56 protein-coding genes (2 of these 56 cut by a window edge) are annotated in these 57,671 nt (G+C 36.4%); 35 read left to right on the top strand and 21 right to left on the bottom strand.

Translation table 11 applies throughout. The features are described 5' to 3' along the window. Positions 1 to 594: the 3' portion of a GntR family transcriptional regulator gene (locus RCJ95_RS03505; RefSeq protein ID WP_048391171.1), read on the top strand. It extends 45 nt beyond the left edge of the window; 594 of the gene's 639 nt are visible here — the last part of the coding sequence; its start codon lies beyond the left edge, outside the window; it ends in the stop codon at positions 592 to 594. A 19-nt stretch (positions 595 to 613) separates the two neighbouring features. After that, positions 614 to 1,663: a 2,3-butanediol dehydrogenase gene (locus RCJ95_RS03500; RefSeq protein ID WP_221680537.1), complete on the top strand. Its 1,050-nt coding sequence runs from the start codon at positions 614 to 616 to the stop codon at positions 1,661 to 1,663. A 121-nt stretch (positions 1,664 to 1,784) separates the two neighbouring features. On the opposite strand, the gene yiaA is transcribed toward RCJ95_RS03500, so the two are convergent. Further along, a complete protein-coding gene (gene yiaA / locus RCJ95_RS03495; protein ID WP_313149944.1) occupies positions 1,785 to 2,255 on the bottom strand; it encodes an inner membrane protein YiaA in 471 nt (156 codons plus the stop codon). A 439-nt stretch (positions 2,256 to 2,694) separates the two neighbouring features. After that, a complete protein-coding gene (locus tag RCJ95_RS03490) occupies positions 2,695 to 4,113 on the bottom strand; it encodes an aminotransferase-like domain-containing protein (RefSeq protein WP_313149945.1) in 1,419 nt (472 codons plus the stop codon). A 113-nt stretch (positions 4,114 to 4,226) separates the two neighbouring features. On the opposite strand from RCJ95_RS03490, the gene RCJ95_RS03485 reads away from it, so the two are divergent. From RCJ95_RS03485 to RCJ95_RS03465, 5 genes are all read left to right on the top strand, one after another. Next, positions 4,227 to 5,150 carry a DMT family transporter gene (locus tag RCJ95_RS03485; RefSeq protein WP_221680540.1) on the top strand — a complete coding sequence of 308 codons (924 nt, stop codon included), beginning with the start codon at positions 4,227 to 4,229 and terminating at the stop codon, positions 5,148 to 5,150. 29 nt (positions 5,151 to 5,179) lie between these two features. Beyond that, on the top strand, positions 5,180 to 5,833 hold the full coding sequence (locus tag RCJ95_RS03480; protein ID WP_446721900.1) for an MBL fold metallo-hydrolase: 654 nt from the start codon (positions 5,180 to 5,182) through the stop codon (positions 5,831 to 5,833). Positions 5,834 to 6,070: 237 nt separating this feature from the next. Continuing rightward, entirely contained in the window at positions 6,071 to 6,280 is a 210-nt protein-coding gene (locus RCJ95_RS03475; protein ID WP_221680542.1) for a hypothetical protein, read from the top strand. 386 nt (positions 6,281 to 6,666) lie between these two features. Continuing rightward, a complete protein-coding gene (locus tag RCJ95_RS03470; protein ID WP_337976104.1) occupies positions 6,667 to 7,599 on the top strand; it encodes an EamA family transporter in 933 nt (310 codons plus the stop codon). A gap of 272 nt (positions 7,600 to 7,871) precedes the next feature. After that, a complete protein-coding gene (locus tag RCJ95_RS03465) occupies positions 7,872 to 8,813 on the top strand; it encodes an alpha/beta fold hydrolase (RefSeq protein WP_446721899.1) in 942 nt (313 codons plus the stop codon). 174 nt (positions 8,814 to 8,987) lie between these two features. Here the strand turns inward: RCJ95_RS03465 and RCJ95_RS03460 are convergent, their stop codons facing one another. Continuing rightward, positions 8,988 to 9,608: a flavin reductase family protein gene (locus RCJ95_RS03460; RefSeq protein ID WP_337976102.1), complete on the bottom strand. Its 621-nt coding sequence runs from the start codon at positions 9,606 to 9,608 to the stop codon at positions 8,988 to 8,990. A 596-nt stretch (positions 9,609 to 10,204) separates the two neighbouring features. Here RCJ95_RS03460 and RCJ95_RS03455 point away from each other — a divergent pair. The 3 genes from RCJ95_RS03455 (at position 10,205) to RCJ95_RS03445 (ending at position 12,454) form a co-directional block, all read left to right on the top strand. Further along, positions 10,205 to 11,032, top strand: coding sequence for a helix-turn-helix transcriptional regulator (locus RCJ95_RS03455; RefSeq protein WP_221680545.1), 828 nt, complete (start codon positions 10,205 to 10,207; stop codon positions 11,030 to 11,032). An 82-nt stretch (positions 11,033 to 11,114) separates the two neighbouring features. Further along, positions 11,115 to 12,101 (top strand): ABC transporter substrate-binding protein, encoded by a 987-nt coding sequence (locus RCJ95_RS03450; RefSeq protein WP_446721898.1) that lies wholly within the window; start codon positions 11,115 to 11,117, stop codon positions 12,099 to 12,101. 41 nt (positions 12,102 to 12,142) lie between these two features. Then, complete coding sequence (locus tag RCJ95_RS03445) at positions 12,143 to 12,454, top strand: cupin domain-containing protein (RefSeq protein ID WP_446721897.1); 312 nt, start codon at positions 12,143 to 12,145, stop codon at positions 12,452 to 12,454. Between the two features lie 95 nt (positions 12,455 to 12,549). Here the strand turns inward: RCJ95_RS03445 and RCJ95_RS03440 are convergent, their stop codons facing one another. Further along, positions 12,550 to 13,290: an SDR family oxidoreductase gene (locus tag RCJ95_RS03440; RefSeq protein ID WP_257521416.1), complete on the bottom strand. Its 741-nt coding sequence runs from the start codon at positions 13,288 to 13,290 to the stop codon at positions 12,550 to 12,552. 133 nt (positions 13,291 to 13,423) lie between these two features. Here RCJ95_RS03440 and RCJ95_RS03435 point away from each other — a divergent pair, with 133 nt between their 5' ends. Both RCJ95_RS03435 and RCJ95_RS03430 read left to right on the top strand, forming a co-directional pair. Next, complete coding sequence (locus RCJ95_RS03435) at positions 13,424 to 13,960, top strand: TetR/AcrR family transcriptional regulator (RefSeq protein WP_257521417.1); 537 nt, start codon at positions 13,424 to 13,426, stop codon at positions 13,958 to 13,960. A 666-nt stretch (positions 13,961 to 14,626) separates the two neighbouring features. Continuing rightward, on the top strand, positions 14,627 to 17,098 hold the full coding sequence (locus RCJ95_RS03430; RefSeq protein ID WP_446721896.1) for an S-layer homology domain-containing protein: 2,472 nt from the start codon (positions 14,627 to 14,629) through the stop codon (positions 17,096 to 17,098). A gap of 749 nt (positions 17,099 to 17,847) precedes the next feature. Here RCJ95_RS03430 and RCJ95_RS03425 read toward each other — a convergent pair. After that, positions 17,848 to 18,975, bottom strand: a complete 1,128-nt coding sequence (locus RCJ95_RS03425) for an acyltransferase (RefSeq protein WP_446721895.1) — start codon at positions 18,973 to 18,975, stop codon at positions 17,848 to 17,850. Positions 18,976 to 19,260: 285 nt separating this feature from the next. Beyond that, positions 19,261 to 20,250 carry an NADPH:quinone oxidoreductase family protein gene (locus RCJ95_RS03420; RefSeq protein ID WP_221680876.1) on the bottom strand — a complete coding sequence of 330 codons (990 nt, stop codon included), beginning with the start codon at positions 20,248 to 20,250 and terminating at the stop codon, positions 19,261 to 19,263. A gap of 129 nt (positions 20,251 to 20,379) precedes the next feature. On the opposite strand from RCJ95_RS03420, the gene RCJ95_RS03415 reads away from it, so the two are divergent. The 10 genes from RCJ95_RS03415 to RCJ95_RS03370 all read left to right on the top strand — a co-directional run bounded on the left by RCJ95_RS03415 (position 20,380) and on the right by RCJ95_RS03370 (position 30,935). Beyond that, complete coding sequence (locus RCJ95_RS03415; protein WP_257521420.1) at positions 20,380 to 20,967, top strand: TetR/AcrR family transcriptional regulator; 588 nt, start codon at positions 20,380 to 20,382, stop codon at positions 20,965 to 20,967. A gap of 375 nt (positions 20,968 to 21,342) precedes the next feature. Further along, positions 21,343 to 22,248 carry an arginase gene (gene rocF / locus RCJ95_RS03410; RefSeq protein WP_221680551.1) on the top strand — a complete coding sequence of 302 codons (906 nt, stop codon included), beginning with the start codon at positions 21,343 to 21,345 and terminating at the stop codon, positions 22,246 to 22,248. A 268-nt stretch (positions 22,249 to 22,516) separates the two neighbouring features. Beyond that, on the top strand, positions 22,517 to 23,944 hold the full coding sequence (locus RCJ95_RS03405) for an amino acid permease (RefSeq protein ID WP_257521421.1): 1,428 nt from the start codon (positions 22,517 to 22,519) through the stop codon (positions 23,942 to 23,944). A gap of 206 nt (positions 23,945 to 24,150) precedes the next feature. Further along, positions 24,151 to 24,933, top strand: a complete 783-nt coding sequence (locus RCJ95_RS03400; protein WP_446721894.1) for a DUF817 domain-containing protein — start codon at positions 24,151 to 24,153, stop codon at positions 24,931 to 24,933. Between the two features lie 188 nt (positions 24,934 to 25,121). Beyond that, positions 25,122 to 25,709 (top strand): pyridoxamine 5'-phosphate oxidase family protein, encoded by a 588-nt coding sequence (locus RCJ95_RS03395; RefSeq protein ID WP_257521423.1) that lies wholly within the window; start codon positions 25,122 to 25,124, stop codon positions 25,707 to 25,709. Positions 25,710 to 25,930: 221 nt separating this feature from the next. Beyond that, a complete protein-coding gene (gene vanR / locus RCJ95_RS03390; RefSeq protein WP_221680877.1) occupies positions 25,931 to 26,623 on the top strand; it encodes a VanR-ABDEGLN family response regulator transcription factor in 693 nt (230 codons plus the stop codon). Between the two features lie 22 nt (positions 26,624 to 26,645). Next, positions 26,646 to 27,740: a sensor histidine kinase gene (locus RCJ95_RS03385; RefSeq protein WP_446721938.1), complete on the top strand. Its 1,095-nt coding sequence runs from the start codon at positions 26,646 to 26,648 to the stop codon at positions 27,738 to 27,740. An 88-nt stretch (positions 27,741 to 27,828) separates the two neighbouring features. Then, the gene (locus tag RCJ95_RS03380) at positions 27,829 to 28,746 is read left to right on the top strand and encodes a D-alanyl-D-alanine carboxypeptidase family protein (protein ID WP_446721893.1); all 918 of its coding nucleotides are present in this window, start codon (positions 27,829 to 27,831) and stop codon (positions 28,744 to 28,746) included. A 288-nt stretch (positions 28,747 to 29,034) separates the two neighbouring features. Further along, a complete protein-coding gene (locus RCJ95_RS03375; RefSeq protein ID WP_004232464.1) occupies positions 29,035 to 29,430 on the top strand; it encodes a VOC family protein in 396 nt (131 codons plus the stop codon). A gap of 374 nt (positions 29,431 to 29,804) precedes the next feature. After that, positions 29,805 to 30,935: a CamS family sex pheromone protein gene (locus RCJ95_RS03370; protein ID WP_221680557.1), complete on the top strand. Its 1,131-nt coding sequence runs from the start codon at positions 29,805 to 29,807 to the stop codon at positions 30,933 to 30,935. A gap of 5 nt (positions 30,936 to 30,940) precedes the next feature. Here RCJ95_RS03370 and RCJ95_RS03365 read toward each other — a convergent pair whose 3' ends face one another. Continuing rightward, a complete protein-coding gene (locus tag RCJ95_RS03365; protein WP_257521426.1) occupies positions 30,941 to 31,408 on the bottom strand; it encodes a hypothetical protein in 468 nt (155 codons plus the stop codon). A 201-nt stretch (positions 31,409 to 31,609) separates the two neighbouring features. Here RCJ95_RS03365 and RCJ95_RS03360 point away from each other — a divergent pair, with 201 nt between their 5' ends. Then, the gene (locus RCJ95_RS03360; RefSeq protein WP_446721937.1) at positions 31,610 to 32,872 is read left to right on the top strand and encodes an NtaA/DmoA family FMN-dependent monooxygenase; all 1,263 of its coding nucleotides are present in this window, start codon (positions 31,610 to 31,612) and stop codon (positions 32,870 to 32,872) included. Positions 32,873 to 32,906: 34 nt separating this feature from the next. Here the strand turns inward: RCJ95_RS03360 and RCJ95_RS03355 are convergent, their stop codons facing one another. From RCJ95_RS03355 to RCJ95_RS03320, 8 genes are all read right to left on the bottom strand, one after another. Continuing rightward, on the bottom strand, positions 32,907 to 33,833 hold the full coding sequence (locus RCJ95_RS03355; protein WP_369354428.1) for a TIGR03943 family putative permease subunit: 927 nt from the start codon (positions 33,831 to 33,833) through the stop codon (positions 32,907 to 32,909). Between the two features lie 11 nt (positions 33,834 to 33,844). After that, complete coding sequence (locus RCJ95_RS03350; protein ID WP_369354427.1) at positions 33,845 to 34,843, bottom strand: permease; 999 nt, start codon at positions 34,841 to 34,843, stop codon at positions 33,845 to 33,847. Between the two features lie 531 nt (positions 34,844 to 35,374). Further along, the gene (locus RCJ95_RS03345; protein WP_446721892.1) at positions 35,375 to 37,036 is read right to left on the bottom strand and encodes a methyl-accepting chemotaxis protein; all 1,662 of its coding nucleotides are present in this window, start codon (positions 37,034 to 37,036) and stop codon (positions 35,375 to 35,377) included. After that, positions 37,033 to 38,019: a BMP family lipoprotein gene (locus RCJ95_RS03340; RefSeq protein WP_446721891.1), complete on the bottom strand. Its 987-nt coding sequence runs from the start codon at positions 38,017 to 38,019 to the stop codon at positions 37,033 to 37,035. Before RCJ95_RS03340 ends, RCJ95_RS03345 begins: the two co-directional genes overlap by 4 nt. Positions 38,020 to 38,261: 242 nt before the next feature. Further along, complete coding sequence (locus tag RCJ95_RS03335) at positions 38,262 to 39,530, bottom strand: PTS ascorbate transporter subunit IIC (protein WP_221680564.1); 1,269 nt, start codon at positions 39,528 to 39,530, stop codon at positions 38,262 to 38,264. A 32-nt stretch (positions 39,531 to 39,562) separates the two neighbouring features. After that, positions 39,563 to 39,826 carry a PTS sugar transporter subunit IIB gene (locus tag RCJ95_RS03330; RefSeq protein ID WP_257521431.1) on the bottom strand — a complete coding sequence of 88 codons (264 nt, stop codon included), beginning with the start codon at positions 39,824 to 39,826 and terminating at the stop codon, positions 39,563 to 39,565. Then, positions 39,823 to 40,281: a PTS sugar transporter subunit IIA gene (locus RCJ95_RS03325; RefSeq protein ID WP_369354424.1), complete on the bottom strand. Its 459-nt coding sequence runs from the start codon at positions 40,279 to 40,281 to the stop codon at positions 39,823 to 39,825. The genes RCJ95_RS03330 and RCJ95_RS03325 overlap by 4 nt, the downstream gene beginning before the upstream one ends. 61 nt (positions 40,282 to 40,342) lie before the next feature. Further along, complete coding sequence (locus RCJ95_RS03320; protein ID WP_221680566.1) at positions 40,343 to 41,254, bottom strand: LysR family transcriptional regulator; 912 nt, start codon at positions 41,252 to 41,254, stop codon at positions 40,343 to 40,345. Between the two features lie 138 nt (positions 41,255 to 41,392). Here RCJ95_RS03320 and RCJ95_RS03315 point away from each other — a divergent pair, with 138 nt between their 5' ends. From RCJ95_RS03315 to RCJ95_RS03280, 8 genes are all read left to right on the top strand, one after another. Beyond that, entirely contained in the window at positions 41,393 to 42,358 is a 966-nt protein-coding gene (locus RCJ95_RS03315) for an ABC transporter ATP-binding protein (RefSeq protein ID WP_274772231.1), read from the top strand. Further along, positions 42,355 to 43,383 carry an ABC transporter substrate-binding protein gene (locus RCJ95_RS03310; protein ID WP_221680568.1) on the top strand — a complete coding sequence of 343 codons (1,029 nt, stop codon included), beginning with the start codon at positions 42,355 to 42,357 and terminating at the stop codon, positions 43,381 to 43,383. Before RCJ95_RS03315 ends, RCJ95_RS03310 begins: the two co-directional genes overlap by 4 nt. Before the next feature lie 57 nt (positions 43,384 to 43,440). After that, a complete protein-coding gene (locus tag RCJ95_RS03305; protein ID WP_446721890.1) occupies positions 43,441 to 45,102 on the top strand; it encodes an ABC transporter permease in 1,662 nt (553 codons plus the stop codon). Continuing rightward, on the top strand, positions 45,095 to 46,165 hold the full coding sequence (locus RCJ95_RS03300; RefSeq protein ID WP_257521434.1) for an MBL fold metallo-hydrolase: 1,071 nt from the start codon (positions 45,095 to 45,097) through the stop codon (positions 46,163 to 46,165). Before RCJ95_RS03305 ends, RCJ95_RS03300 begins: the two co-directional genes overlap by 8 nt. Then, complete coding sequence (locus RCJ95_RS03295; protein ID WP_257521435.1) at positions 46,158 to 46,964, top strand: hypothetical protein; 807 nt, start codon at positions 46,158 to 46,160, stop codon at positions 46,962 to 46,964. Before RCJ95_RS03300 ends, RCJ95_RS03295 begins: the two co-directional genes overlap by 8 nt. 157 nt (positions 46,965 to 47,121) lie before the next feature. After that, positions 47,122 to 48,420, top strand: coding sequence for a M48 family metallopeptidase (locus tag RCJ95_RS03290; RefSeq protein ID WP_306832325.1), 1,299 nt, complete (start codon positions 47,122 to 47,124; stop codon positions 48,418 to 48,420). A gap of 87 nt (positions 48,421 to 48,507) precedes the next feature. Next, positions 48,508 to 49,326, top strand: a complete 819-nt coding sequence (locus RCJ95_RS03285; protein ID WP_257521437.1) for a YitT family protein — start codon at positions 48,508 to 48,510, stop codon at positions 49,324 to 49,326. Between the two features lie 79 nt (positions 49,327 to 49,405). Then, positions 49,406 to 49,786, top strand: coding sequence for an MmcQ/YjbR family DNA-binding protein (locus RCJ95_RS03280; RefSeq protein ID WP_221680574.1), 381 nt, complete (start codon positions 49,406 to 49,408; stop codon positions 49,784 to 49,786). Between the two features lie 39 nt (positions 49,787 to 49,825). Here RCJ95_RS03280 and RCJ95_RS03275 read toward each other — a convergent pair whose 3' ends face one another. From RCJ95_RS03275 to RCJ95_RS03250, 6 genes are all read right to left on the bottom strand, one after another. Further along, on the bottom strand, positions 49,826 to 50,167 hold the full coding sequence (locus tag RCJ95_RS03275; protein WP_221680575.1) for a GIY-YIG nuclease family protein: 342 nt from the start codon (positions 50,165 to 50,167) through the stop codon (positions 49,826 to 49,828). A gap of 18 nt (positions 50,168 to 50,185) precedes the next feature. Further along, a complete protein-coding gene (locus tag RCJ95_RS03270) occupies positions 50,186 to 50,941 on the bottom strand; it encodes a DUF2087 domain-containing protein (protein WP_221680576.1) in 756 nt (251 codons plus the stop codon). Positions 50,942 to 51,076: 135 nt separating this feature from the next. Further along, entirely contained in the window at positions 51,077 to 51,952 is an 876-nt protein-coding gene (locus RCJ95_RS03265; RefSeq protein WP_446721889.1) for an ABC transporter permease, read from the bottom strand. After that, a complete protein-coding gene (locus RCJ95_RS03260; RefSeq protein WP_221680578.1) occupies positions 51,952 to 52,872 on the bottom strand; it encodes an ABC transporter ATP-binding protein in 921 nt (306 codons plus the stop codon). The genes RCJ95_RS03265 and RCJ95_RS03260 overlap by 1 nt, the downstream gene beginning before the upstream one ends. Positions 52,873 to 52,878: 6 nt before the next feature. Further along, positions 52,879 to 53,280: a DUF3021 domain-containing protein gene (locus RCJ95_RS03255; RefSeq protein ID WP_257521439.1), complete on the bottom strand. Its 402-nt coding sequence runs from the start codon at positions 53,278 to 53,280 to the stop codon at positions 52,879 to 52,881. Position 53,281: 1 nt separating this feature from the next. After that, positions 53,282 to 53,731: a LytTR family DNA-binding domain-containing protein gene (locus RCJ95_RS03250; protein ID WP_216485676.1), complete on the bottom strand. Its 450-nt coding sequence runs from the start codon at positions 53,729 to 53,731 to the stop codon at positions 53,282 to 53,284. A gap of 205 nt (positions 53,732 to 53,936) precedes the next feature. Here RCJ95_RS03250 and RCJ95_RS03245 point away from each other — a divergent pair, with 205 nt between their 5' ends. The 4 genes from RCJ95_RS03245 to RCJ95_RS03230 form a co-directional block, all read left to right on the top strand. After that, positions 53,937 to 54,965, top strand: coding sequence for an AbrB family transcriptional regulator (locus RCJ95_RS03245; RefSeq protein WP_446721888.1), 1,029 nt, complete (start codon positions 53,937 to 53,939; stop codon positions 54,963 to 54,965). A 156-nt stretch (positions 54,966 to 55,121) separates the two neighbouring features. Then, the gene (locus RCJ95_RS03240) at positions 55,122 to 55,262 is read left to right on the top strand and encodes an RAxF-45 family protein (protein WP_004232534.1); all 141 of its coding nucleotides are present in this window, start codon (positions 55,122 to 55,124) and stop codon (positions 55,260 to 55,262) included. 104 nt (positions 55,263 to 55,366) lie between these two features. Continuing rightward, entirely contained in the window at positions 55,367 to 57,166 is a 1,800-nt protein-coding gene (gene abc-f / locus RCJ95_RS03235; RefSeq protein ID WP_257521440.1) for a ribosomal protection-like ABC-F family protein, read from the top strand. After that, on the top strand, positions 57,159 to 57,671 hold the 5' portion of the coding sequence (locus RCJ95_RS03230) for a GNAT family N-acetyltransferase (RefSeq protein WP_446721887.1). It continues 279 nt past the right edge of the window; 513 of the gene's 792 nt are visible here — the first part of the coding sequence; its start codon is at positions 57,159 to 57,161; its stop codon lies off the right edge, out of view. The genes abc-f and RCJ95_RS03230 overlap by 8 nt, the downstream gene beginning before the upstream one ends.

Below are 57,671 nucleotides of genomic sequence, written 5' to 3'. Positions count from 1 at the left end.
CAAATAGCTGAACGATTATTATTCCGCATATTTTCTGGTTACTATGAACAAGGTCAGCGCTTAATAGAGGCAGAAATTGCAAAGGAGTTACAAGTAAGTCATGCACCTGTCCGTGAGGCCCTTTATCTTTTACAAAAAGATGGTGTAGTTGAAAAAGTACAACATAAAGGTGTAAGAGTGAAGATTATAACGGATCAGGAATTAAAGGATTATTTGGAAGCGCTTTATCATCTATTGGATATAGCACTAACCAAATGTGAATCTAAATGGACTGCCGATTTGCAAAATGAACTATTATTTCGATTTGAAGCTATGAAACAAAGAAAGTCCGCTGAAAATATTTATGAATATGTTGTTTCGTTTGCCCACTTGTTACAATTGTTTTTTGATGTTACAGGAAATATTGCTATGCTACGATTCTTTAAAGAAACAATATTTGTTACAAATGTAGCTGCACAAACAAAATGGAAGATGAATCTAGTTGAATCCTATCATATGTCCATCAATACTTTTATCAAGTGTATAGAAGTGTCGGATTTTGATCATGCACGAGTAGCTATTAAGGATGTTATTTTATGGTACCAATTTAAATAATTTTATGGGGGTAACATAAATGAAAGCTGCAGTTTGGCATGGTGTGAAAGATATTAGAGTTGAAGAGGTTGAATTACGCGCTTTAAGAGAAGAAGAAGTGAAAGTAAAAGTAGCGTGGGCTGGTATTTGTGGAAGTGATTTACATGAATACGAAGAAGGTCCGGTTTTCGTACCAGTTGATGAAAAAGCTGAATTAACAGGTGAAGTTGCCCCACTTACAATGGGACATGAATTTGCTGGTATCATCGAAGAAGTTGGCTCTAAGGTTACTGACTTTAAGGCTGGGGACCGAGTTGTCATCAATCCTACATTAACATATAGAAATAAACATGAAGAAGTCGATCGTTATGATGGATTTAACTTCATCGGTTTACATGGAAATGGTGGATTTGCAGAATATGTTAATGTCCCTGTAACGAATATACATCGTTTAGCAGATAACTTAACATTACAAGATGGTGCATTGGTAGAACCAATGGCTGTTGCAGTACAAGCTGTCAAGGATGCTGGGGTTACATTAGGTGATTCTGTTGCTGTATTTGGGGCTGGACCAATTGGATTATTAACAGTAATCGCTGCAAAAGCATCAGGTGCTAGCAAAGTTATCGTATTAGATTTATCCGATGATCGATTAGAAAAGGCAAAAGAATTGGGTGCAACACATGCTATTAATTCAGGTAAAGAAAATCCTGTACAAGCAGTTCGTGCGATTGTTGCAGATGGGGTGGATGTATCCTTTGAGGTGGCAGGAGTTGCTCCTACGTTTAAACAAGCAATTGATGTAACAAAACCCCGTGGTAACATGATGATTGTGTCGATTTTTGCAAGACCAATCGAATGGAATCCAATGCAACTTACAAACACAGGTGTTAATGTATTATCTTCCATTGTTTATACACCATCAATTTTCCAAAGAACAATTGATGCAATGAGCGCTGGTCAACTTAATCCACAAGGGATCATCACAAGCCAAATTGAACTAGATGAGATTGTTGAAAAAGGATTCAAAACGTTAACGAATGACAAAACACAATCTAAAATTTTAGTCGAAATTAGCGGAGAAAATTAATAAAATTGAGAGGAGTATGGCTGATGACAGCCATGCTCTTTTTTATAGTTTGGAGGAGCATGGAGCTTAAGAAAAAATAACAAAAGGAATCGAGAATGAACTTCTCGACTCTTTCAGTAACTTAATCTCTTTCTCTTGCTCTCTGTGTGTCTCTAATATTCTTTTGAACCGTGATGGATGCAAATAAACTTAGAACAAATGACATACCATAGAACCCTTTTTCGCTTAAAACAATACTCCCAGCATTATATAATCCAATGCCCATTAATGATATAGATACACTAAGTGCAACCCAACTAATACCATAATAAATATTAGTAACGGGTATTCCCTCTTCTTTATCTCTTACTGCTTTTTGTAAGGATATTGCTGAATAGAGTCCAAATACTAAAACAGCTATGTAATATCCTTTTTCGTTTAGTTGCATCGTTGCATTAAACAAGCCTATAAAATATGCCGTAACACCTACTAACAATGCTGCCCAGGAAGCCCCCTTGAAAGCAGCAGTTGGTTCTCCCTCTTTTCTTTCTACTTTAATTTTCGGATCAGGCTGTTTTTCCTTATCTAATGAAGAATCATTTTGATTAGACAATATCTTTCTCCTCCTTCTATCACTGTATAAAAACATTCTATCATTCTACAGGGAGGTTATGAGAATAGAAATTTCTCTAATTCTCGTTCTTCAATATTCTCCTTAAAGGAGGCTGCTTTAATTTGGCTTTTATTTTGCTGGAATAAAGAGTCAATATGGCTTCATCAAATCTGAAGGCTCTCTTATCATTCCTTGGTAAAATTGTGTCCTACACGGAGAACCTTTTTGCTGCAATTATTTTGTACAAATAAGAGCTACGTGTCTAACTTTTTTTATATTATTCAAATAGACAGCTAAATATGTTAGATGTATATGTCTGCCTGTTGTTGCTGTGTCCACCGCTTATTACGATTTGTGCCACTGATGAACAAAATAATTGAAATGGTTGATAAAGCTGTGAATACCACCGTTTTTAGATGAAAATAAATCGCTAGTCCGCTCACATAGAAAGCGATTGCGCCACTGTAACCAACTTTTTTACTCCTTCTCTTAGTTGTTTTTCATTTGCATAGGAATAGCTTAAACGTATCCAGGAGGATAGTTGTTTTAATGGATCACATACTTGACCAGGCACAAAGGATATCGATTGTTCGATACATTTAGATAATAATAATTCAGTTGGAAGATCATCTGGGAGCTGTACCCATAAATTTAGACCGCCTTTTGGACTGTTCCATCGCCAGCCTGTTACAGCTAGCTCCTCTTCCATAATTTCCTTTCGAATCTGTAGGGCAATCCGAATTTTCTCCAAATGTTGTTGCAATCTTAGTGAGGTGAAGTAATGGAGAAAAATTTTTTGATTGAGAAGTGGTGAGCCATTATCAGCTAGCGATTTTTCTGTTAATAGTGATTTCATTAATGATGATGGACAAATAACAGTTGCAATTCTCAAACCAGGAGAGATGTATTTGCAAAAGCTTCGGATGTAAATGACCGTCCCAGCACTATCAAATGTGTAAATTGGAGGTGGTGGGGCTTGGTCAAAATAAATGTCGTGATAGGCATCATCTTCTATTAATAGAAAGCGATAGTGCTCAGCTAATTCCACTAATCTTTTACGCTGCTCGACAGAAACCGTATAACCAGTTGGATTATGGAAAGTGGGGTTAAGATAAAATAGGCGGGGCTTGTATTTTTTAATATAGTATTCGACCTGTTCTAAATCGTAGCCCTCAGGATGGATATCAACCGTAACAATCTGTGCGCCTTGTGCTTTAAAGATATCAATCGCAGCACTATAACTTGGGCGTTCAAATAAAACGACGTCTCGTGGCTTAATAAAAGCTTGAGCAATTAAGTGAATGGCTTGCTGTGAGCCAGATGTTATTAACAGTTCTTCTGGACTCAAATGTGTTTTATAGTGGTTGATAAAATATTGGGTCAGTGTCTCACGTAGCTCTAAATCACCTTGCACCGTTGAGTAGGTTGCCAGTACTTTCGGATAAAGGTCAAACACTTCCTTCACGTAATTTGAAAAATAGTGATTAGGCAAAAGATTGGGATCAATCAATGCCTGAGAAAAATGATAGGAAACAGATGGTTGATGGATTTCGGATAAATGATTTTTTTTTACATATGCTGAAACAATGGGATTGTCCTGATCTAGATATTCAATATATTTTGTTACTGTTGATTGGACAAAATAGCCTGATTTATCTTTTACATAAACTTTGTCATGCTGTTTTAATAATTGATAAGCTTTTAATACCGTTAGCCGATGGACATTCATTTCAGATGCTAATTGCCGGACGGAGGGAAGCTTTTCATGTTCTTTCCATTCTTTTCGCTCTATTCGGTGCAGTACATCATCATAGACTTTCTTAAAAAGATAATCTTCATTTTGAATTGCTTTGCCCACATCGATTCCTCCTATTCACACCGATTGTACCACGAACCAAACTGATCTGTTCTATCCTTTTTAATCTGTTCTATCCAACTTCTTTTATGATAGAAAAAGAGGGGGAGTTTGATATGGTAATGATTAATTATTTCTTTATGTGTTTGATTTTTGGGACAACATTTTTAGCAATTAAAGTTGGTGTTGATGCAGGAGTTCCTCCGTTTTTATCAGCTGGTCTTCGTTTTCTCATTGCCGGTTTACTACTATTTAGTTTTATGGTTTGGCGCAAAAAAACGACAATTCGGTTATTATTTCGGAAAGAAATGTTTTTTACAGGAATGGGCTTAACCTTTGGAACATTTGCCACATTATACTGGGCTGAACAGTATGTAACATCTGGAATCGCAGCTGTCTTATCTGCTACAGGTCCAATGATGATAATTGTTATTCAGACATTTATATTGAAGCAAAAAGGAGACCGAAAATCATTTATTGGATGTGTTGTCGGAGTCATTGGTGTTATGTTCTTAATCTTACCAAGTTTTGCAATAGAGATTAGTCCCTTCTGGATGGTTGGTTGTTTCGCTATTATTTTAGGTGAAGTTTTTTACGCATCTGGAACAATTTATACGAAGCATGTCATCCAAAAATTTGGAACAACATCTCCAATTGCTTTAAATGCAGCACAAATGATGTATGGAGGGATTTTATTAATCATTTTGTCACTTTTAACTGAGAACATTCAGCTACAGCATCTTTTAAGTCCAGCTTCAATTGGTTCTCTTTTTTATTTGATTATTTTTGGCTCAATGATCGGTCACAGCATTTATTATTGGCTTGTGTCACGAACAAATCCTGTTTTTCCGTCCACATGGCTGTATATTTCACCAGTAATTGCCGTTATATTAGGTGTTACCTTCTATCATGAATATCTTTCGTGGCTAACAGGAATAGGTACTCTGACGATTATTGTTGGAACGATTCTAGTCAATTTTGAAACATTGAGAGAGTTGCTTTGGCGGAAGAGGACTGTTCTTCAGGATGTAAAAGAATAATAAAATCTAATGATAAAGGGGATGAAATGATGAAAATTTCTAGAGGAGTAGAGATTCTGGAGCTTGAATTTAATGGAGCTTTCATTTATTCAACGCTTTTATGGGATCAGGAGATGGCTGTTTTAATTGATACTGGATGTTCAGGTCAAATGGAAGATTTACGTATAGCAATGGAAAAGGTAGGCGTGTCGTTCAACCAACTCAAAGTTGTGATTTTGACACATCAGGATATCGATCATATAGGCAGTCTTCCTGAAATATTGCAAAATTGCGGTAGTCATATAAAAGTTTATGCACACGAGCTAGATAAGCCTTATATTCAGGGGGATTTACCACTTTTGAAAGACGGGCACATAGAGAATCCACCCAAGGGGAAAGTGGATGAGACCTTGAAAGACGGTCAAGAACTACCATATTGTGGGGGAATACAAGTTATCCATACGCCAGGACATACGCCTGGCCATATTAGTTTATATTTGAAGCAAAGTAAAACGCTTGTTGCAGGCGATTCGATGTATAGTGTAAATGGTGTATTGGGAGGGATTCATGTTCCAACCACTTTGGATATAGAGGTTGCTCAACAATCTTTAAAGAAATATGCAGACCTAGACATTGAATCTGTGATTTGTTATCACGGAGGAATATGCAAGATGGATATTAAAGAGCAGATTCAAAAGCTTTGAATCTTAAAAATATTGATTAAAGATGAAGGTTCCATAGAATGCCAAGTGCTAGGAGGCTAGCTCGAATCGTAACATGCAAGAGTATCACCCCCAGTACTAGTCAAAGGCTTGTCAAACATCTATTTTAATGTGAGTCAGGTCATGTTATAATGAGGCACTTAAGATACTTAAGCACTTTTTTATAACGGATGCCAAGAAAAGCCTCCGCAGAACGATCAAATATGGAGGTGTAAGGAAATGAATAAACGTTGGACGATTGGTGAAATTCAGAAATTTGTTGCGAGCAATTCAGAAAGTAAGTTGCTAACGACTGAATACCATGGCTTTTCTCAAAAGCTACTATTTAAATGTGCATGTGGTAATAACTTTGAAAAAACATTTACGAAATTTAAAAATAAAAACCAACGAAAATGTGATGTATGCCAACCGCCAAAAGAGTCACGCTAAACGCTTTGCGGCCGTTCAATAATAATATTAGTGAACATTAAAAATATCTCACTTCTATAATCTTTATAGAGGGGGATGTTTTTTTGATTGGATTATCAGAATAAGATTGATCATGCTGAAGAAAATTGAGAAAAAATATTCAAATTAACATTCTTTATTAATGAAATATAAAGATAAAAGCCAAGCCCTTGATACATGCGGGTTTTGGCTTCTTTATCATTTTTAAAATTAGACTTTCCTCTACGGGAGGATTCATTATTAACGAAAAAAAGATTGTAAAATAACAATCAGTGATATATATTGGAGATTATGATTTTTTTCGACATCTCAAAATCATAAACAAAATTTCATCAAGACAAGTTTTGAGAGGGAAGTGAATAATCAAGATGTATCTTTATCCCCTATTAGTAGTGATTGCAGCTAGTAGTTTTGGTATCGTTTCAACTATTATAAAACTGGCAATGCGTAGTGGCTTTTCTGTATCTGAGGCAGTTACAAGTCAGTTTTTTATCGGCTTTTGTATAGCAGTATGTATTTCCTTAGTTACAAATCGATCAAATTTTAGCTTTAAAGGTGTTAAAATCCTTCTATTTGCAGGTATGTTAACAGGGTTAACAAATATTTTATATGGTCATTCTTTAAACTTTTTGTCTGCTTCCTTGGCAGTAGTATTACTGTTCCAATTTACATGGATTGGTATGCTGATTTCTTGTATTATAAAACGGCAAGTTCCAAGTAGAATTGAATTCATCTCTTTAATTATATTAGTAGCTGGAACGATACCAGCTGCAGGCATAATTGATGTTGATTTGTCTCAAATACCTTTTCAAGGGTGGTTATGGGGTTTAGCAGCTGCTCTTTGTTACTCCTTATTTTTATATGTAAACGGAAAGACAACAGCAAGTATGACAACCTCTAATCGCTTAGTATTGGTTTCTTTCTTTGCTTTCATGACGACTGCGGCTTTTCAGTCTCCAGAAATTATTTGGAATGGCACTTTGTTTAACGAAGGACTGTGGATTTATGGTTTAGCATTAGGGTTATTTGGCATGATTATACCGGTTTTCTTATTCACAATTGCAGTGCCTAAAGTCGGATTAGGTATGTCATCCATATTGAGTGCTGTTGAATTGCCAATAGCGGTGATGGTATCAGTTATCCTCTTAAGCGAAACGGTTACAACTTTGCAGATAGCAGGTATTGTCACAATCGTTATCGGTATCAGTTTACCAACTTTGCTTGATAAAGATGGATTGTTAAAAAATGTAAAATATAAATACAGAAAATCTGACAAAGTAGCAAAAGGATCTTCGATTTGAAGATCCTTTTTCATGTCAATTAAGCAATGTCATAGCAAAAGAATCATTGGGTCCTTTCTTTATTTATTTAATGACATACTATTTTTTTGTTCATACGCTGTTCATATTGTTGTCATAGGCAGTACACCTTCATTGTATAAGCTATCCTTAACGGTTTATGAAAGTAGCCGAGATAGATTGATAGAGAGAAGAGAGTATGAAAGGGAGGTGCGGTACGAGAAGAAAGGAAAACACGGTTATCGCTTGCCGTTCTACACTCTCGTGCCAATATAATGAAAAAAACGATAACCTTTATAAGTAAAATAGTAGTAGGTTTAATTATAGCCATATTACTTTTTTTAGCGGTTGTTTTCCTTGTTCATATTGTTTGTAGCAAAATGGAGCAAGGAAAACTAGAAACTTATGGTCAGTCTGTAACCGTAGATGGGAAAAAAATGAATGTCTTCATTCAGGGAAAAGGAGAAGAAACCGTCGTACTCTTACCTGGCTATGGAACAGCAGCACCAGCACTTGATTTTCAACTACTAGTAGATGAATTATCTCCATTTTACAAAGTTGTGGTCATTGAGCCTTTTGGTTATGGATTAAGTGCTCTTACCGAAAATGAAAGAAGCACTGAGAATATTGTTAGTGAAATCCATGAAGCATTACAGCGCCTTCATATTGAGCGTTATATTCTAATGGGTCATTCCATTTCAGGCCTTTACGGATTGGATTATGTGAACAAATATCCAAACGAAGTAAGTGCATTTGTCGGGCTTGATAGTAGTGTTCCAACGATAAGTGAAAGAAAGATTGAACCTTCAGTAATAACTACTTTAAAACTACTAAAAAAATCAGGTTTAGCTAGATTGCAGGTGAAGCTTAGTGATGACCCATATACCGAACTACCCTATGATGAGAAAACAAAAGAACAAATGAAAATTCTTAAGCACAAAAATATGTATAATCTCAGCCAGTTAAATGAAGCTGAAATGATGTATGCTAACTTTAAAGCGGCTGAAAGTTTAACATTTCCTAAAAATCTCCCAGTTATTTTCTTTATACAAGAGAACCATCCAGTAACGGACAGATGGACACCAGAGCATAAAAGACAAATAGTCAATTCTATCCATGGGAAAGTGATGACATTGGAAGGGGATCATTACTTATATCGTACAAAAGCAAAAGACATCGTTGAAAACTTTAGAGAATTTATGAAAGAGATAAAGTGACTGTTCTAAGAAAGATTTTACATTTATAAATGGAAAAAAACAGATTTAACTATTGTATTGTATGTGCAGCAAGCATATTATTCTGCACCTAATTATAGGAAGTTTTAACAAATAACCAGGCGCTCAAATGAGAACCTGGTCTTTTTTGTGAACCATATGTTTTAAGCCCCATGTTTAGCTCTCAGAACGGAAGTTATTACCAAGGTTGCTACCCAAACCAAAGTAATGACGAAAATTATAAATGAGTGGACTCCATTTATTTGGATCAATATGATTTTCATCCATAATTATTTCTTCGTGGGCATGTACTTGTATCATTTGGGTCTCGACGATAGCAAAATTAGGAGAATAATCTGGAATACGTATATGTTTTATCTTTGCTTCGATTTGAATAGGACACTCCATAATTCGAGTAGGAATAACCGTTGTGGACCCAATAGGTGTTAAGCAACTAATATCACATTTCTCTTTTCTAAATGTAAAACCGATCTGTTTCTTAAAATCTGGAACTGGATTTTTTCCTGTGTAAGGAGCTAACTGTTCCACGTTTTCCCATAGAGAGGGGTCTGGGATATTTATGACACATTCAGGATGATGTTCTAAGTTTTCAATTGCCTTTCCTCCAAGACCAATCCCTAAGATAATACAGTCTCCTAATACCCAAGAAGAAGATAAAGGGCTAATATTTACTGTTCCATCCTCATTTAACGTACTTAGTAAAATTACAGGAAATCCATAATATAAAATTTTAGGATTTATTATTTTTGTATTTGGCATTTGTTTCATTATTTTCATTTTTAGTTCCTCCCATAAATGTTTTCACTGTCAGACTTATTGTAAAATATAAACATTTCGACGTTCATCGAAGTGTTGATTACAAAATTGATACTTCAAACTAATAATATTGAGCAAAGAAATTTAAAGTCTCCATATTGCAAAAGTCCTGAGTCCGACGCTTGATCATTTTGTACAAACTTATGAAGTAAAATTGTTATAAATAGTAGCTTTATCTGGGAATCAAAGGTTTACAGAAGCCTTCCACATAAAATCTTTTTCACAAGAAATAGAGATGATTTGCAAGGAATTACTTTTAGGAAGAGGACAAAAGATAGAGAAATGACATGAGTGAGATTGATGGATCGTTCAGGTATAAAAGGGAGGCTCTAATTTAATTGACAATGATAATCGTTATCGATAAGGTGGGGATAGGTGAGAGTCGTCATTCTTACCTTTTCATATTTTTAGTAATGAATATGTTGAAAACTATAATTGAACCCAACTACAGAGGACTACACCTTGAAAAAGCAGTAACTTATTATGTTATTTGCTGTTTGCCGTATGACAAATCATGGTTTTTCAAGCAAACTATTATTGAAATGAGGTATATAAGTATGGAAATCGACGTAAATCAGCTTGCCGAGCATTTAGCAAACACACCTTTCCAAGTAAAAGGAATCTATCGATATTCTAGAAATACAGGTGTACCTTACGCTGATTATACAGATTCTTTTCCAGGATTTGTTTTCCCTCTTTCTGGAAAAATAGAATTTCACTTTAATGGCACCCCTTATATCTTTTCGCCAGGAAAAGTTGTGCACGGGGGAGCGAAGATGAAACTCAATCAAAAAAATTTTGATGATACAAATTGGGAATATATTCTGGTTTTATACAGGATATGTACGGAGAAATTGGCAGAGACAAGCTTTTCACATCAGCATTTTGAATTACCGATAGGACAATCTCCTCGACTAATGGAGTTAATTATGCGTCTATGGCATGTATATAATCAGCGAGGCGGTATATCAATGTTTCAGACCGAAATGCTATTTCGTGATGTACTGAATGAAGCATTATTATGTGTAGCTAATCGACAAAATAGCTGTGAATCATACACTCTATTCGAACGAATAACTACATATATTCATGCAAACTATTATCAAAGCCTTTCCATTACCTCTCTTGCCGAACAATATAACGTCAATCGAAATCGACTAACTTATATATTTAGAAAGCATGCAGGGATGGGTCCAGCAGAATATTTATTAAACTATCGTATAAACATGGCTCAAAAAATGCTATTTACAAGTGATGTGCCTGTACAACAAATTGCGGAAACGGTGGGAATTACTGACCCCTTTTATTTTAGTAGAGTATTCAAGAAGCAATTTGGTATCTCTCCTACTGAATATCGAGATAAGTTCATCAATAATCCATGTTAAGTTCAGCAAGCATCCATTCTCCGCCAAACATGACTTTACTATACTAAGTGTATATCAGAGATTTTATGTTGGAGGAATTTCAATGCAAAAGATTAAAGGACTGTTATTTTTATTGCTATTACTAGCAGGTATATTGGGAGGTTGCCATAAATCACCTGCAGAAAATAAGGCGTTAACTACAGAAGACATATCTTCATCAGCAGTGGATGTAGAAGCAACTGATTGGCCTAGAACAATTAAAGATGCCCTAGATAAAGAATTTGTCATCGAGAAAAAACCAGAAAAAATTGTTTCATTATGGTATTTTTACCCTGAAATTTTAGTTGCATTAGGTGAGCCACCTACAGCTTCTACTGATAAAGAATATTTATCCACTTTGTCTTATTTAAAAGGTAAGCTAGATTCAACAGAGGAATTAGGTGATAAATTGTCTCCTAGTATTGAAAAAACGCTATCGATTGGTCCTGATTATATATTAGCAACAGAACATCATGAAAAATTGTATGAATCACTAGAAAAAATTGCCCCAGTCATTACGTTGCAATCTCAGGACATCTACGAAGACTGGCAATATGGACTTCGTACAGTAGCCGAGATTATCGGAAAAGACGATGAGGCGGAAAAAGTAATTGATAAAATGATGAAAGCTATCTCAACAGGACGTGAAGCATTAAAGTCAATTCAAGGAGAGTCAGTAGCACTTATTTTGTCTTGGGATGGAAAAACGTTTAATGTTCTTGGTGAAGATAACCCTGTTTATACACTTGCTTTTGATAAAGAAAAGGGCTTGGGTCTAACACCAGATCAGACATTTAAGGGGAAGAATAACCAATTCGCTGCATTTGAAGGAATCTCAACTATTCAAGCAGACCATATTTTCCTTATTGGTGATATTACAAAAAAGGAAGCATTAATGAATGAGTTAAATCAAAGCAATGTCTGGAATAATATGAATGCCGTAAAAAAAGGGAATATTCATTTAATGGATACTTCCGCTATTACTGGAGGTCCATTAGCTATCGAATATGCTTTGCAAAATATAACAGAAGCCTTACAAAAGGACGAATAATAGGAAAAACCTTTTCCAAAAGTAAATAAGGAGAGATGAATATGCAACATCAAGTTATCAATATAAATGAGAAATTATCGGAATTAAAGGAGCTTTGGTCACCGAAAATTATTGGCGAAATACACGATTTTCAATTCAAAGTGGTGAAGATTGCTGGGGATTTTATATGGCATGAACATCAAGGAGCTGATAAGGTATTTATTGTGCTCGAAGGGGAGATGTTCATTGCTTTTCGAGATGGCCAGGTGAAAATATCCAAAGGTGAGATGTTTATTGTTCCTGGAGGAGCGGAACACATGCCCTTTGCTGAAAAGGAATGCCATATTATGCTTGTGGAGCCTAAGGTCAAGTAGGCATTACCAGACTAACAAAAAGAGATAGATAATTTTTTATCATACCCCTTTCGATTAATCTAAAGGGGTATTTACCTTGGGAATTTAGTTCGTTATTAAGCTAAACCACCATTTACGAAGATTACTTGTCCATTTACCCAACGTGCTGGACCAGCTAAAAAAGAAACAACTTCTGAAATATCCCTAGGTTCTCCTAGTCTTTCTAATGGTACAGCATTTGCTAAATGATGAATTTGTTTTTCATCTTTTCCATGGAAGAACAAAGGTGTTGCCGTTGGTCCCGGAGCTATTGCATTAACAGTTATATCTTTTCCTCTTAATTCACGAGCTAGAATCATTGAAATAGATTCAACAGCTGCTTTACTTGCTACATAAGCACCATAGTTTGGAAATTGGCTACGAGTAACAGAGGTAGAGAAATTAATTATGGAGCCACCTCTCCTTACTCGTTGTGCTGCTAATTGTGAGATAACAAATGTACCTCGGATGTTTGTGCGATGCATTTTATCTAAATCACTTAAATTCAAATCTGCTATTGGACTAAGTAACATGATTCCCGCTGTATTTATCACGACATCTATACCACCAAAAGCGTTTTCCACTTGGTCAAAAGCCATACTCATTTCTATTTCATTTGCCACATCACCTCCCACACTTATAGCATGTCCTTTATCAGCTAATATTTCTTCCACTAATTCATTAGCCTTTGATTCACTTGAAGAAAAGTGAACGCCAACTGCATAACCTTCTTCTGCTAATTTTGTTACAACAGTACGTCCTATTCCTCCAGATCCGCCTAATACCAAAGCAACACGTTTATACATTTCTTTCACCATAAAATTCATCCTCCACAATCCAGTATTGAAAGTTACAATTATTATTTTTTGTAACTTTGTTATTGTATATTACACATGTTATAGTTACATTGTCAACAAAATGTAACTACGAGAAGTGAAAGGAGTATATTTAATGGCTATTCTTTCAGAAGAGAAGATTTTTTCTACGGCTGAAGCAATAATTTTAAGCAAAGGTATAAATAAAACAACATTATCAGATATTGCAAAGATGCTAGGCGTTACACATGCTGCGCTTTATAAACACTATAAGAATAAAGAAGATTTGCTCCAAAAGCTTGCCCTTAAGTGGTTGGATAATACTTCTAAAGATTTGTTTGAATGGAGTCCTAAAAAAGGCGTTGATGCGGAAATCGCTTTACATGATTGGCTATGGCTTCTTCACGTAACTAAAAGAAATCTGTATGAAAATCATCAAAAAATGTTTCTGCTGTATACAAATTATATAGAAACAAATAAAGATTTAATTAAAGATCACCTCCAGCATCTTGCCAAAAAAGTTGAAGAAATTAGTGGTTGGGAAAATAAGGGGATGGCAGTTATTATCGCTTTTACTTACTTCCATAATCCGTATTTTGCTGAGCGGTGGAATCAGGGGGACCATCTACATTTGTTTGAACAAGTTTGGTCTGTTGTTAGTAGATCTCATTAAGACTGGATCTTTCAAAGTAAGTACTGCTTGTTGCGCTTTTATGCTCAAAATTATAAAACGGATTGGGAAATAGCATTTTCCCAATCCGTTTCTTTTTATTAATAGATTCAGCTAAGGCAATCTATTCTTTATGGAAGATAGGATAATGTGTTAAATGAAGAATTTGCAATCAAAGCAAATAGTTTATTTTCAGATACTCAATTGAATAGAAGCTTAAAATCGTAGATGTAACTTCAGGAGGATAGTAATTTATGATACGGTACATCGTTATATCAAAATAATAACGAAATCGGATTAGACTGAAAAAGGAGTTATTTGTAAATTTGATTGAAACAGATACTTTTGTCGTTAAAGGATATAACATTTCTAAATTATAGAAATTTTTTATGAAAAGATTCCCTATATAACCAATGCAGTATTAAAATTACCTTATTTTTAGCGTTTATTTATTGGTAATGAAGTTATATTATTGTCTTGTAAAGCAAATTACAGTTTGATTGGGATATTTAATCATGAAAAATTTAGAAGATTGCTTTACATATAATTGGTTGAATTATTATTTGTGGGAACGATTTATACATATTTTTATAATCTTATAATTAAATAGCGCGATAATATTGTTCTCACAGAATAATATAATTTATTAAAATTCTGGAGGAATATACTATGACAAAACAAAACAAAGGTCGTAAATTTTTCGCAACTACAGCTACAGCAGCACTTGTAGCATCAGCAATCGTACCAGTAGCATCAGCTGCTGAATTTCAAGATGCAGCTAGCATTTCAACTTGGGCAAAAGAAGCTGTACAATTTTTAGCTGATAAAGGTTACATCCAAGGCGATGAAAAAGGAAACTTCAACCCAGCTGGTACACTTACACGTGCAGAAGCAGCTGAAATTTTATCAAAAGCATTAGATTTAAAAGCTACTGGCACTGAAGATTTTTCTGATGTTAGTGAAAATGATTGGTTCTATAACGCAGTACTTGCAACTTCACCAGAATTATTTGATGGTATGGGCAATGGTAAATTTGAGCCTAAAGCTCAATTAACAAGAGAACAAGCTGCTAAAGTTATCGTTCAAGGCTACCAATTAACAGGTAAAGCAGATCTTAGCCAATTTGCAGATGCTTCTGAAGCTTCTAAATGGGCTGTATCTTACTTAGAAACAGCTGTAGAAAATGGTGTAATCAATGGGAAAGGCTCTTTATTAGCACCACAAGATAAAATTAGCCGCGAAGAATTCGCTACAATGGTAAAACGTACGATTGATGCAGTTCAAGAAGTAACACCAGCTGTAGAAGCTGTAAAAGGGCTTAATGCAAAAGAACTTGAAGTGAAATTCAACACAGCTGTTGATGCAAAAGATGCAGCAATCACAACGAAATATGCTGTTGAAGGTGTAGCAATCACTAACGCAGTAGTATCTGAAGACGGTATGACTGTTATTTTAACAACAGATAAAGAAGTAAAATTAACAAATGGTAAAGTAACTGTAAAACCAATTAAAACAAAAGCGGATGCTAAAGTTCTAACTGAAGAGTTTAACAAATTAATCACATTTGCAGATACGACTCCTGTAAGCGTTAATTCTGTAGAAGCGAAAGGCACTACAGCTGTTATCACTTTCGACGAGCCTGTACAAAGTGAAGGAACAATCAGCTTAAATGGTACAGAACTATCAAAAGATCGCTATACTTTATCTGGTAAGAAATTAACAATTACTGGATTAACAGCAGAACAATCTTATAAAGTAGACATTGTTGGTGCAACTGACTTCGCTAATAATATCGCAAATCCTATCGCAGTTAACTTCACAGTTTTAAAAGCAGACGTTGATAATTCAAAACCAACTGTTTCTACAGCAGTGAATGGTACAGAAATTACGTTTGATTTCTCTGAAGAATTAATGAAACAAAATCTTAATGCAGATGCAGAGACTAAAGAATATGCAAAAGTAACAGTAGGATCAACTGTATTCTATTTAACAGATGCTGATATTAAAGATACTGAGGATAAAACTGTATTCACGATTGATGCTAAATCTGCTTTAGGTACAGCTACATTCATTAATACAAACATTAAAGTTGAAGGACAAAAAGATTTAGCTGGTAATGCAGGCGATGCATTTGAGTTCAATGCTATTCTTTCAAAAGATTTAACGCCTGCTACACTTGTAGCTACTGCTACTAAAATGTTAGTAGCTGATGATGTGAATGCTACTACAGACGTTGATGCACTATACCTTACTTTTAGTGAGCCAGTAAAAGTAGACGGAAAATTAACAGTTAAAACACAAAATGGTATTGCTTACACTACTGGAAAAGAAACAGCAGTAAAAGCAGATGCTGGTTTCGATGTAGATGGTAACGGTAAAATCGAGGGTACAGAGAAAAACACTGTAAAAGTTGACATTGATCTAGATAGCAATTCAACATACACTTTCGAGTTATCTGCTAAAGCAGTAACAGATTTAGCTGGCAATGTAACTGCTGATACTGTTACGTTCAATGTAACAACAGGCGTATTTGAAGCTACACCTGAAACACCAACAGATTCATTAGTATTCGGAGCTACTCCAGTTGTTGTAACTGACAATAACGTATTCACAGTTGAGTATGCTAAAGATGTGACTGCAACAGCAACAAATGCTGCTAACTATACACTTGGAGGAAAAGAACTTCCTGCAGGTACGCAACTTCAGTTTGTAGATGGTACTAAGAAAGTAAGATTCACTTTACCAGAAGGTTCTATCACAGCTAATGGTAATTATGTACTTGAAGCTAGCAATGTAGTAGATACAAAAGGTAACACTCTTAAAGGTGGAAAAGTGACAACTCAAGTAGCACTTAAAGAAAATATTGTTCCTGTTGCTACTAAAGTAACTGCAGTAGATAGCAAAACATTTACAGTAGATTTCTCTGAAAATATTGCTGATCAAGCTGCACCAACAGGTGTTACTGTTAAAATTGCAGGATCAACTGTAGAACTTACTTCTATTACAGTAGCTGGTGGTAAACTTACTGCAACAACTAAAGCTGACTATGCATTAACAGACAGCATTGTAGTTGAATTCAAAGCAACAAACTTAGTTGATGCTAATAACAACAAAGTAAAAGACGGTTCAATTGCAAAATAATTAAAGCGTTCATTGAAAAGCCCTGTGGAGATTTCCACAGGGTTTTTTTAGTGTTTAAATAAGATCATGCTAATAGGAGAGAAAGACCTTTAGGCAAGGCGAGAGGTTGATTTCCGTTCCGCCAGCGTCCTTTCCAGGGGGCGTCCGATGAGCAGCCCGCTTCACTGTGACGCTAAACCCCCTAAGAGTGACGCTGGCTCCACTCCAATCAACCATTCTGCAAAAGTGTTTTTTCCTTATTTTTCATACTAGCGGTAGCGATCAAAATAGCCCATGATTTGCATGATTAGAGAAAGGATAGGTTTTTATTTTCAATGTAGAGAAGTGATGCGTGACAACACCTCTTCATAAACCTTCACTTTATTTGAAAACCTTTGCTAAAAAGGTAACACTTTTGTGGGTGAGGGGAGGGCTACTTGACTCTCTTGGGATAGCAAGACAGGCAAAACTCTAAACGGAGTGGTAGCGGAGGAAGCAATTCGGCGCTCGCCCACAGGAAAGTAAGTAGCCTGCAAAGGAAATTCATTTTCACTTTATACAAAAATTTTATTGATTGTTTTTTTAACACTATGAAACCCCTTGGGAGATTTCCACAGGGCCTTTTTAATTAGTTTCTTCTTAGTTTAATAATGTACCACAGAAGAAACACTAGTATTTCAGTAACGGTAAGCACAAAATAACAGGTTCTCAACTAAATACACAGCCAGTTGACGGAAACTAATCGACGACTGGCTGTGCATATTGAACAGCTATTTGTAAGGGAATTTGCTCGGGATAGGACCAAAGGCAATCCAATGGTACTTAAAGAATCTGCCCATCAATAGCACGACCATCCATGGAACGAAAAGGGCAAAAATAAAGCCCCCCATGCTCCAAAGATGATACATAATACTATTACCACCAGTATTTAATTGTCTATAAAGGAAAAGGAAAAATGGATGTAGTAGATAGATGCCAAATGATACTGTTCCCAGATTGATTAAGCCATTTACAACAGCTTGGTTCCATTTATCATAGATCCAGAAAGAAAGCTGTAAGAAGACAATACAGGCTGTAAAAGATTGTAGCTGAAAAACTAATTCAAATACGTTGCTGTTCACTAAATAGGATTGGGATGAATAAACAAAGTAATATAAATAAACATTATACATAGTAGAAATTAGCCATATACACCAAAGAAAAAGTATCGTGATTGGAAAATTTTCTTTTTTTACTTGAAGCCATCCTTTGTATTTTTCAAAATAAATTCCTAAAAATGCCCCTGCTAAGAAATATAAGAGATAAGAGAAAGCGATACTCCCTCTATAGGGATACTGCCAAAACTCTGCGTTTAATAGAATAAAGACCCATTGAAGAACAAACCCAATCCAAATTAAATAAGGAGATAGGGCTGGTTTTTTCTTTAAAATATATAGGAATAATGGAATCATAAGATAGAATTGGACGATTATAAATATATAGTATAGATGGGTATCTGCTTTGCCTAGCAATAGTTTTTCAAGAAATTCGACACTAAATAGGGAGCGCCAAGTGTTTGCTAAATCATGTGTTCCATAAAATTGCATAGCTGCATAATAAAAAATAGAAAAAAAGAGATAAGGAATGAGTATTTGGGTCACTCTTTTTTTATAAAAATGAATGATAAGCTCCTTTGTTAAATCCTTTTGTATATAATTGTAAAATAATACAAAGCCACTTAAAAAAATAAAAGCAGGGACAGCGAATTTAGGGGCGATATTAAAAAATACATAAAATGGATATAATTTTGAGTCACTAGATAAAGCCGTTACAGGTGTACTAGTAGAATGAATAAGAAGGACAGCTAGAATGGCTAAAGCCCGTGTAATATCTAATTCATTAATATGTGCTCGCTTCATACGATCATCTCCAAATTATTTATAGTATTGAATTCCCAGAATACTGCCTACATACTCTATTGGTATGCTTGTTCGTACAAATTTAGACAAGCTTTGTTGCCTAAATTTGTCTAAAGGAAACAGGCTGGGCGTTCATGAGTTACTATAAAGTGCTTATATGTCAGGGAGATGTCAACAATAAAAAAAGCTACCACGCTCGCTATGCGTAGAAGCTTTATGTTGTTATTTGACAACTAGAATTATTTTCTGGGAAATAGAATGGAGAAGGGAGCTTGATGAAACTCCTTATAATGCAACAAGGATTCTACCTCTTGCTTGACCCTTCAGTAAAATAGGTAAAACATCAGGAAGTTGTTGTAGTGTTACTTCTTGCTGAATGAAATCATTAAGGTTGGCTGGTTTGAAATCAGTCGCTAAACGATGCCAAATGTTCAATCGAATGTCCATTGGGCAATAAACAGAATCAACTCCAAGTAAATTTACGCCTCTTAAAATAAAGGGAAATACACTTGTAGGAAGCTGTGTACCTGCTGTTAAACCACTACTTGCAACAGCCCCACCATATTGAATTTGGCTTAATAATGAGGCAAGTGGCTCTCCACCAACAGAATCAACAGCAGCAGCCCATTTTTGTTTTCCTAATGCTCTAATTTTTCCATCATAAACCTCTTCACGATTTACGATTGTAGTAGCTCCGAGTAATTGTAAATATTCATGTTCAGATTCTTTTCCTGTGCTCGCTTCAACTTGATAACCCAGTGTTGAAAGAATAGAGACGGCAAAGCTACCTACACCACCTGTAGCCCCTGTCACAAGAATTTTCCCTTTTTCAGGATGAATACCATTTTCCTCTAACTTTTGAACAGATAATGCAGCTGTAAATCCTGCAGTACCAATTACCATAGCCTCTTTAAGGGAAAGTCCTTTTGGAAGCGGTACAATCCATTGTGCTGGGATGCGGGCATATTCACTAAAGCCACCAAAATGGGAAACACCTATTTCATAGCTAGTTGCAATGACCTCGTCACCAATTTTAAAGCGTGGATCCTCTGAAGAAACAACAGTCCCAGCTAAATCAATACCAGGGACAAAAGGATAAGACGCAACGATTTTACCATCAGGAATAGAGGCAAGACTATCTTTATAATTAATACCTGAATAACTAACTTTAATTAATACCTCACCCTTTGGTAGATCTTCTAAAGTTAATTTGTTCACTTTCACTGTAAATGTATCATCTTTATTGACTACTAGTGCACTAAAATTTTCTGCCATCATCGTAAACGTCCCCCTACAATTTTATTCCATTAAACAGTACCAAAATTATTCTGACCGGTCAATATAAAATTGGATTGTTGCTACTCTTCATGTATAATAACTTCTATCAAGTCATCGGAGGCTCCTATGAAAAAGAAAGAGGAAGAACGTAAAAAACAGATTATGAAAGCAGCGTTTAACGCTGTTTCACAATTAGGTTATGATAAGGTTACACTACAAGACATAGCCAATCATGCCAGTGTCTCAAAAGGAGTAGTTCACTACTACTTTACAAGCAAACAAAACATTTTATTAGAATTACTTGAATCCACTACGAACAAAATCTACAGCTATGAAATACAAGAAATAGGCCAGCATCAAACAGCTATAGACAAGCTTCATGCTTACTTAAGTGCTGTATTTGTATCCCCTATAGAAAATAAAAAATTTTACAGAGTTTATTTAGATTTTTTAGCTCAGGCAAATAGCAATGAAGAGTACAAAAGAATTAACTTAAAATTTTATGAGAATTGCTGGGGAATTGGAGAAGAAATTATTGAATTAGGAAAAAAAGAAGGGGTCTTTAGTTCAGACATTGATTCCTTAACCTATGCAAAAATGATGCGGGCAATGATTGATGGTTCATTAATTCAGTGGTTAACCTGCGATTTAGAAGAACAACATAAATTTTATAAAGAAACCTGTTTGAATAGTATTGTGCGATTATTAAAATAGGTAATTGAAAAGCCTTATTACTATTGTAGTAAGGCTTTTTTTTGCCGTTAAAAAGAAGAATAATTGAGTGATTTTGGAAAATAATTATGAACATATTGCATTTATAGATAAAATTACCGTCAAAATTTTCGGAAAAAACTATAAAAAAAGAACAGTTTTAATATTTTGTTTAGTAATTTCTTACAAAAAAACGTATTTAATAGGGAAAAAATGTTTTGTTATGCATTGAAATAGCGTTTATGCATTCGTTTATACAAGAATAAATCTATGTTTTTAATAATTAAAACTGTATAAAAATTTAAAATAATGTCGAGTTGAGTCAATGTTGCAATTTCTTTATACTGTGAAAGTAATTATTGGAGAGGAGAAAACATCATGAATAAAGAAGTGACAATTATTGGGGTGCCCATGGATTTAGGTCAAACAAGAAGAGGCGTAGACATGGGACCAAGTGCTATCAGATATGCGGGGGTAACTGAACGACTTGAGAGCCTTGGTTATTCGATTTATGACGAAGGGGATTTAACTATTGACTTTGTACACGAAGATAAAGACGCAGAAGGAAAGACAAACTTAAAAAATTTAAAAACTGTCACAGAAAGTAACGAGAAGCTAGGCCAAAAAGTAGACCATGAAATTTCTTTAAATCGTTTTCCTTTAGTATTAGGTGGAGATCATAGTATTGCTATTGGAACATTAGCAGGAGTTTCCAAGCATTATGAGAATCTAGGTGTCATTTGGTATGATGCCCATGGCGATTTAAATACTGGTGAAACATCTCCTTCAGGAAATATCCATGGCATGTCTTTAGCTGTAAGCTTGGGTCTTGGTCATCCAGCACTTACAAATATCGGAGGCTATGCTCCAAAAGTAAAGCCTGAAAACGTTGTTATTATTGGTGCTCGTGATTTAGATCCAGGAGAAAAAAAGCTTATTAAGGAAATTGGTATTAAAGTATACACGATGCATGAAATTGATCGTTTAGGAATGACGAAAGTGATGTCCGAAACGATTGACTATTTAAAGGAGCGCACAGACGGTGTTCACCTATCATTAGATTTAGATGGACTTGATCCAAATGATGCACCAGGCGTAGGCACGCCAGTAGCAGGTGGTATTAGCTATCGTGAAAGTCATTTGGCTATGGAAATGCTATCAGAAGCAAATATTATTACTTCAGCAGAATTTGTTGAGACAAACCCAGTATTAGATCAATACAATAAAACGGCTATTGCTGCGGTAGCTTTAATCAGCTCACTATTTGGCGATACATTACTTTAAGCCATGAATAGAAGTCATTTGGTATCTCAAAAGGAAGAACTTTTCTTAGAAAATTAGGTCGCGACAACCAACTATAAGAAAGTAGCTCTCCCTATAGTAAGTTTACAATATAATTTAGCTAATCAATAGCCTTTATTTTGTCAGAAAATTGACAGTTCATAAAATATATAAAACAGTTTATCTATTAATCATTCAAATTTTGATTGTTATCTTTTTTGCACGAAAAAAAGAAAGTGCTTACACAGATAATGAATGTAAGGAGTTTTTTATGGCAGCAGAACAATATGAATTAAAAAGAAGTATGAAAGCAAGACACTTATTTATGATTTCACTTGGCGGATGTATTGGAACTGGTTTCTTTCTTGGATCAGGCTACACGATTAACCAAGCTGGGCCAACTGGTGCCATCCTAGCTTACTTAGTAGGCGGAGCAGTTATGTATTTAACAATGCTATGTTTGGGTGAATTGTCTGTTGCTATGCCAGTATCAGGCTCATTCCAAACGTATACAACAAAGTTTATCGGTCCTGCTACTGGTTTTGCCGTTGGATGGCTATACTGGCTAGGTTGGGCAGTAACTGTTGCTCTTGAGTTTTTAGGGGCTGGACAACTTATGCAAAGATGGTTTCCTGATTCACCGGTATGGATGTGGTGCCTAGTATTTGCTGCACTACTCTTTGTATTGAATGGTTTATCAGCAAAAGCATTTGGTGAAGCAGAATTTGTTTTCTCCAGCATTAAGATATTGGCAATTATTATGTTCCTAGCGGTTGGTGGAGCAGCTATGTTTGGGCTAATCGATATGAAAGATGGAACAAATGCCCCATTCCTTACACATTTTTATGAGGGAGGATTATTTCCTAATGGTGTAACAGCACTGCTTATTACAATGATTACCGTGAATTTTTCATTTCAGGGTACAGAATTGATTGGTATTGCTGCTGGGGAGAGTGAAAATCCTGAAAAGACTATCCCTAAATCTATTAAGCAAACTGTTTGGCGTACGTTGTTCTTCTTTGTGTTATCCGTATTTGTACTTGCAGCAATGATACCAATGGATAAAGCAGGGGTGGTGGAAAGTCCATTTGTAGTCGTATTAGATAGCATTGGTATTCCATATGCAGCAGATATTATGAATTTTGTTATCCTAACAGCCTTATTATCTGTCGCAAACTCTGGTCTTTATGCTGCAACACGTATGCTGTTCTCACTATCTGTCGAAAAGATGGCAAGTCCCGTTTTAGGGAAAGTTAATAAAAGAGGTATTCCAATGAATGCGTTATTAATCACACTCGCTGTAGCAGGTCTGTCATTACTGTCAAGTGTATTTGCTGCTAATACAGTCTTTGTGTGGTTATTATCTCTAGCAGGCTTAGGTGCACAAATTGGTTGGATTGCGATTACAGCATCTCAAATTGCATTTAGACGCTCCTATATACGCCAAGGAGGAAAAGTAGAGGATTTAAAATTCAAAGCGCCATTGTATCCAGTAATCCCTATTTTAGGTTTATTAGCGAACTGTATTGTTATGGCAAGCTTGGCTTTTGATCCAGCTCAACGTTTAGCACTCTACTGTGGTGGAGCATTCTTCATTGGTTGTTATATCGTTTATTATTTAAAAGTGAAAAAAGTGACAAACCTAGAAATAAACCAACAAGAAGTCCAATTAAAATTAAATCAAAAAATATATCTTTAATATCCAAGAGTAGCCACTTATATGGCTACTCTTTTCTTTATAGATAAGCAACAGCAAAGACGTATTTAACAAGGAATTGTTCCAGTGTTAAGAGAGAAAAAATTTATTGTTTTTCGATAAAAAAATATTGAAATAAGATAATTTATCGTTTATTCTTCATACAAGAAGCAATTAAATAATTGAACAAGTTTATTTGAGGTGGATTCATGTTGAAGAATTTTATTAAAAACTTAGGAGTCTTTACGTATCATCAATCATTATCGTGTATTTTTCCTGTTGTGATATTTGCTACACTTGCACTATCTAAAGCCATTCAAATACCTGGGGTAGGAAGATATGACTTTATTCTGGCAATCTGTCTATTGACTCAGTACTTGATGTATAAATTTGGTTTAGAAACAAAGGATGAAATAAAAGTCATTTGCTTGTTTCACATTATTGGGCTCGTGCTCGAATTATATAAAGTGAATTTCAATTCATGGTCATATCCTGAAGAGGCGTGGACAAAAATAGGGGGTGTGCCTTTATATAGTGGATTTATGTATGCGAGTGTGGCAAGTTATATTTGCCAAGCCTGGCGTAGGTTTGATTTAAAAATTGTAAGTTGGCCAAAAAGTTATGTAGCTATTCCACTTGGAGCCGTAATCTACTTGGATTTTTTCACACACCATTTTATTTATGATTTTAGATGGCTGTTAATGGCACTACTATTTATTGTGTTTTATCGTACTATTGTAAAATTTACAGTACGGAACAAAATCTTTAAAATGCCCATCGTTGCATCGTTCTTTTTGATTGGCTTTTTCATTTGGATTGCTGAAAATATTGCGACGTTCTTTGGAGCTTGGTCATATCCGAATCAAGAGGCGTCTTGGTCGATTGTTCATTTTGGTAAAATCAGTTCATGGTTTTTACTTGTAGTCATTAGCATTATGATTGTTGCACAACTTAAATTATTCTATCGTGATGTAGAGGGAAATTTGGAGTAGAAATCATTCAATATATGAGATTCATTTGTAGAACTAGAGAATTGCAAAGCGTCTAAGAAAGATAGTATGGACTTCTGATAAACTAGTATTTTTTTACCTTGTACCCATGTCCTTTCATCAAACTGTCCCTTTTTTAGCGTGCAACACTGCTGTAGACTCCTTTTTAGAAGAGGATAGGGGGAAATAGGATGGTAACAGATATTCGAATGAAAAAACGAGCTTGTACAGATGAAATGCAAATTAAGCAATTTTTAGAAGGTGCACAAACTGCATTTCTTGGTTTAGTGGATCAACATATGCCATATGTTATTCCGCTAAATTATGTCTACAAAGATGGAAGCTTTTATTTCCATGGTGCCAACGAGGGAAGAAAAATAGACATTTTAACAACCAATCAAAATGCATGTATTACAATAAGTGAAAATTATGGAACTACGGTAGACCCTATTCCTGCTAAGACTGATACTGCTTATATGAGTGTAGTTGCAAATGGTTTAGTGGAAATTGTTACAGATTTAAATGAAGCTACTGCTGCTATGCAGGCAATGCTTGATAAATATGTGCCAAATTATTACCAAGCACCTTTATCAAAAAAGCATATCGAAAAATATCAATCATCTTTAGGGAGTGCGACCCTTATTCTGAAAGTGAAACCGAGCAGTATAACTGCAAAGGAGAATAAATTAAATAAACAAATGCTATATTACGCAGGCAGAGTGGTGACACAGGATATGAGTCAAAAATCTACTGCTACAGCAAACAATCCAACAAATTAATTATCGGAAAAATGTAAGGGTTGGGATTTTACCTAAGCCTATTTTTGATGTAGTTATAGTTCATTATGAAACTATCTATGAGTTTGCTAACATAAACCTATCAAAAGTAGAGTTGGAAAGATGTTTTCATCTAACTACCTTAATAATAGATATAGTCATGCGTAAGTGCTATAATCCCAGTGAAAAATCATTGGAAAACAAGTGGGAAGAAGGAGAGGGCAATACGGTTGAATATTTTAGTTGTTGACGATGAAAAGGAAATTGCAGATTTAATAGAACTTTACTTAAAAAATGAAAACTATCATGTATTTAAGTTTTATACAGCTCAAGAGGCTTTGGCATGTATTGAGCATGAGAAAGTAGATTTAGCTGTTCTGGATATTATGATGCCTGATATAGATGGCTTTACTATTTTACGAAAAATCCGAGAAACATTGAATTTTCCAGTGATAATGCTTACGGCAAAGGAAGAAGAAATCGATAAAATAAATGGCTTTTCTCTGGGAGCAGATGATTATATAACAAAGCCATTTCGTCCATTAGAGTTGGTTGCTCGTGTAAAGGCACAAATACGAAGATTTACTTTCTACAACCAAGGTTCGAAGCAGCAAGAAGATATCATTGATTTTGCTGGCTTGGTGATTAATAAAAACACACGACAAGTCTTTTTAAATGAAAGGCCCATATCCCTTACACCTACGGAATTCGCTATTCTTTGGTATTTATGCGCAAATCGAGGGACAGTTATTAGCTCAGAGCAATTATTCCAAGAAATTTGGGGGGAAAAGTACTTTAGCAGCAATAACACGGTAATGGTTCACATTCGACATTTACGGGAAAAAATGAAGGATGCTGCGGAGAACCCAAAGTATATTAAAACGGTTTGGGGAGTGGGGTATACCATTGAAAAATGAGTTTGGCAAACTGAAAAGGAAAATGGTTTTACAAATTATTTCGATACTTGTCATCGCTAGCATCATAGGCCTTTTTATCAATTTTGCATTTATTGATGGGGTCTTACAAGCTCCCTTTGCAGATGCTTTTATTGCTTTTTGTGAAAATGTCTTGCAACTTGATTATTATGCTGCAAGCAATGCCTATCATGGGTTATTTCGACAAAATAAATCGCTTTGGCTAGCGATAGGATTTATTTTATTATTATTGATTATTTTCTATATCGCCTTGTCTCGATTTACCCGATATTTTCATCAAATTAGTTCAAGTATTACCATGCTTGCAGATGAGTCAGGAAAGGAAATTGAGCTCCCAGCCGAACTCGATTTTTTGGAGAAAAAATTAAATAACGTGAAATATAAATTAGAAAAGCGTGCAAGGGATGCGCAAGAAGCTGAGCAACGAAAGAATGATTTAGTTGTCTATTTAGCGCATGATATTAAAACACCCTTAACATCCATTATTGGCTACTTAAGTCTTTTAGATGAAGCGAGGGATATGCCTGTAGAGCAGAAGGAAAAATATGTAACGATTACATTAGAAAAAGCTTATAGACTGGAACAACTAATCAATGAATTTTTTGAAATAACCAGATTTAATTTACAATCCATCATTTTAGAGAAAGATTCTATTCCTTTACATCATATGTTAATGCAAGTGGCCGACGAGTTTTATCCATTGCTCGCACCAAAGGGTCAAAAAGCCATCGTCAAATTAGATGAAGCTATTACTATCTATGCAGACGGTAATAAATTAGCAAGGGTATTTAATAATATTTTAAAAAATGCAATTGCCTACAGTGATCCAAATAGTACAATTGAAATTAGTGCGCAAAGCGAAAATAATCAGACATTTATTTCGTTTACGAATACAGGGAAGACGATCCCTCCTGAAAAATTAAAAATGATATTTGAAAAGTTTTACCGCTTAGATAGTGCAAGGTCTACCCAAACAGGAGGTGCTGGGCTTGGTTTAGCCATTTCTAATGAAATTGTACAGGCCCATGGCGGAACGATTACCGCAACTTCTAGTAATGATACAACCGTATTCACCGTGATGATTCCAACCAATTCTTAAGAAACCTTAAGAATTCACTAATAGTAAATTAAAAATAAGCTCCTTTTTTTATGGTTGAATAAAAGCATAAAGAGAAGGAGTTGTTTTTATGTTCAAGAGAAAAGGTATTTTGAGTTTATTGTTCTTATTCATGATGATATTTATTTATTTTCAATTGAAAGAATTGCCAATGACTTTACGTCAGGAAATAGATCAAGCATCAAAAGTAGTTCAAACAGCCAGTCAGCATATGCTCGATTTTGATTTATACAGTTCGAATGCAATTTTAGTGAATTTGGATGAAAATCAAATTCTCTTAGATAAAAAAAGTGAGGAAAAGATTTATCCTGCTTCTTTGACAAAAATGATGACGGTTCTAGTCGCGATTGAGCAGATATCCAATTTACAAGAAGAAATCATTTTACCTAAACATATCTTTCAGGATTTATTAGAGGAAAATGCGTCAGTGGCGGGCTTTCTCCCAAATGAAAAGCTGACAGTAGAAGATTTGTTGTATGGCTCTATGTTGCCATCAGGTGCAGAGGCATCACTAGGTTTAGCTGAATATGTTGCCGGGTCAGAACGTGGATTCGTGAAACTGATGAACGAAAAGGCGCAGCAACTAGGCATGAAAAATACGCACTTTGTGAATACAACTGGACTGCACCATTCAGATCATTATACAACTGTAAAGGATATGTCTTTACTTTTACAATACGCCTTAACAAACGATGATTTTCGAAATGTTTATACAGCAGAAAGATATTCTATCAAATCAACAAACCTTCATCCTGAAGGCATTACTTTTACCAGTCGCATGTTTCAACATATGACATCAAGTGCATTGCCAGGAGGGGAATTTTTAGGTGGAAAAACTGGCTATACAGAAGATGCAGGCTTATGTTTAGCAAGCTTAGCTCTTATAAATGGACAAGAATATGTGCTAGTGACAGTAGGAGCGGACGGTAGCCCTAGAACGGAGCAATATAATATTTCCGATGCCATTTCGGTTTTTAGTCAATTATAACTTCATTACTAAATTGCTAGCCCCTAATAGAGTGTGATTGGAGAATATTTCATTTTCTAATCACACATTTTTTTGTAGTTATAATAATTCTCTATAAACCAACTTGTTGTTGGTATTGCAGAAATAAAGATGCCTCTGACAGTCGTTTAAAGGAGTAGTATCTGATTTATTGTGGAATCATTCGAATCGGAAGGTACATTAATAGATAGATAATTTATTAATTTTAATTTTCAGAAAAATGATATATAGTAAATATGATCAAATACATTCATCTTTAAGGAGGATACTATGGGGAGATTAGTTCATTTTGAAATTCATGTAAGTGATATGGAGCGGGCAAAGGATTTTTATGGGGAAGTTTTTGGATGGTCATTTCAGGACTGGAGTGAATATGCAGGAATGCCTTACTTCGGTGCTGTGACAGGTGAGGATGATGAACTTGGGATTAACGGTGCTTTAATGCAACGTCAAGGTCCTTCACCAGAAACAAACCAAGCGTTGAATGGCTTTGCTTGTACAATGGGTGTTGAAAGTTATGATGTAACGGAAGCAAAAATTCTTGAAAATGGGGGCAAAGTAGCCATGCCAAAGTACGCATTACCAGGAATGGCATGGCAAGGCTATTATATTGATACGGAAGGCAATGTATTTGGTATCCACCAGCCCGATAAAAATGCCAAATAGTATTGAGGGGTGAAATCCGCTCTAAAAGAGTTGAGAGCCGCTCCAAAGAAGTGGGAATCCGCTCCTAAAAGTGTGAGAGCCGCTCCAAAGAAGCGAGAACCCGCTCCTAAAAGTGTGAGAGTCGCTCCAAAGAAGCGGGAACTCGCTCTTAAAGAGTTGAGAGCCGCTCCAAAGTAGTGAAAAACCCACTCATAAGTTGAAAAAACTATAAAGCAGTAAGACCTATGTTCGAGAAAACGAGCATAGGTCTTTTTTGATCATCCGATAGGTAAATGTGGAGATTTGTAAATATGTAATGTTTTATTTTGGTAAATTTGGTATCGTTAAATGAGGTAAGTTATCAAATGATACATAATATGCAAGGAGAAATAGCAATGAAAAAAAGAAGGCGTATGTTATTTTTATTCGCACCAATATTGATTTTAGCATCTTGTAGTAGTGAGGACGAAAGTGTTACTGCTAATGAGAAAAAGTATATTTCATCGATTCAGAAAAAGGAAGTATATGAGATTCAACAGCCTGCAAAAGTCAATATTGCTAGAGGTTCATTTATCAAAAATATGAATAATGCTTTAAATATTAATGAAATAGAAAGAGGACTCATGAATTTATCGGTGAATCATTTCTCAACAGACAAGTTTTATATGCAGCAAGGCCAATATTTAGAAGAGAAAACGATCAACCAATGGTTAAGTAGAAAGACAGAGGAAGGTATTGGGTTAAATCCAGCCATTGAAACTAGAAGTGACAATGTACTAGAGGATGAAAAAAAGTATCCTTTGATTCTCTCACATGTGTTAGAACAAAATTTTATTAATAAGGAAAATAACAAAGTAGAGGGGCTGTCAATCGCCATCTCATTAAATGAGTTTTATGATATACGAGTTTCCGATGCCAATGGTTTAATTTACACAGGCCAAGTGAAAGTAGACCAAAATGATGATGATATCAACGACGTTAAAAATTACGGTAAGGAAGTAGCTAAAAGGATTCTTGAGGATATTAGAAAAAATGAAAAATATCCGAGAGTTCCTATTTATTTAACTTTATATCAAGAATCTAATATAAACGATATTATTCCGGGCATATTTTTAGCTGAAACCTTTATACCTAAAGATGCAGATACCATAACAAAATGGCTTGATATAGATAAAAAGCATTATGTATTCCCATCAGATGCTTTATATAGTTTGGACCAAAATATGTATAATAAATTATTAATTTTTAAAGAGGATATTCAAGGTGGATTTAAACATTTAAATCCTAAAATCATGGGAAAACTTCGTTATGAAGATGGTAAATTAACAGATATTAATCTAGAAATACATGTACCACTGGTTAACGATATTGAATTAATTGGCTTGTTACAGCTCACTAGTACAAAAATAAATACAATTTTATTTGACTATATCCCCATTACCATTCGGGTAATCGATCAGAAGCAGGATGTTGGAATTGTTCTCTGGGACCCAACGGAAAAACAAATTTTTGCATCACCTATTTGAATATTTTAAATTTCGTAACTTGTATTTATATCGACTGTAATTGAAGAACCATCATTATTATCAAATTTCATGAACCATTGACCAGCTTGGCTTGCATCCAACTCGTAAGTTGAAGTCAATGATTGTCCAGATTTAATGATCTCTCCGTCTATCCAAACCGTTCCATTAGGTGCAGTTAATATAAACCTAATAGATTGTGAGCTGTTATTTTTCACATAAATTTGAATTGTAGCAGTGCCATTACTAGGCGCTTTAAAATTAAAGCTCATCGAACCCTGGCCAGTTGGAAAGGTAGAAGACGTTGTAAGAAGAGAATCACTTTTTTCAGCTGTGAGGGTAGAATGAGATTCCTCAGCAGAAGCACCAAGGTTTGGCGGAATAGATGATTTGTGTATAGGATCTTCTATAAAAGATGCTCCACCAATTGGAAATATTAAAAGAGTAACTATAAATAAAGAGGCAAATTTTCTCATGATTCCTCCGCTTAAATATTATTAAATTATCTCAATAATACCTTTATTTAACTTTGTAGTAAATATTATTTTGTATATGCATTTTTCATTTGTAAAGTGTATTTTATTGCAATCTCTGCCACGAATAGTTATTATGAAAATGATAATCATTTTCAATTATAGAGGGGGAGAGTAGCAATGAAAAGACACCTTATTATTGGAATGCATTTAGCTGTTTACGGGAATCATGGCAAACAGGGCGCCTTGATAGACGAACATATTGCATTTGCGCAGCGTGCTGAGGCAGCGAAATTAGATTTTGTATTTAAAGCGGATTATTTAATAGCTCATCCAGAATTAATGGCTAAAATGAAAGGAACAGTTGGCTTAGATCCTAGCTTTTTAATGGCGATGGTGGCAAGAGAAACGAAACAGATTGGCTTAGTAATAACGATTTCCACATCCTTTACGCCACCTTATCTGATTGCGCGCCAATTGCAGTCCTTAAATTGGATTAGCGAAGGACGAATTGGATGGAATATCGTCACCTCTATAGATGGCGCCTATAATTTCAGCAATGAGCCCATGCCTTCTTCCGAGGAGCGTTATGCTAAAGCTGCAGAATGTACAGCGGTGGTCAAGCAGCTATGGCATAGTCATCCCTATGAAACATTAGAAATGGATGGAAAATTAGAGAAAATAATAGAGCTTGTTAAGCCAATTGAGCATGAGGGCGAATTTTTCCATATAAAGGGTCCCCTAAATCTACCTATGCATCCAGCAGGAGAGATTCCGCTCTTCCAAGCAGGTGCGTCGGATGTTGGGCGGCGATTTGCGGCTACGGTTTCCAATGCGATTTTTGCGGCTACACCAGCCATGGAGGTGGGTATTGAGATGCGTAATGATTTACGTCAGCAGGCTATAGAAGTAGGTCGTTCAGCCGACGATATTCGCTTATTACCTGGACTCTATTTCTTTATAGGGGATACATATGAAGAAGCACTCGAAATGCACCGACAAGCATATGCACATTTAACACTTGAGCGACGCTACAGAGCTTTAGAATCTGTGATTGGTATGGATGTTCGTCATTTGGCACTTGAAGATCAGGTAACGGTTGATATGCTGCCATCAAAGAATCAACAAGTACGTAGTAAAACACATGCAGAATTGGTACGTCGTTATATTATAAACAATGAACCAACTGTCGCAGTATTGTTAGCACGTCCAGAGGTAATTGGCTCAGCCCACCTTGTAGCAATCGGTACACCACAGGATATTGTCGATCAAATCGTTACTTTTTATGAAGAGGGTTCATTGGATGGCTTTATTGCCATACCAGGTGGACCTGCAAAATCTTTGGATTTGTTCTTTAGCAACGTTATTCCCATGTTAGTAGAGCGGGGGTTATTCAGAGCTGAATATAAAGGTAGCACATTACGTTCCCATTTAGGCTTAGATGTGCGCTCTCCCATTAATAGCTGAGAAAGGGCAAGCCATAAGCTTTGCCCTTTTGTTGCTAGAAACTCATTCGAATATTAATAGGATAAAGATAAGGTGATTCGGGTTGTTCGATTGTTACCCAATCATCAATATGGATAACAGGTAAGCTTGCACCCTCATATGTTGTTTGACTAATTGTACCGACCGCTTCAATCCATGTATCTTCTGTGAGTGTAGGAGCGTCCGAAAACTCTGTCAGAAAGCCAACGATACTGGCATCGGCGACACAATGCGTAATAAGAAACCTTGAAATCACTAGTTGCTTTTCTGTAAAACTTTCTTCTTTTAAAACAAAGCCCTTCAACTGTATTTTCTTCCCTAAATAGTTAGCCAAATTTTGATTAATTTCCTCGTAATAGATCGTATAGTCCTCATCAGTCATTTTCAGCATAGATTGTTGGGATAACTGTTGCTTTAATTTGTCATATTGCTTTTTTGTCATTTCCTGTTTTTCTTCCATCAGTCTGGGATCAGCATCATGCTCATCATAGATGTTTTCATCAATCGTTTCATTTGAAGTGAGGTAATCCTCAATTTTAGTTGATCGGTTTTGCTGAGTGAGAATAAATGCACCACCCTTTTTATCAGCGATGGATGCATCTAAAATTTTTGCTGGCACGAAGAAGCCTGTCATTATTGGTGTCATAATAATGAGGTAGGCTATTATTTTTTTTCGGGTAAAGGCTGTGTGACCATGATCGTGATGGGAGCAGCATGCTTGTCCCGTTTGATCACATGAATGGGGAACCTTTGAAAAAGATATAACTCTTGTCACTTGAACAAGAAATAGTATAAAAAATAAAATGGCGGCTGTTTTATTCAGCCCTTCATATTTAGGGTTGATAAATTTTGCTAGTTCTCTGGTCCAATGCAGGTTGGCAATCATAGCCGAAAAGGCGAGTAACATTAAGGCTCTTAGCGCTTGTTGAACGTGAAATTTCATGGTTTTCCCCCTTAGAGATACGCTGAAAGAATCCATATACTAATGTAGACAACTATAGCCACTAAGGCGATTAACCAAAAAACAAATTTTACACGAAATACGCTCATCAACATAATGGTATTTTTCAAATCGATCATAGGGCCAAAAATAAGAAAGGCCAGAATGGATGGGGTGGAGAAAATGGCACTAAAGGATGCACCAATAAAGGCATCTGCCTCAGAGCAAAGTGACAGAATGAAGGCTAAGCCCATCATAACTAGAATGGAGGAGGGTTCACCTTCTCCAATGGCTACAAGTGTTTTGGTAGATACATAGGTTTGTACAAAGGCAGCTAAAAATGCCCCGATAATTAAGTATTTACCCATATCAAAAAATTCATCGATGGCATGTTTGACCATATTTAATAATTTGGTGAAGAAGGATATCTGTTGACTAGAGGTTGTTAATGAGTAGGGCTGTAAAGAGCTCTTAAATTGGGAGCCTTTAAAAAATAAACTGATAAGTAATGCTACTACAATAGCGATGACAAAGCCAACAAGCATTCGAAGGCTCGCTATTCTTAAATCATTTCCAAATGCCATATAAGTAGAAAGAATAACAACGGGATTAATAAGTGGACCAGTTAACATAAAGCCTATAGCTGCATGTATAGGTACACCTTTGACAATCAATCTTCTAACAATCGGAACAATCCCACATTCACAGGCTGGAAATAATGCACCTACAAGACAACTCATGATAACGGCCATCACAGGGTTTCGAGGAATCCACCTTTGGATATGTTCCTCTGTTATAAAAATCTGAATAAAGCCAGCAATCAGTATTCCAATTAAGACAAATGGTAATGCTTCAATTAAAATACTTAAAAATATCGTATTTAAATTGAGTAGAGAGGAACTAAGGTCGTTTAGTGCTGAAACATTGAATAACAGTAGTGGTAGCATGCCTATGAATAGAATGAAGAGCAACCAAAAATTCAATACATATTTGGAAAAATGGAGACGTTCCACATAGACCTCCTTAAAGTGTAATGGTTACGTTTTAATTTAAGATATGACATAGATGATATTGTTAGTACTTCAAAAAAGGAAAGAGAAAGTAAAAATTGATACCTACCATCTTTTTACTTTCCCTCTATATCGAATTATTTATGAGAATACTTAGTTCTATATTGTTTAGGGGTAATCCTAGAAAAATGTATCTTTTTAGCAAAGATTTTCCTTGTTCTTTTTATGAAGGGTGGTGTCATTCATCACTTCTCCAAATTGAAATAAGAGCCTATTCTTACTCTAATTATACAAATCATGGCTATTTTGTTTTCTACAGCTAGTGCGAAAGATAAGAAAAGATACTTTTGCAGAAATGTTGATTGGAGTAAAGCGGCTCAACGGACGCCCCCTGGAAAGGACGCTGGCGGAACGGAAATCAACCCCTCACCTTGCTAAAAGGTTTTTTCTGTTAGAGACATGAGCTTTTTTAACAACATGAAGAAGTCCAGTGAAACATTTTCACTGGATTTCTTTAGGTAATGAATTAATATGCTATAGGGTGAACTTTTTGAGCTCATTCATCAATGTATCCGTCATAGCTTGAAGCTCGTCTATTTTAGTACTAATTTTTTGTAAGGATAGTAGCTGCTCTTGCGTTGATGCCGATATTTCTTCTGTGCCAGCAGCCGTTTCTTCTGTAATAGCAGAAATATTTTCAATAGTACTATTTACTTGTTGGCTCATTTCATTCGTTTGTGCCATTTCTTTTGTGAGATTTTGTAAATCGCAATAGATATTTGTTATGTGCATGGTAATAACTGAGAATGATTGTTCTGTTTCTACCATGGATTGAGATTGCTCATTTGATAGCAGATAACCTCGTTCAGCCGTAGTAAGGATGTGCGTAATGCCATCTTGAATATGCGAGACCATTGAGGTGATTAAATTCGTAGCATTCTCCGTTTCAGTAGAGAGCTTTTTAACCTCCTCGGCAACAATGGCAAACCCTTTGCCTGCTTCTCCAGCTCGTGCAGCCTCGATGGCAGCATTTAGGGCTAATAAATTTGTTTGGCTGGCAATCGTATGGACAGCATTGGCTGCGCCTTCAATTTCCGAAGTAAATTGAGAGAATTGAGTTACAGCTTCCTTAATATCAAGTGATGTCGTTGAAATATCCTTTGCAATGGAAGATTGTTTTTCTAATGAATATTGACCATTTTGAACAGCCTCCAGAGCTTGTTTGCCAGTGTCAGCCGATTGCTCACTTGTACGCATTACATCCTTAAATTGATCTGCCATAGTATTCATTTGGAGTGCCACTGATTGAATGTCTTCTGACATCGTATAGCTGCCTTTTGCTAATTCGTCGGTTGAGGTAGCGACTTGATTACTACTTTCATGAATATTGTTCATATGGCTCGTTACTTCTTGTGTAAACAAATTAACATCCTTTCCAATATAATCGATGGATTGTACGGTACTTTTTAAATTATTCATCATGTCTGCAAAGCTTTTTGTTAATTGATCAATCTCATATCGACTGTTAGCTTGATAGGAAAGGGTGGAGGTATCAATAGTTAAGTTTCCTGTTGCTGCGGCCTGTGCGCAATCTACAATCTGATTAATGGGTTTGGTAATTCTTTTCGCAGCCACATAGGAATAAAGTATCGTAGCAATAATTAATAGCACACTACCTATGATGGTAGTGGTTGTAATGAAACCTATTTTTTGCTTCGTTACTTGGATCATTTCTTGATACCATTCGTTTGTTTCTTTTTTGAGCAAATGCATATCGTTTAAAATTCCTTTAATTCGGATGGACTGCTTTTTAATTTCAGAGCGATTGTTTTCTTGAAACCCGCTTTCAGTCGCCTTTTCTAGATTTTCAAATTTACTAGCTATTTTTTCGACGATTTTCTGATGTTCAGGTAATCTCGTTAGAGAGGCTAATGCCTCTAAATTACTTTTTGTTTCTTGTAAAATAGCGAGCGCTTCATTTTTATTGGCCTCACTATCTAAGTAGGTAAAATTATTTAAAGATTGACTGGCAACAACTAAGCTTTGCTCTAGTTCTTTTACTGCAAGTAAAAGTTTCGTATCATCCTGTGCTGTTGTTTGGATCGTAAATGTTTGTAGGATAATAAAGCCAATCATAGCCATAGCCAGTACGATTGGAATCAATGTGTTCATAAATAATTTCTTACGTAGTGTCACTGGTCATTCCCCTTTTCCGCAGTAACTTTTATCGTACCTGAAATAATGGCTTCTTTGGCTTTTTCGATGGCTGTCTGTTGCTCAGCTGTCAGTTGAATTACACGAATATCTGCTAGTCCCACACCTTGATCCGCTAAACCTAATGCAAAGGATTTTTCCTTAATTTTTCCATTTTCGACTAATGTCTTTGCAAGTTGATAGACGGCAAGGTCAACATTTTTAAGCATGGATGTGACAACTGTTTTTTCTGCAACAAAAAACTGATCGATATCAACACCCGCTGCATAGATCCCCATTTCCTCGGCCTTTTTTATCGCCCCAAAGCCAGTAAAGCCTGCTGCATGGTAGATAAAATCAACGTTATTTTTGATATACCTTTCTGCTATTGCTGCACCAGCCTGGGTATCGTCAAAGGTACCAACATAATCACTCATAATTTCAATCGATGGCTCTACATAACGAGCTCCTTCGATAAAACCATTTTCAAAATGGTGGATAACAGGAGCATCTGCTCCACCAATGAAGCCAACTTTTCCTGTTTTGCTTGTCATAGCGGCAATCATCCCAACTAAAAAACTACCTTCTTGTTCTTTAAAAGTAATTGATATGATGTTGTCAATTTCAGATTGTCCGTCAATCAGTATAAATTGCTGAGAGGGATTTTGTTTCGCTGTCTTTTCTAGTGCTTCTTGCACAGAGAACCCGAGACCAATGATGATATCATATTTTTCTGCTACAAGCTCATTCAGCTTTTCCTCGTATTTACCATCAGGAGCCTCTTTGTAATCAAACAAAATACCTAGCTCATCGCGCGCCTTTTCTAAGCCTTTAAAAGCAGAATCATTAAATGATTCATCTCCTAGTCCTGCATCTGATAGTAAAATCCCTATCTTATATCCTTTCGTTGATGTTTCTGTCGGTGCTGAGGAACAGCCTGCTATCAACAGTGTGATCAAAAGAAAGCTAGTGATTAATTTCTTCAAATTATGTGTACCTCCTGTTGTGTATAAAATATATATCGGCAAAAACTTAATATTTTTAGTCTGATGTCAGACATCCATAAAAATAAATTTTTTAGCATGTCTAAGAATAATGATTCATTTCTATATACATAATAAGTTAATAATATAAAGCAAGATTACTAATAAAAGGTTTCCGTAGCACTTCTTCTATGTACAGTACTATAAAAGCCTAACGAAAATAGCGTTAGGCTTTACTACATGTTCTAAACAGCGCCGAATAATTTTAATAAATTTATAATAATAATGCCAATTACCCCAAAGTCTGAATCGCCGAAGGTTGTGCCCTCATAACCAATGTCTCCCATAAAGATAAGGAGTATGGCTGGAATAAAGCTAATTAATAAACCATTGGCAAAGGCTCCGGACATCGCACCAATTCTACCACCAGTAGCATTTCCAAAGACACCCGCCGCAGCACCTGTGAAGAAATGTGGAACAAGACCTGGCACGATGACTTTTAGTCCGATGAAGGGGAGAATAAACATGGAAACCAGTCCTGCTATAAAACTAAAAATGAAACCAATAATAACGGCATTTGGTGCAAAAGGGAAGATGGTTGGACAATCAAGTGCTGGTTTTGTGTTTGGTACAAGTTTATCTCCAATGCCTTTGAAGGCTGGAATAATTTCAGCAATTAACATCCGTACACCTGCTAAAATAATATAAACACCTGCTGCAAATGTAATCGCTTGCATAATAGCGAAAATAATAAAATTAGAGCCTGCAGATAATTGAGTCTCAATATAGGAAGGGCCAGCGAAAAGGGCAACAATCACAAAGAACACACTCATTGTTAAAGAAATAGCAACGGAGGTATCTCGTAAAAAGCCTAATGATTTCGGAACCTGTATATCCTCTGTGGATTTCATTTTATTACCAAAGAGCTTACCAATCTTTGCTGAAACATAATAGCCAACACTGCCAAAGTGACCAACAGCAAAGTCGTCACTACCTGTTATTTGCCGAACTGTCGGCTGTAAAATGGCAGGGAACACGACCATACAAAGCCCAAGAATAATAGACCCGACAAGAATAAGAGGTGTACCACTCATCCCTCCAACTGACAATGAAGCAGCGATTAAACAAGCCATAAATAATGTATGATGTCCAGTTAAAAAGATATATTTTAATGGCGTAAATCGCGCAAATAGTAGATTCATAATCATACCAAATACCATGATTAATGCAGTAGCTGTACCAAAATTAGTCTGAGCAGCTGCCACGATGGCTTCATTGTTGGGAATGACTCCCTGTACTTGAAAGGCATGATCGAACATTTTACTAAAATGATCTAAAGAGCCAATTAAGACAGTGGCACCAGCTCCGAGGATGACAAAGCCCATTATCGTTTTTAATGTACCTGACAGAACAGTGGAACTTGATTTTTTTTGAATGAGTAAACCAATAAAAGCGAATAGGCCGACTAATATAGCTGGTGTTCCTAAAATGTCATGCATGATAACATCTAACATACCAACACCTCATCCTATCCAAATTTTTATGCTTAAAGCAACGGTTCAAGCTTTTCTTTTATTTCTGAAATACTCATCATATTAATGATGCTCACAATGATTCCTTTGTCTTTCGCTAATTCATTCACGATATCTGCTGCCCCTAAATAAATATCTGCTTTCTCCGCCTTGGCAGACGCTAAATCTGTATGCGTTACCTCTGCATCTTTCCCCAATACTTCTAATGCTTTTTTAACATTCAATTCTAAAATAAAGCTACTTCCTAAACCGCTTCCACACACGACTAAAATTTTCATTCTGTTGACTCCTTCGTCGTATATTGTTTAATTTTCTCCCATATCATGTCAGCATGTTGACAGGCGATTAGGTCATTAATCTGATCGGGTTCTTGTAAGATTAATGCCAAATCAGCCAACACCTGTAGATGTGAAGCATTGTCAATGGCAGCTAGCACAATCAGTAGGTAGACAGGCTGATTAGGGCTAAAAAAAACAGGCTTTTGTAATCGTAGCAAGCTTATGGCTAGTTCAAGAACCCCATCAGATGGCCGTGCATGAGGAATGGCTACTTTGGGTGTGATGACAACGTAAGGACCATAATGTTCAATAGATCGAATCATGGCTTCGACATAGCGCTGTTCAATTTTGTGTTGTTGTACTAATGGGCTAGCCGCTAAATGAATTGCTTCTTGCCATGATCGGACAAAGTTTGCAAGCTGTATACAATCTTTTGTCAACAGCTTGGTTAGCAAGGACAACCCTCCTTTCATAAAAATATCTTCCCATTCCATGTTATTACGACTGTATGTGGAATTATGTCATCGTAGAAGACATTTTTAATTGCTTTGCTATTTCATAAACCGACACTTTGACAAATTCATCCATTTTATGGTCTAAGCGCGTTTTCGGATAAATCAATTGAATTTTTCTATTCAGTGTTACATCATGTAGATCTTTCTTCATCAGTACACCTGATTTTAATTCTTCTTCTATTAAGGAAACAGATAGAAACGCCAAGTTTTTGCCAAAGGTCAGCATCTTTTTAATCGTGCTCACAGAATCTAGCTCAATTGTGTAAATAGAAGGCTGAAATGGGTCCATCCACTTTTCAATGAAGTGATTCGTGGAGCTAGAGGATGTATGCAACAATAGCTTGTACTTAAGAATATCTTCTTTGGTGATGTCGTTTTGTGCTGCTAGCTCGTGAGATGGGCTAAATGCCAATACAAGTGCATCTTCACCGATAGTTTCGTACTGAAGTAAAGGATTTTCCTGCTTAGTCTCCATGATGAGCCCGAAATCTAATTCTTGTAGTGCTACCTTTCTTTCAATTTCGGGTGCTGTTTTTACTTCTAGTGAAATGCGAATCTCAGGATAGGTCGTTGAAACTTGATGAATTAAATCTGGCATAAAAATATGGGCAGGTAAGCCACTCGCCCCAAGTCGTAATGAACCGATATGGCCTGCTAAAAGATTTTCAATAAAACGATCCATATCCTTTTGAAGTTGAACCATTTGACGAGCGTAATGATACACACCTTCGCCCGCTTCTGTTAAACGATATCCTCCTGCATTTGTTCGAAATAAACGAATACCGTATTCCTCCTCTATAGAGCGAATATGAAAGGATACGGTGGGGGCTGTAATGCCAAGTGCTTTGGCGACAGGGGCTAATTTTTTTAATTCTACAAGTAAGCAAAATGCCTGTAATTTACTATTGTTCATTTTATCCTCCTAAAGGAAATTAGAAAAAATCTTGTATTTGCTTTAGTTTATTAGATTTTTTTTAACGTGTTATTAATAGTAGATTAATATTTTCTAAATATCTGGAATTTATAGTTGTAAGTAACGAGGAGGATACTTATGAAAATCTCATTAAAAAATATCGAGAAAAAATATGGGCAGTTTCAAGCATTATGGCCGATTGATGTGGAGTTAGATCAGCAATTTATTACGATCCTTGGACAATCAGGCTGTGGAAAAACAACCTTATTAAAGTTGATGGCTGGTCTTGAACAACCAACAAAAGGAGAAATTCGATTTGATGACACCGTCATTTATTCTTCGGCGTCTCGTAAAAATGTCAAACCAAATAAGCGTAATATTGCCATGGTTTTTCAAGATTTTGCTCTATGGCCACATATGACCATCTTCCAAAATATTTCCTTTGGCTTAAAGGGCATTATTCCAAAATCAGCTATTCCTGAACGAGTCGAGCATGTGATGCGATTGGTAAAAATGCAAGGCTATGAGCAACGAAAGCCAGGTGAATTATCGGGTGGACAACAGCAACGAGTGGCATTAGCAAGAGCTTTAGCAACCAAACCGCAATTGATTTTATTTGATGAGCCTTTATCTGCTCTTGATGCTGTTCTAAGAGAGCAAATGCAAGATGAAATTATGCACCTCATTCATGAGCTTAATTGCCAAGCCATTTTCGTAACACATGATCAAACAGAGGCTATGACAATGTCTGATCAAATTATCGTTATGGAGGCAGGAAGAATTGCTCAAATTGGCTCGCCTGAGGAAATTTATCGTGCTCCGGCAACGCCCTATGTGGCAGATTTTATTGGCAAAGTGAATTGGCTTCACAATCGACAATCAATTGTGCGACCTGAAGGTGTTTCGAGAGTATCGCGTCCTGGGACGATTGCCAAACAAGCGCAGATTGTGAAAAGTACATTTGTTGGCGATCGTTATTTAGTACAAGCACAGGTAGAAGGACAGTCTTGGAGCTTTTATGAGAAGCAGCCATTAGAGCATGGAAAAAGATTGCAAGTTTTTATTGATGAAAAACAAATCTATCAATTGGAGGGTTTACATTGAAGAAACGACATTTTAAATTATGGGCAACTGCTGGCATTTTATTGACCTTAGCATTAGCTGGCTGTGGTAATAAAGAGGCAAAAGAGACGAATGAAGCAAGTGCAAAGACACAGGAGGAGGAGAAAGTACTGACAGTGTATTCTGCTGGGCCAGATGGTTTAGCTGCAAATATTCAGCAAGCATTTGAAGAAAAAACAGGGATTAAAGTGGAAATGTTTCAAGGAACTACGGGTAAAATTCTCTCTCGTTTAGAAGCGGAAAAAAATAATCCTGTAGCTGACATTGTTGTACTTGCCTCTGTTGCCTCAATGGATGGGTTAAAAGCAACAGATCAATTGCAAAGCTACGAAGAGGCTAAAAACAAGGACAAAATCAACAGTGATTGGTCGGATCAAGATGGATATTTTTATGGCTACAGTGCCTCTGCTTTAGGGATTGCCTATAATACGAAAAATACGACACAGGCGCCTACGGATTGGTCTGATTTAGCAAAAGCTGATTGGCATAATAAAATTAATATTCCCGATCCAAGTCTGTCAGGCTCTGCTGTTGATTTCTTATTTGGTTACACAGCAGCAGAAAAAACAGCTTGGAGCACGATTGATAGTTGGAAGAAAAATGGCTTACAAGTCAATGGTGCGAATAAAGAAGCCTTGGATGCGGTTATTACAGGCGAGAAAAATGCCACGATTGCAGGTGTAGATTATATGGCTTATAAAGCAAAAGCAGACGGTGAGCCAGTGGAAATTATCTATCCGACGAGTGGGACAGTGGTTAGTCCAAGAGCAGTAGGTATTTTAAAGGATGCGCAACATGTAGAATCTGCGCAAGCCTATGTTGATTTTTTATTGTCAGATGAAGGGCAAAAGCTAGTAGCAGATGCTTACTTATTACCAGGGAATAAAGATATTGCTGTGAAAAATCGTGCAGCATTAGATGAGATTCCACAGTTAACAGTTGATTGGATGGGTGCGGAAGCGAAACAGCTGGAAGTACTAACAAAGTTTACGGATTTATTTCGTTAAATAAAGGGAGGTTGATATACCTCCTTCTAGTTTTCAGAGAGAAGGGTTGAAATCGTCATGATAATGGAAGGAAGACGAGCTTTTGGATTTTTACTGACAATTGTCATCATATTTGCTATCGCTCCGTTGATGGCCATTTTATTTTATACCTTTATAAAAGAGGGACATGTTGATATATCACAGTTTAGTCGATTGTTTGCACATGATAGACTATGGAAAACGCTTGGAAATTCGATGGTTTTAGGGGTTTTCGTGATAATTGGGACAACAATTATCGCATTACCTATGGCTTTCATTCGCACGAAAACAAGTTTATATCAATATGAATGGCTTGATATTGTGTTAACGATTCCATTTATGACACCTCCCTATATTGGTTCAATGGGCTGGATTTTGTTTATGCAGCACAATGGTTTTTTACAGCAGCTTATTCCAAGTGCTGCTTGGATGACAGATTCCTTCTTTTCCTTATTTGGCATGGTAGTGATCATGAGTCTACACCTGTTTCCGTTTTTGTATTTAATGCTGAAAAATACATTGCTTCGCATAAATGGTTCATTTCTAGATGCAACGCTGATTTTTGGGCGAAGCTCTTGGCAAAATTGGCTAAAGGTTGTGTTACCCCTTTTACTTTCAAGCTATGTTTTGGGAAGTCTGCTTATTTTTATTAAGACGCTTGCTGAATTTGGAACGCCAGCTACATTCGGCAGTCGGATTGGGTTTCAAGTGTTTACAACCGAAATTCATTCCTATTTATCAAGATGGCCAGTCGATATTCGCATGGCAACCTCGCTATCCTTATTCTTATTGTCTGTTTGCTTAGTCATTTGGTATTTCCAGAATCTCATTGGACGCAAGTATACATATGGTGTGCTATCAGGAAAAACGCCTGCTAGACGTGAGATCAAAGATAAATGGTATATAAAAACAGCTTCGTGGACTTTTGTAGGGCTTGTCCTATTATTATCGATCGGCATTCCTTATTTCTCTATTATCGTGACCTCTTTGCAAAAGGTTCGGGGAGATGGTTTACAGGCAGGGAATTTCAGTTTGGCTTCTTATCAAGAGGTTTTCACCAATGGAAGTGCAGGATTGACAGCATTTTTAAATAGCATCGTTTTTTCTATCATGACAGCCTTGATAACCGCCATAATAGGTTTATTCATCGCTCTTTATATTAAAAAAGGAGAAACTAGAAAGCAGCAAATATTAGACTTCTTTAGTTTAATGCCTAATATTATTCCGGGGATTGTCTTTGTTGTAGGTTTAATTATGTTTTGGAATGCTCCTTGGCTTCCCGCAACAATTTATAACACAAAGGCAATGGTAGTAGTCACATACTGTGTACTGTTTTTACCTTATTCGGTGCAGTATATAAAATCTTCTTTTTCACAATTAGATGCCTCTATTTTTCAATCAGCTGCTATTTTTGGGCGTAGTAACATTGCGGTTTACCGTCGTATCATCCTACCACTTTTGATGCAGGGTATTTTAACAGGAATGATGATGACTTTTATTATATCAATGCGAGAGCTTGTAGCTGGCCTTTTAATTTTGCCACCATCCGTAGAGACTGGGGCAACCTTTATCTATAGCCAATTTGAGCAAGGTAATGTAGGAGTTGGAATGGCAGTAGCTGTTATAACCGTCCTTATGACTGTCATTTTTATGTTGCTATTGGGTTGGCTGCAAAAACGAGGAGGGCAGGCAAATGCTTAGTGTTGAAATTTTAGGTGGTGTAGGCGAATATGGGCGCAATTGTTTTTATATTGAAAATCAGAGACAGGCCATTTTATTGGATTGTGGCATTATGAAAAATACACAAAAAACGCCACCAAATATTACATCTAATCATATTGAAAAGCTAGCTGCTGTCTTTATTTCTCATTCACATATTGATCATGTGGGGGCATTGCCATTACTAAAGAACATGGGCTATACCGGACCGATACTAATGAGTCATACAACTGCTCAGCAGCTTCCACTGCCTATTCCACAAATCCGAACTTTCTATCCAGATACGATTGGAAAATGGATAGAGGTCAATGAATATCTTGCCTTTCAATGGGGATATAGTGGGCATTTAATTGGAAGCGTGTGGTACAAAATTCGTTTCTTTGAGGAAATGATTTTTTTCTCTGGTGATTATGTAGTCGATTCGTATTTATTAAAGGCGACCTTGCCAGAGGGGGATGGAACGGTTTATGATGTAGCGCTTATTGATAGTGGACATGCGGAAAAATGCATTCGAAATCTTGAGGTGTTACAGCAAATGGCTATGTATGTAAAGGCTCATCCCAATCATTCATTTATATTCCCCTCCTCTTTTTCGGGCAAAACAGTCGATATTATGACGTATCTTTCCGAACATACAACTCGAGCAATTAGGGTAGATGCCAAGCTACAACCTTTATTGGCGTATTATGATGAAGAACATGAAAATATTTGGCCGAATAAAGTGATGCTTTTAGAACGACTCAAGCAAAAACAGGACAGTGATCATGTACTGTATTTTGTCTCAGAGCAGGATGAGGCTCAAGTGGAGGCGCTTGCAAAGGAGTATCCTACAGCAATTTTTGTTCATACAGGCTATTCTCGTCATGCATACAATTCAGCTAGTTTAAAGCATTTCTCTGAGGAGTTCTTTTATAAAACACATCCAGACTATTGGGATATAGTGGCACTGTCGCAGAGACTTCGTGCACGACAAACGATCTATTTTCACAGTACACATACAAATTTAACAACCACATTTCCGAAGGAGGAATTAAAGCGTGACTAAACTAAAAAAATGGGCATTTTATCTGTGTGTCTTGGGCTTGATGTTGATTAGTATGATGAGTGTGAATACAACACAAGCGCAAGCAGCCATTGTGCCAGGCCATGAAATTAAATTCAATATTAAACCTGAGATTTTTAAGGAATCAACTATTGTCCAGGTTTTTCAAGCAACTAAAAAGGATGATGTAAAAGTTTATTTTTATGATACGCTTGACCAATCGTTTCTTCTTAATGATTATATACATCGCTTACGTGTCTATAAGGGCAGTAATAAAATGGATATAACCTACAAAAAGCGTTTTTTAAACACACCCTTAAGTGAAGCAATAGCAGAAACAATGAATCATGGTTTTACTGGTTCTGAATCAAATTATAAGTTTGAGCTAGATATTAAGGGAGACCATCGTACATTTACGATTAGCCGGAAGGAATCCTTGAAGACATCAGCTGAGGTCTCTTATGATTCAGTTCCTACAAATGTTGCGAAAAAACTCATTCTTGAAAATGCGCCAAAGAAAATTGTAAATTGGAATTCTGAAGCATGGTATAAAAATACGTTGTCTCAAGTTGTCGTATATGGGCCTGCTAATGCTATGACCTATAAAGGAAGCTTTTTAGGACATGAAGCGGATATAGAGATGTGGCAGTACAAAGGAGACATTATGGTTGAACTTTCTACGAAGGTAGATGATGTGGCTCAAGCAGCTACTATAGAAAAGCAATGGTATGAGCAACTATTATCCACTGGCTATTTAAGCGCGGATCAACGAGGTAAAACGGCATTTGTTATGGATAAATGAATAGGACAATAATGATTTCGCCTCATATAGAAATGAGGCGAAATTTTTCTTTGGCAACAGAGAGATTAAAAAAGTAGGTCCATGTTTGTTCTAACTTTGATAATTTCGCTTACACTTACTATAGGACGAACTTTGGGTGATATGAGGGGGAAATAACATAGCGAAAAAAATGGGCATTGTTACACTACTACTTTTCGGTGTTTACGTGCTTTGTATGTACTGGTATATATTCCACAGCGGTGGTGGTAAAATACCAAGTGCCTTACAAGGAACGGCGGCAGATCCCGTGATGTTTATGTCTGGCAAGGAGCTTTTTTTAAGTGGTGAATATTCAAAAATACGGAACTTTGTATTCTTTGTAGCCACACCTTTAGAATGGCTTATCTACTTCTTGATTTTACTATTGGGCGTATCTCGTTATTTTGAAAAAGTGACGACCTCCCAAACGAAGTGGAAGCTGTTGCAAAATGCAGGTTACTTATTCTTATTATCTTTATTGCTCTATATTGTGCTATTCCCGCTTGATTATTATCGCTATCATCTTAGCAAAAGCTATGGCATTAGTACACAAGCATTTGCATCTTGGATGAAAGATGGTGTCATTGATTTTTGGGTGAATTTTGGCACTAGCTTGATTATTGTTACAGTGATTTATTGGCTCATTAAAAAGAGCGAAAAAAGATGGTGGCTCTATGCTTGGCTTTTAACTATCCCTTTTACAATCTTTGTGATGTTCATTCAGCCTGTTGTCATTGATCCTTTGTACAATGATTTTTATCCACTAAAAAATAAAGAGCTGGAAACAAAGATACTTACACTTGCTACACAGGCCAATATTCCGGCAGAGCATGTTTATGAGGTCAACATGGCAGAAAAGACCAATGCCTTAAATGCTTATGTGACAGGAATTGGGAGCAATTCGAGAATTGTGCTATGGGATACTACATTAAATAGACTAACGGACAATGAAATTTTATTTATCATGGCACATGAAATGGGACATTATGTAGAGAAGCATATTTATTTTGGCATTGCAGGCTATTTATTCTTAATGTTAATAGGGCTATGGCTAACAGCGAAAATTATGCGTCGCTTGATTTCACGATATGGACAGGTTTTAAAAATTAATAAAATCAGTAGCATTCGTTCCTATCCATTATTTTTACTCATTACTTCTATTTTACTATTTGCTTCCAATCCAGTATCCAATTTTATATCGAGATATCAGGAAACGAGAGCCGATCAATATGCGATTAACCTTATGAATGATCGAGAAGCGGCTGTAACAGCATTTCAAAAGCTAACGATTTCAGGCTTAAGTGAAGTGAACCCACCACTTTTAGTGAAGTGGTTCCGTTATACACATCCACCGATGCTTGAGCGAATCTATAAAGTTGCGGATACCGGGGAACTTAAACAAAATATGCCTTTAAAGGAAGAACAGAAGAAAAAGTAAGAGGATAGGTTTTTCAGGAGAGTAAATTGGGTAGTCTATGACAAAGATGTATCAAAATTTGGTCGTTGATTGATAGGGGATAGCAATATGCGAAATGTGATTATAATTACACTTTCTTCCATTTTAGTGGCCTTTGCCTATAATTATTTATTGATTCCCCATGAAATTTTGAGTGGTGGGTTGAGTGGTATTGCCATCATGCTTGGGATTATTACCCCTTTGAATACAGGCGTGTTAAATTTACTGCTTAACCTGCCTTTACTGATTTTAGGTGTGATGAAGCTCGGCAAGCGATTTATTAGCTACACCATTCTTTCTGTGGCTGTGTTGTCAGTGAGTTTATATATTATTCCAATACACAAAACGACACAAGAGCCGATCCTAGCGTCCTTATTTGGCGGTGTTATTGTAGGGTTTGCAATGGGCATGATTTTCCGAGCAGCTGGCTCCTCAGGGGGCTTTGATATTATTGCTATGCTACTTAGTCGGAAACGTGATTTTCCGCTCGGTACGTTAATTGCCGCTATGAATGGAATCGTAGTGGCTGCTTCTGGCTTTGTCTTTAGCTGGGATGCGGCGTTGTTAACCCTTGTGTCCATTTATGCAACTGGAAAAGTAGTGGATACAATTCATACGAGCCATATTAAATTAACGCTGATGATTATTACGAGTAAAGGGGACGAGGTCAAACAGCAGCTATTAGAAAAGCTACATCGTGGGGTAACGATTATCGATGCAAAGGGAGCGTATTCAGGCGAGGGTAGGAAAGTATTAATTACTGTTATTACGCGTTACCAACTAGCTGATGTGAAAAGCACGATTAAGGAAACTGATCCAAAGTCGTTTGTGAATATTTTACAGACGACGGAAGTAATCGGGATGTTTGATCGTGGTACAACTAAATAATGCTATTCTCTACACACGTTTTAGGTTATACTTACCATAATCGAACGTGTGTTTTTATTTGGGGAAGGGGAACGTAAAGATGGAAAAAGAAATAATTCATGCTTACTGTATACAGCTTCATGGAACAACGTATGACTACCAAGAGGAGTGGCAAGCAGATCGCTATCATATCGGTGGAAAAATGTATGCCATGCTTGGAGGAAATAGAACAGGTAAACCTGTTCTTACATTGAAATGTGAGCCTTCTCGAGCGGAGGAATTACGAGAAGCCTATGCAAGCATTATACCTGGTTACTATATGAATAAAACCCATTGGAATTCCATTTATATGGATGCTGAGGATGTCCCGATGGATTTGGTAGAGAATCTTATCCAACATTCCTATGAGCTTGTTTTCAATAAACTAACGAAGAAAGCACAGCAGGAAATTCAATTGATTGGCAATGCATCAAACAAGTAATGAATAGCGCATTTACCTTTTTGGCAAATGCGCTAATGACTAATTATAACCACGCTCACCATAAGGCTTTAGTGTCTCAAGCCATTTTTGCTCCAGCTTTTCGAGTTCTTTTTTTTCATCGAAATAGCCTTCTTCTTTTTTCTTTAAATATTCAACGATTTCCACCTCAAAAGCTTCTTGACCATATAAATTGTAATCTGCCTGAAGCTCCTTGTTCGTATGTGTATTGGTTTTTAGCATAAATTGAAAGCCATTTAAACGCTTTAAATTATTAAAGCTCCCCACAAAAACTTTGCCTGTTTGTGTATTGGTCATTGTAAAGACGCCAGCTTCAATTTTCATCTCTTTATACATTTCTTTTAACTCTTTTTTATGATCCATTATTATTAACCTACTTTCTTATTTTTTTACCCAATAGGCACTGCCATCTGCTTTCCGGTCAAGAAAACCGTATTCAATTAAGTAACGACGTATATGAACATAGTCTTCATACATCGGTTTAATCACTTCATTTAATTCTTTTTCAGTATAATGCTTTTCCTCGTCAAAAAGATTTGCAATTGCACGCAGTACTACAATTTTCTGTTTTTCGCGCTTTGGAAAGCGTACCAGTTCCTTGCCAACACCGTTTGGAAATAGCTTCTCTAATAATTGCTGTTCTTCCGTGAGGGTTACGTTATAGCGATCGTCAACCATAGTAGCTGTTTTATGAATAGGCACAAATGGTTCCTCCTTCTGATCTTGTTCTTTTAGTAACTCCATCATCACCATCAATGTTTTAGCTTGGCGTTCCTTTTCCTTTAAAGCAAAACGGTGATGGCGAATCGTTGTGGCGCTGCCAATCTCTAATTCTTCTTTTATCTCTTGATCTGATTTTCCCTCATAAAATAAGCGTAAAATATGACTTTGATGTTCTGTTAAGCCTGTCATTTTTTTATTGAGACCGTTTAAATAATGAAAAACAGAATGGTGAGCCAATGTAATATGGTGTTGCATCATTTTCTCTGCTTCATATAATAAGCCCTCTTGAGGATAAATAATGCCTTTTTCTACTTTTTCACCGCATAGTAGGCAGGTGAAGTGTGTCGCTTGATCGATATATCCCTTTTTAAGATCATCGATAGGAGCTTGCCAAAATAATTCATTTACATCCATTGCAACCCCTCCTTGGTAAAACAAACGAATTTTAAATTTGTTTGTTATTTAATATTTAAAATAACAAATTGTTTGTTATAATGCAATAAAAAACACATCGTATACTAAACGATGTGTAAAATTGTTGGCTCATATTTAGTTATATTTTCTCTTAAATAAGATCATAGATGCTAGAGAAAGAACTACAATTGTGCAGGCAATCACAATTAGACTTGTTGTGGAGCTAAGTATATGTCCATTTAGTTCATAAACAATGCCATAATTCATTTTATAATCCTCCACATAAGAAACGGGCACACCATTAAAAACATTTGCAATAGAGCTCTCCATAAATGCATTGCGTAATAATAGTGTTGTATGGCTAATTGGGAAGTACATGATTACATGTTGTGCAAAGCTTGGTAGAGCTCCAAGAGGTACATAAACACCACATAAAAATCCAAGTAATGTACCAACAATTGTGCCAAGTGTTGAGAAAGCATTTTGGGTCGACACAAATAACGAAAGAAATAAATTAAAAACACTTGCAAGCAAGACAGATAAAAACAATATGCTCAATACCTGAACAAAATCTCCGAAACTTAGAAGCTTACCTCCCGTTGTGACAATAAAGATTTCACAGCCGATGAGCGCGATAAAGGAAAAAATACAGCCGATAATAAATGCATTGAGCACATAGCTCAACTGAATGGTTGCACGAGAAAGGGGAGCTGTTAAAAAGTCGGCTTGTACCTTGGATTCTTGGTCTTTAACAGCGATACCATAGGCACCAAGTGTAGTCGAAACAGCAATCATGGAGAGTAAGCCTGCTACTAGCCATTCATTGACCATGGTGATCAATCCAGGTGTAGCTTCTGTTAGTTGTTCAATGGCATCTACCTGCATTTTTTGGAGAAAAACAGCGTACAGCACAATGACAATAATGACTGACAGTAGGGAGAAGAACACCTGTGTTTTATCCCGTCTAAAAATTTTGTTATTACGCAGAACTAAACTAAATAATGCTTCCACTATGCAACCTCCTCCTCTGCCATAATATGAAGAAAGACATCGTCCATTGATCCTTTAATGACTTCAAAGGAGGCGATAAGTGGCTCAGCTTTTTTTAAAAGGGGAAGTGCTTGTAAGGTAGAAGATAAACGGATGGTGTATATCCCTTGATTCTCTGTGTAGGAAACTGCATTTTCTTCAAGAAACTTTACACCCTCCTGTGCATTTTGAAAAACGAGAGCCATTGAATCATAGGCATATTTTGTTTTTAGTGCATCGGGCGTTCCCTGTGCGACAATTTTTCCTTTCTTTATGACAGTGACTTGGTGAGCGACTGCCGCTTCCTCCATATAATGGGTCGTTAAAAAAACAGTCATATTGGTTTCCAGTTGAAGCTGCTTAATTGCCTGCCAAACAAATTGACGTGTTTGTGGATCTAAACCCGTTGTAGGTTCATCCAGAAATAAAATACTTGGACGGTGAATCAGTGCCCGAGCAATATCTGCTCGCCTTTTTTGTCCACCTGATAATGTTCCATATTTTTTCTTTTCAATATCCTCTAAATGCAAATAGGTGGAAACAAATTGATAGTTATCGGTAAGCTGTGTTTTCGATAAACCATATGTTTTCCCTCGATGGAGGATATTTTCACGTACAGTTAAGCGCTCATCTAATAGACTTTGCTGGAAAACGACACCAATAGATTTACGGATATCCGCGTTATCATTGCTTGCGTCGAGTGTGAAACCATTAATAGTTACTTGACCACTCGATTTTTTTAGTAAAGTACAAAGTATTTCAATCGTTGTAGATTTACCTGCACCGTTTTCACCTAAAAAAGCGAATAGGGTGCCTTGTTCGACTGTAAAAGAAATGCCTTTGACAGCTTGCTGTTTTCCATATTGTTTACATAAATTTTCAACTTTTATCGCAAACGTCATAAGTGTTTAATCCCTTCTCTTTTGAATTTCTTTATTGATTTTTTCAATATCATTTAATTGAAAAACATACAGAATACACCAAACAATCAAGTAAATAATGGCTTCCGCAATAAGTACATACCATACACCTGAATCAAACCAACTACCAAAATAGCCTGCTGTTAATACACATGCTGTCACCGCTACTAAGTGTAGAAGAATCTGAACTGTAAAAGGCAATTGCTCCATATCAAAAATGACGGATAGCAAACCAATGGCAATACCAAGAATGGCCGCGATAACAATTTGCTCCAATAATTCTGTTCCTGACGCCCCCGCATTATTTGATAGGAGGCTAAACGTCACTAAGACATAAGAAGAGCTAAGGGAAATGAGTAGACCGATAATCATCATACGTAAATACTTCATGCTATGAATCCCTCCCAATACCTAAGTGTCTCTTTAATTCTTTTAAATATTTTCGGCTGACATGAATGGCTACGTCATTTTCAAGTAATAGCTGTGTAGTGCCGATTTTGCCCATTTGAATAGAGGATATTTTATGGATATTGACGAGTGTAGACTTACTCACGCGCACAAAATCTTTGGCTAGCTGAGCCTCAAGCTCATATAATTTTCGCTTGGACTCAAACTCTTGCTCATCTGTCTGTAAAAATACTTTGGCATCCTCTGCGTAAATGGAATAAATATCGGAAATTTTTAAGAGATGAATTTCTTGTTGGTCATACCCATCTAGCATCGTAGTTTGGGATGTTTGAAGCTGTCTCATCAATCTTTCAATTTGCTCATTATATTCCTTGGCATGAATATGAACCTCAGTTTCCTCGAGCTCATGATTGATGGTTAAATGAATTTTCATAGGAGGCCTCCTTTAAAAACGCTGAATCAGGTATTACTAATGTAGCATAGAAAATTTTAGCAAGGATAAATTGTTCGATAAGAGGTTTTATTTGATGGATAACAGGTTCTTTTTCAACGATAGCAAACAGCTCAAAAGTCGGTCCAGTAGAAAAAGCGGTTTATAAAGGTCATAATAGGCTTATCGAGTTGAAGGGGTTGCTACCATGTTTGTCTTTGATAAGCATATGTTCATCACATTATGCATTGGTTTAATAGGTGCTGTAGTTTTTCAATTTTTCCATATACCGATGCCTTGGCTGTTAGGAGCGATTACAGCGGTGCTCATCGTGCAGCTATCCACCAATGTCCAATTAAAATGGCATCATTCTTTCCGCAATTTTGGTTTAGTCGTAGCGGGTTATTCTATCGGCTATGCCTTTACACCAGAAGCTGTACAGGACATCAAGCTTTTCTTAGGAAGCATGGTCGTGTTAAATATCATATTTATTTTATTGTTTTTTGCGGTAAGTTTCCTTGTTGCCAAGCGTACAGATTTAGATTTTGCGACTGCCTTAACGTGCTGTGTTCCTGGGGGCATGTCGCAGGTTGTGGCATTTGCGGAAGAGCAACAAGAGATGGATATGGTGGTCATCACATTCTTTCAAATCCTTCGCGTTCTTTTAATCGTTGGCTTTGTTCCTTTAATGGTGGCAGGAGCAGGTGGCAATAGTTCTATGATTGATGGAACATACACATGGAACCTTGTTGGCATACTTGTGGTATGTGGTGGCGCAGGATGGCTAGCACAAAAGCTAAAAATTCCAACAGGCTATATGCTAGGCCCAGTGTTTTTATTAATGGGCGTTAATATGGCAGGGATAGAAGTACCAAAATTACCATTATCACTTCTGCATATTGCTCAACTCATGCTAGGAATTTATATCGGATTATTATTGAAAAAAGAGGATTTACATTTATCGAAGAAGCATATCTTTTATGCGTTTGTTTCAGCGGGCATTTTTATAGGGGCAGCCTATGGTTTAACATTTGTGATGGCAGCGTTGTACAGCCTTGATTTTAGGACAAGCTTTTTAAGTATTGTTCCTGGTGGTCTTGATCAAATGGGGATTATTGCCGCTTCGGTCCATGCAAATGTCACGATTGTCACGGCCTTTCAGCTTTTTCGTGTACTAGTTGTCTCGATTTTCCTGGTGCCTGTGGTAAAAATGTTTGTGAAAAAAGTGAAAACATGAGGGGGGCTATGAATCAATCTCTTATGTTTTTCTTTGTGCGAATTTCGATCAAATAGAACTTTTGAATAATGATAAACGAACGTTAAAATTTCCCTTTCCAAATAATCCGAATAATGTTATGATAGCCCTAACTACTATGAACGGAGGTGAGAAGGAATGAATAAAAACGCTACGAAAACATGTGTAAAAGTGGATACGGCTATGTATTTTGCACGTGTGATTACTTTCGATTTTGCGAACAACGGGATAGGTCTGTCCATTTTTAAGCAAAATCAAATAACAAACGTAGCGAATTAACCATTCTTTTTCACACATTTAATTGAGAAGAGGACTGCTTGTTAATGAGCAGTCTTTTTTGTGTTCTAAAGATGTTTTCGCACGTTTCATTGGAGGAAAAAACGATGCAAATGAAAGCTGAACAAATCCAAAAAATTATGGGTGGAAATATATTATTCGAGAACTTACAGCTAGAGGTAAATAGTGGCGAACACGTGGCGATTGTTGGTGTAAATGGCAGTGGTAAAACGACTTTATTACAACTGCTTGCAGGGGTAGAGATACCTGACAAGGGACGAATAATTAAAAGTAAAGAAGCGACGATTGGCTATTTACATCAGATTCCACATTATCCACTACATGCTGTGAAAGAAGTGCTGGAGGAAGCATTTGCGGATATTTATGCAATAAAGGCAAAAATGACGGCACTTGAGCAAGAGATGCAGTCGACGGTCACGGATAAAATATTACTGCAATATGGACAATTGCAGGAGCAATTTATGCTATTAGGGGGCTATGAAGTAGATGCGCAGCTGGCAATGATTGCAAATGGGCTGGGTATTTCAGATATGCTAGCGCAGCCATTTAGTAGTTTAAGTGGTGGGGAAAAAACAAAGGTTATGCTTGGACAAATTTTATTGAAAAAGCCCTCTATTTTGTTATTGGATGAACCAACGAACCATCTGGATATGCAAGCCATTGAGTGGCTTGAACATTATGTGCGAAACTTTGAGGGGATTGTCATTGTCGTATCCCATGATCGTCAATTCATGAATCAAGTAGCCCAGAAGATTATTGAAATTGAGGATGGGGAGGCTTTTACGTATAACGGCCATTATGATGCTTTTATAGCACAAAAAGAAGCAAAAATTGAGCAACAGTTTGCAAATTATGAAGAGCAGCAAAAGAAAATTAAAAAGATGCAAGAAACAATTAAACGATTAAAGCAGTGGGCAAATGAGGCGAATCCACCAAACGCATCGATGCATCGACGTGCTAAGAGTATGGAAAAAGCATTAGCACGTATCGAGCGAGTAAAGAAGCCCCTCACTAAAAAGAAAATGAATTTAGCGTTAACGATGGCTGAACGCAGTGGTAAAGAGGTTGTGCTATTGCAAGCCATTGATCATGGCTTTGATAAGCCTTTATTGAAGGACAGTAATCTAGCTATTTATTTTGGCGAAAGATTAGCAATTGTTGGGGGCAATGGTAGTGGAAAATCTACATTATTAAAAATGATGTTAGGGGAAATCATTCCTAATCAGGGAATGTGTCAGATTGGAAGCAATGTGAAATTTGGCTACCTTTCCCAGCAATTTGAACATCCAAATCCTGCTATTCGATTAATCGATGCCTTTCGTGAAAGTGTCGCCGTGTCTGAGGCGGAAGCTCGCCATATACTCGCACGATTTTTGTTCTATGGCTATGATGTTTTTAAAAAAGTGAAGGACTTAAGTGGTGGAGAAAAAATGCGTCTTCGTTTAGCACAATTAATGCATGAGGATATCAATGTCTTAATCTTAGATGAGCCAACGAACCATTTAGATATTGAAGCAAGAGAAGTATTGGAAGAGACACTAGAATCCTTTGAAGGCACGATTATTGGAGTTTCACATGACCGCTATTTCTTACAGAAAATTTTTACGAAAACAGCGTGGATTGAAAACCAGGCTATTCAGGTTTTTGAGGGAGATTATGAGTGGGCTAGAGAAAAACGACAGGAACTTGCAATGAAAACGATTGAAAAACAACCAGCCAATAAAACGCAGCCACCTAAAAAAGAATTACCGATTGAACAGCAAATTGAAAAATTAGAGACAAAACTACAACAACCATCGCTTGCTAAAGAACAGCGGCAGAAGCTTGAACTTCAATTAGAAAATTTATATGAAAGATGGTTAGAAGGAGGCACAGAGCATGTTTAATTTAGAACGCATTATGCAGCTTGATATAGAGTATGTGAAGAGTTTCAGTGAAGTGGAGGTTTGTAGGGAGGGGATCTTATTTTATAATCAGGCTATCCCATCCTATTATGATGCAAATCATGCACAGATTTGGAGAAAGATTGAACAACCTGATTTATTTTTACAAGACATCAAAGATTTCTACCAATCAAAGTCTCTGATTCCGCGGATTTATTTATATAATCTGGAAGAAAATCAGCTATGTATAGAGGCATTAGAGACGCATGGCTTTCAATATGAGCATTTTGTCAATGAAATTCAGTATTGGGACGGTGAATATGCGATACTTCCACCTAATCCTGCCATTCAAATTGAGCGTGTAACGGATGCAAATATGGAGGAAGCATTAGCAGTAGAAATGAGTATTTCTGCATTTGGGGAGCCTTCATTAATAAAAAAGGCATTTGAGCAAACCTATCATTCGTCACATTTTACGTATTATCTACTAAGACTAGATGGGGTGGCG

Source organism: Lysinibacillus sp. BSL11 (assembly GCF_052928325.1).
This window is presented reverse-complemented; position numbering and strand designations above follow the sequence as displayed.

Coding starts and splice junctions, on each gene's coding strand:
- RCJ95_RS03480 (WP_446721900.1), top strand. CDS start 5,180: ATGAAAATTTCTAGAGGAGTAGAGATTCTGGAGCTTGAATTTAATGGA.
- RCJ95_RS03430 (WP_446721896.1), top strand. CDS start 14,627: ATGACAAAACAAAACAAAGGTCGTAAATTTTTCGCAACTACAGCTACA.
- RCJ95_RS03300 (WP_257521434.1), top strand. CDS start 45,095: ATGCTTAGTGTTGAAATTTTAGGTGGTGTAGGCGAATATGGGCGCAAT.
- RCJ95_RS03250 (WP_216485676.1), bottom strand. CDS start 53,731: ATGAAAATTCATTTAACCATCAATCATGAGCTCGAGGAAACTGAGGTT.
- RCJ95_RS03275 (WP_221680575.1), bottom strand. CDS start 50,167: ATGGATCATAAAAAAGAGTTAAAAGAAATGTATAAAGAGATGAAAATT.
- RCJ95_RS03320 (WP_221680566.1), bottom strand. CDS start 41,254: ATGAACAATAGTAAATTACAGGCATTTTGCTTACTTGTAGAATTAAAA.
- RCJ95_RS03380 (WP_446721893.1), top strand. CDS start 27,829: ATGTTCAAGAGAAAAGGTATTTTGAGTTTATTGTTCTTATTCATGATG.
- RCJ95_RS03370 (WP_221680557.1), top strand. CDS start 29,805: ATGAAAAAAAGAAGGCGTATGTTATTTTTATTCGCACCAATATTGATT.
- RCJ95_RS03240 (WP_004232534.1), top strand. CDS start 55,122: ATGAATAAAAACGCTACGAAAACATGTGTAAAAGTGGATACGGCTATG.
- RCJ95_RS03500 (WP_221680537.1), top strand. CDS start 614: ATGAAAGCTGCAGTTTGGCATGGTGTGAAAGATATTAGAGTTGAAGAG.
- RCJ95_RS03285 (WP_257521437.1), top strand. CDS start 48,508: ATGCGAAATGTGATTATAATTACACTTTCTTCCATTTTAGTGGCCTTT.
- RCJ95_RS03465 (WP_446721899.1), top strand. CDS start 7,872: ATGAAAAAAACGATAACCTTTATAAGTAAAATAGTAGTAGGTTTAATT.
- RCJ95_RS03315 (WP_274772231.1), top strand. CDS start 41,393: ATGAAAATCTCATTAAAAAATATCGAGAAAAAATATGGGCAGTTTCAA.
- RCJ95_RS03270 (WP_221680576.1), bottom strand. CDS start 50,941: ATGGATGTAAATGAATTATTTTGGCAAGCTCCTATCGATGATCTTAAA.
- RCJ95_RS03405 (WP_257521421.1), top strand. CDS start 22,517: ATGGCAGCAGAACAATATGAATTAAAAAGAAGTATGAAAGCAAGACAC.
- abc-f (WP_257521440.1), top strand. CDS start 55,367: ATGCAAATGAAAGCTGAACAAATCCAAAAAATTATGGGTGGAAATATA.
- RCJ95_RS03455 (WP_221680545.1), top strand. CDS start 10,205: ATGGAAATCGACGTAAATCAGCTTGCCGAGCATTTAGCAAACACACCT.
- RCJ95_RS03415 (WP_257521420.1), top strand. CDS start 20,380: ATGAAAAAGAAAGAGGAAGAACGTAAAAAACAGATTATGAAAGCAGCG.
- RCJ95_RS03435 (WP_257521417.1), top strand. CDS start 13,424: ATGGCTATTCTTTCAGAAGAGAAGATTTTTTCTACGGCTGAAGCAATA.
- RCJ95_RS03475 (WP_221680542.1), top strand. CDS start 6,071: ATGAATAAACGTTGGACGATTGGTGAAATTCAGAAATTTGTTGCGAGC.
- RCJ95_RS03440 (WP_257521416.1), bottom strand. CDS start 13,290: ATGGTGAAAGAAATGTATAAACGTGTTGCTTTGGTATTAGGCGGATCT.
- RCJ95_RS03425 (WP_446721895.1), bottom strand. CDS start 18,975: ATGAAGCGAGCACATATTAATGAATTAGATATTACACGGGCTTTAGCC.
- RCJ95_RS03355 (WP_369354428.1), bottom strand. CDS start 33,833: ATGAAATTTCACGTTCAACAAGCGCTAAGAGCCTTAATGTTACTCGCC.
- RCJ95_RS03460 (WP_337976102.1), bottom strand. CDS start 9,608: ATGAAAATAATGAAACAAATGCCAAATACAAAAATAATAAATCCTAAA.
- RCJ95_RS03395 (WP_257521423.1), top strand. CDS start 25,122: ATGGTAACAGATATTCGAATGAAAAAACGAGCTTGTACAGATGAAATG.
- RCJ95_RS03305 (WP_446721890.1), top strand. CDS start 43,441: ATGATAATGGAAGGAAGACGAGCTTTTGGATTTTTACTGACAATTGTC.
- RCJ95_RS03400 (WP_446721894.1), top strand. CDS start 24,151: ATGTTGAAGAATTTTATTAAAAACTTAGGAGTCTTTACGTATCATCAA.
- RCJ95_RS03360 (WP_446721937.1), top strand. CDS start 31,610: ATGCATTTAGCTGTTTACGGGAATCATGGCAAACAGGGCGCCTTGATA.
- RCJ95_RS03450 (WP_446721898.1), top strand. CDS start 11,115: ATGCAAAAGATTAAAGGACTGTTATTTTTATTGCTATTACTAGCAGGT.
- RCJ95_RS03485 (WP_221680540.1), top strand. CDS start 4,227: ATGGTAATGATTAATTATTTCTTTATGTGTTTGATTTTTGGGACAACA.
- RCJ95_RS03375 (WP_004232464.1), top strand. CDS start 29,035: ATGGGGAGATTAGTTCATTTTGAAATTCATGTAAGTGATATGGAGCGG.
- rocF (WP_221680551.1), top strand. CDS start 21,343: ATGAATAAAGAAGTGACAATTATTGGGGTGCCCATGGATTTAGGTCAA.
- RCJ95_RS03330 (WP_257521431.1), bottom strand. CDS start 39,826: ATGAAAATTTTAGTCGTGTGTGGAAGCGGTTTAGGAAGTAGCTTTATT.
- RCJ95_RS03385 (WP_446721938.1), top strand. CDS start 26,646: ATGGTTTTACAAATTATTTCGATACTTGTCATCGCTAGCATCATAGGC.
- RCJ95_RS03260 (WP_221680578.1), bottom strand. CDS start 52,872: ATGACGTTTGCGATAAAAGTTGAAAATTTATGTAAACAATATGGAAAA.
- RCJ95_RS03445 (WP_446721897.1), top strand. CDS start 12,143: ATGCAACATCAAGTTATCAATATAAATGAGAAATTATCGGAATTAAAG.
- RCJ95_RS03365 (WP_257521426.1), bottom strand. CDS start 31,408: ATGAGAAAATTTGCCTCTTTATTTATAGTTACTCTTTTAATATTTCCA.
- RCJ95_RS03335 (WP_221680564.1), bottom strand. CDS start 39,530: ATGTTAGATGTTATCATGCATGACATTTTAGGAACACCAGCTATATTA.
- RCJ95_RS03420 (WP_221680876.1), bottom strand. CDS start 20,250: ATGGCAGAAAATTTTAGTGCACTAGTAGTCAATAAAGATGATACATTT.
- RCJ95_RS03280 (WP_221680574.1), top strand. CDS start 49,406: ATGGAAAAAGAAATAATTCATGCTTACTGTATACAGCTTCATGGAACA.
- RCJ95_RS03255 (WP_257521439.1), bottom strand. CDS start 53,280: ATGAAGTATTTACGTATGATGATTATCGGTCTACTCATTTCCCTTAGC.
- RCJ95_RS03245 (WP_446721888.1), top strand. CDS start 53,937: ATGTTTGTCTTTGATAAGCATATGTTCATCACATTATGCATTGGTTTA.
- RCJ95_RS03470 (WP_337976104.1), top strand. CDS start 6,667: ATGTATCTTTATCCCCTATTAGTAGTGATTGCAGCTAGTAGTTTTGGT.